The sequence below is a fragment of the Enterobacter cloacae complex sp. 2024EL-00227 genome (assembly GCF_043945315.1).
Taxonomy (GTDB): Bacteria; Pseudomonadota; Gammaproteobacteria; order Enterobacterales; family Enterobacteriaceae; genus Enterobacter; species Enterobacter roggenkampii.
On sequence record NZ_JBIMQP010000003.1, the window covers coordinates 284,860 to 342,530 of the forward strand.

Sequence of the window (57,671 nt, forward strand, 5' to 3'; positions counted from 1 at the left end):
GTCGACCGTGAACGTCCCTTTTTTTATCAGCGCGGAATCCTGCCAGCCTAACCACAGCGTCAACGTTGCGCCGCGCGGTGGCAAAGCTATCTGGCCGTCAGTGTCATCGAGCTCGATATCGAGCTGGTCGGCCTCGAATCCGCGATTGTCGGTCATGGTCAGACTGATAAGGCGATCACTAAAATCCTGCGTGATATCCTCGTTATCCAGCTTGAGCATAAACGCCGGGGCTATTTTCGCCCCGGCCTGAATATCCATTCCCGTAATCATCCTGCCAGCCCTCCTAGCCAGTCACCGGCTGACGTGACCAGATTGTCGGCCTGCGTTTTCAGGTCGCCATACATGGCCGCCAGCGATTTGTCGATCCGCTTTAAGGATTACAACATCGAGGCCGAGTAATCCCCGTTAAAATGCCATCTTCGGGCGGCACTTCCTCAGAGCTCACCAGACGCCACGTAACCCCGCCGCCGGCACGATTCAACCTCACCGCTCAGCACGCCGCCACGACGCGCACAGACGCGCAAAATAAATCCTGTCACCAAGTCTGGCGCTCAGTGTTATCCCCGCCTCGCCTGCCCGCTTCATGGGGGGTTTTAATGCAGATGCACGAATAGGCTTAGACCGCATAAGCCCTGATACTATATGACGTATGAGAGGACCTAATAAAATGCATTTTAATGCAGCATACACATGCACAGATGATTGACCCCAATAATCAAGTTTATTAGCATCTTATGTTTTAGGATTTTTTCATGTACATAGACAACTCAGCACTGACATTACGAAATTTTTTCATCAGCCTCAAAGACCAAAATACTAACATAATAGTAAAAAATGCCTTATTGGTAGCGTTTGAGTTAGAACATACTAAAGATAATCAAATTTTATTATGGGATAAGATCTCTAAACTTATGAGCTTGCCTAAAAAAATAGAGGATGCATTGCAAGATTATTTCCCTGATGATGAAATTACCGCACCAAACTGGAGACCCTGTGTTGATAAGTTCTTTGCACAATTAAGCCTTGTCGAACCTCTTCCAAATGCCACACAAAGAATATCTGACGCTGCATTAAATGATTTAGGCATGATCTCTTTATTATTCAAAACTAAGGGGCAAATTGGAAAAATCAAAGATGAGCAATTAATTGAGATAAAGCAACAATTGTTAGAATTGAAGGATTCGATAATCAATTCTGATTTCTCAATAGAGCTTAAAAAAGAAATATTACATTATGTTAATAATATGATAAGGGCTTTTGACGATTATGAAATAACAGGTATTGAACCAATAATTTCTGCAACAGAGGCAACTATGGGACATGCTTGCATGTCTGAGTCATTTAACCAAGTCGTGACCACGACAGAGGAAGGCTCTAAACTTAAGAACATTTTGAAAAAGACAATCTCATCAATTAATAGTGTTGAAGGCCTTGTCAGTCTTGGAGCTAACGGCGTTACCCTCCTGGAGTTCCTTGATAAATAACACAAATTAACTCCTCGCGGTGCGAACTGTTCAACCCCGCCAGTACTGAAAACAAGCTTCAGCACCGGCGGTGTTTCCTATGGTCGATTTGGCAACGGGATTATCGGACCTCTCGCTGGTGTGAGCGACTTAATTTTCTAACTGTTGTTTTCATGCAGCCGCCCGTAATTACCCATTACAATTTCGGCACAACCTACCAGCTCGACGGACATCAGATTTTAATTAATTATTTATCGCTGAGATAGGTATATTAGCGCCATAAGCTTTATATTTTCGCCCTTATGCTGCGGGATTTTTCGGGGTATTTTGTACATTTAGCAGCCATCCCTAAGAATATAATCAACATTGTTCTATTTTACACCCGCCTTATCCATTGCTGCTTCATAAATTCCCGCCACTTTCGAACCGGAAGAGTGCTTCAATATGCTAGGAAGTTTCCTGAGGCCAGTTATGCTGAATTCAGGCGAACCCACAAAGTGGTTAAGCCCGATTTACCGGCCGGACAAGCAACACATGCGCTACGACACTCTTTAGCCACGCACTTTATGATTAACGGAGGCAACATCATTACACTGCAGAGGATCTTAGGTCATACGAAAATTACCCAGACAATGGTCTATGCGCACTTCGCTCCCCAGTACCTGCAGGACGCGATTTCACTTAACCCGTTGAAGGGTGCTAAAGGTGGTCAGAGTGTCCACAATGTGTCCACACCCTAGCCGCTTTTTATGGCTTTTGACTGCTAGTAGTAAAACGTGAAGCCTTGTCTGGCGCGGCTTTCCAGTTACGCCAGACATTAAAAAGGCTCCCGCAGGAGCCTTTCAAACCATCAATGCAGCGACGCCAACCTCGCCGCAAACCCGACAAACAGCAGCCCTATCAGCCCGTTCCCCAGCTTTGCCAGTTTCTTTTTCGTTTTGAGATAGCGCGTGACAAATGCACCGGAGAAGATCAGGAAGCTCATGTACATGAAGCTTATCAACTCAAGCGTCGTCGCGAGGATAAGGAAAGAGGTACCGGTGTTCTGCGCATTCACGTCAATGAACTGAACAAAGAACGATACGTAGAACAGAATCGCTTTTGGATTCGTCAGGCTCAGCACCAGCGAACGTTTCATGATCGTGCTGGCAGGCTCGGTGCCGCTTTCCTGAGCGTGATTCTGGCGGGTAATGACCGACCAGAGCATTTTGCCGCCCAGCCACAGCAGGTAGAAGGCGCCGAGATAACGCACGATATTAAACAGTACCGGTGTGGTCTGGATTAATGCCGCGACGCCCGCCCAGGCAAGAAACATCAGCACCGCATCGCCGATAAATACACCCGTGGCGGCCAGGTACCCTTTTTTAACGCCGTGTCCAATTCCAGTTTTAAGCACAAACAGGGTATTTGGCCCCGGTACCAGCACGATAAAAAACGCGCCAACAACATACGTCCAGAAATTCAGTACGCCAAACTCCGCAAACACTTCTTCTCCCTCCTTTTGCTCAACACAACAGGAATAGCGCTGCAACCACGCTACTCCCAAAAATCAGACCTTATAAAATCAGCGGGCACCATTACGGTGCCCTCATGGTACTCAGATATCCTGGACGGCGAACAGCAACGCGTTGCGGTGCCGGGTCATTCCACATTTTCTGATGGCGTGAATACGCATATTGCGGCGGGATTGTGCTTCCAGCCAACGAGCCTTGCGACGACTCACCTGTCGCAACATGCGCCAGCGCCCTACTTCTGTTCTACTGCGCTTCATGTCTACAACTCTTTCTCAAACAGAGACGCCATTATAAACCCAACCCGGCTGCAAACCAGCGCTTTTACCTGGCGTTTTTATTTGCCAGATGAATCCTGATGCGTACACTCATAACATTACGCTTTCAAAAGGATTTTTTTACCTATGACAACCTTCTACACCGTGGTGAGTTGGCTGGTCATTTTGGGATACTGGCTGTTAATCGCGGGTGTGACGTTACGCATCCTGATGAAGCGCAGAGCCGTACCCTCTGCCATGGCCTGGCTTCTGATCATCTATATCCTGCCGCTGGTGGGAATTATCGCCTATCTCTCTTTCGGTGAGCTTCATCTCGGTAAACGCCGCGCCGAGCGGGCCCGCGCCATGTGGCCCTCCACCGCGAAGTGGCTGAACGACCTTAAAGCCTGCAAGCATATCTTTGCCGAGGAGAACAGCAGCGTCGCCTCGTCACTGTTTAAGCTGTGCGAGCGCCGTCAGGGGATTGGCGGCGTTAAGGGTAATCAGCTCCAGCTGCTAACCTCGTCCGACGACGTTATGCAGGCGTTAATCCGCGATATCCAGCTGGCGCGTCATAATATCGAGATGGTTTTCTATATCTGGCAGCCCGGCGGGATGGCTGACCAGGTCGCGGAATCCCTGATGGCCGCGGCGCGACGCGGCATTCACTGCCGTCTGATGCTTGACTCTGCGGGCAGCGTGGCATTTTTCCGCAGTCCCTGGGCAGGGATGATGCGCAATGCCGGTATCGAGGTGGTTGAGGCGCTGAAGGTTAACCTCCTGCGCGTGTTTCTGCGCCGGATGGACCTTCGTCAGCACCGTAAAATGATCATGATCGATAACTATATTGCCTACACCGGCAGCATGAACATGGTTGACCCGCGCTTCTTTAAACAGGACTCGGGCGTGGGCCAGTGGGTGGATTTGATGGCGCGCATGGAGGGGCCGATTGCCACCTCAATGGGCATCGTCTACTCCTGCGACTGGGAGATAGAGACCGGCAAACGCATCCTCCCGCCACCACCGGACGGCAATATTATGCCGTTTGAAGAGGCCAGCGGTCACACTATTCATACCATTGCTTCCGGGCCGGGCTTCCCGGAGGATTTGATTCATCAGGCGCTGCTGACGGCGACCTACTCGGCGCGTGAATATCTGATCATGACGACGCCCTACTTTGTTCCCAGCGATGACCTCCTGCACGCGATCTGTACCGCGGCGCAGCGCGGCGTCGATGTGAGCATTATTTTGCCGCGCAAAAATGACTCCCTTCTGGTGGGCTGGGCCAGCCGGGCATTCTTTAGCGAACTGCTGGCTGCAGGGGTGAAGATCTACCAGTTCGAAGGTGGATTGCTCCACACCAAAAGCGTGCTTGTCGACGGCGAGTTAAGCCTGGTGGGAACGGTGAACCTGGATATGCGCAGCCTGTGGCTCAACTTTGAAATCACGCTGGTTATTGATGATGCCGGCTTTGGCGGCGATCTCGCGGCGGTGCAGGATGATTATATCTCCCGCTCGCGGCTGCTGGATGCCAGACTGTGGGTAAAACGTCCGCTGTGGCAGAGAATTGCCGAACGACTGTTTTACTTCTTTAGTCCGTTGCTGTAAAACGTGCCCAACGATGTTAAACAGGTAGTCATCATGGAAATGGATCTGAACAATCGCCTGACCGAAGACGAAACGCTCGAGCAGGCCTATGACATTTTTCTCGAACTGGCGGTTGATAACCTCGATCCCGCAGACGTGATCCTCTTTAATCTGCAGTTCGAAGAGCGCGGCGGTGCCGAACTGTTCGACCCTTCAGAAGACTGGGCTGAGCATGTGGATTTCGACCTGAACCCTGACTTCTTCGCCGAAGTGGTTATCGGGCTGGCCGATGAAGACGGTGGCGAAATTAATGATATCTTCGCTCGCGTCCTGCTCTGCCGTGAGAAAGACCACAAGCTGTGCCATATTCTCTGGCGCGAATAATAAAAAAGGCTGCGATTGCAGCCTTTTTTATTTACTCCGGCAACGGATTCCCACAGCGGTGACAAAAACGCGCGTTGAGTTCATGTTCCCCCTGATGACATCGCGGACATTTGCGCTGCTGCTTGCGGCTCTGAAATGCGCTACTCATGTGCGTGGTAATCAGCCCGGTCGGAATGGCAATGACCGAATAGCCAATCAAAATAAGCACTGAGGCCACAATTCGCCCCAGCGGCGTATGGGGCGTGATATCCCCGTACCCCACGGTCGTTACGGTCACGATCGCCCAGTAGACGGACGCATTGAGCGTCGTAAAGCCATATTTCGGCCCCTCAATCAGATACATCAGTGCGCCAAAAACAATCATGACAATGGCAATAAACGAATAGAACAGAATAAGCTGATGACGGGCGCTGACGATTGCGCTCCAGAATATGCGCAGTGAGGGCATAAAGCGCAGTAATTTCAGAATACGTAATACGCGAATAACGCGCATCGCTCGCCAGGCAAAGACATAGCTCAGGCTGATTTCCGGCCACAGCCACATAACGTAGAGCGGCAGAATGGTGGCTAAATCGATAAATCCCCAGAAGCTGAAAACATATCGGGCCGGGTTAGGCCAGGCAATCACTCGGAGGAGATATTCAGCGGTAAACACCAGGGTAATCGCCAGCTCAAGCCAGACAAAGACATGCCATTCGTCAAACGTCAGGTGGTATTGCGTTCCGGCACCCGATTCAATAAAGATGATAACCACGCTGAGGAGCGCAAATAAACCACAAAGACCCTCGAAGCGCCGTCCGGATACCGTTTCAGGATCGAATAAAACATGATAAAGCCGCCGACGGGCTGACGTGAATAAACGCGACACAGTGACCTCGCAAAAAATAAGGGCTGACATCATGTCAGCCCTTGCGATTATAACGGGTCTACTTTCAGGCAGGAAACCGCATGTCGGAAACTGCCTTCCAGAACCGGCCGCGTTTTCGCACATTCCGGCCCGGCCATAGGGCAGCGCGTGCGGAAGACACAGCCCGACGGCGGGTTAATCGGTGAAGGCAATTCCCCTTCCAGAAGCTGGATGGTCTTATTCTTTTCCAGATCGGGATCGGGGATCGGCACTGCCGACATCAGCGCTTTGGTGTAAGGGTGCAGCGGATTGTGGTACACCTCGTCATAGGTGCCCAGCTCCACGGCGTGCCCAAGATACATCACCAGCACGCGGTCAGAGATGTGTTTCACCACGGCCAGGTCATGCGCGATGAAGATCAGCGACAGCCCCATTTCGCGCTGCAGCTTCTGCAGCAGGTTAACCACCTGCGCCTGAATGGAGACGTCGAGCGCGGAAACCGGCTCATCACAGATAATCAGCTTCGGTTCGAGGATCAGGGCGCGTGCAATACCAATACGCTGACACTGACCGCCGGAGAACTCGTGAGGATAGCGGTTGATGAGGTTAGGCAACAGCCCGACTTTCAGCATCATCGCCTTAACGCGATCGCGCACTTCCTGGCGGGACATCTTCGGATGATAGGTCCGCAGCGGCTCGGCAATAATCTCACCGATGGTCATGCGCGGGTTTAATGACGCCAGCGGATCCTGGAAAATCATCTGGATATCGCTGCGCACGTCGCGCCACTCGTCGGGCTTCATGCCCAGCAGATCTTTACCCAGCCAGGCCACTTTGCCGTCGGTGGCTTTTACCAGACCGATAATGGCGCGCGCAAAGGTCGATTTACCGCAGCCGGACTCGCCCACTACGCCCAGGGTTTCCCCTTCATACAGGCGCAGCGTGACGCCGTCCACCGCTTTCAGGGTCTTCGACGGCTGCCAGAACCACTGTTTGCCGTCCTTGATGTCGAAATGCACTTTAAGGTCAGCAATTTCGAGCAGGACATTGCGTTTTTCATCTAATGCGTTCATACCAGCTCCTCCTGCGGCTTAAAGCAGGCGCGCAGACGGCCTGGTGCAAACTCTTCCAGCGGCGGTGCGCTATTGCAGATTTCCATCGCGTGCGGACAGCGCGGCTGGAACGGACAGCCTTTCGGCAGGCGCAGCAGGTTTGGCGGGTTGCCCGGAATGGTCAGCAGGGATTCCCCTTCCGCATCGAGACGCGGCACCGCGTTCAGCAGGCCGATCGAGTAAGGATGGGCTGGCTGATAGAACACCTCACGCGCTTTGCCGTATTCCATGGTACGACCGGCATACATCACCAGCACTTTGTCACAGATGCCCGCCACCACGCCCAGGTCGTGGGTGATCATGATAATCGCCGTGTTGAACTCACGCTTCAGCTCGTTCAGCAGGGTCATGATTTGCGCCTGAACGGTAACGTCCAGCGCGGTGGTCGGTTCGTCGGCAATCAGCAGTTTTGGCCGGCACAGCAGCGCCATCGCAATCATCACGCGCTGGCGCATACCGCCGGAGAACTCGTGCGGGAACATGCGCATACGCTTGCGCGCTTCCGGCATTTTCACCGCATCGAGCATTTTGACCGACTCTTCAAAGGCTTCGGCTTTGCCCAGACCTTTATGCAGCATCAGCACTTCCATCAGCTGCTCACCGACGCGCATGTACGGGTTCAGCGAGGTCATCGGATCCTGGAAAATCATCGAGATCTGCTCGGCGCGCAGCTTGTTCAGCTCTTGCTCCGGCAGGTTGAGGATTTCACGACCGTTGAATTTCGCGGAACCGCCAATCACACCGTTAGCGGCCAGCAGGCCCATTAACGCAAAGGCGGTCTGGGATTTACCGGAACCAGATTCCCCCACGATACCGAGCGTTTCACCCGCGCGCAGGTTGAAGTTGAGATCGTTCACGGCGGTCACATCCCCGTCCGGGGTCTTAAAGGTGACGCGAAGATCTTTTACGTCCAGCAGAAGGTCGCTCCGCTGCTGCGCCTGTGGCGCAGTTGCCGTTTCAATCATTGTCATGACGGCGCTCCTTAACGGTCTTTCGGGTCGAGGGCATCACGCAGGCCATCGCCGATAAAGTTAAAACAAAACAGGGTAACGACCAGGAAACCCGCCGGGTATAACAGCAGCCACGGTGATACTTCCATTGAGTTTGCACCGTCACTCAGCAGCGCGCCCCAGCTGCTCAGCGGCTCTTGCGTACCCAGACCGAGGAAGCTCAGGAAGGATTCAAACAGGATCATGCTTGGTACCAGCAGTGAGGCATAGACCACCACCACGCCAAGCACGTTAGGAACGATATGGCGAACCACGATATTCCCGGTAGAGACACCGCCGACCTGCGCGGCTTCGATAAACTCTTTGCGTTTGAGGCTCAGCGTCTGGCCGCGAACAATACGCGCCATATCCAGCCATGACACCATCCCGATGGCCACGAAGATCAACAGGATATTCTGGCCAAAGAAGGTCACCAGCAGGATGACGAAGAACATAAACGGGAAGGAGTTCAGGATTTCCAGCAGACGCATCATCACCGAGTCCACTTTGCCGCCAAGGTAGCCGGACAGTGAGCCATAGAGCGTCCCGACGATCACCGCCACCAGCGCGGCAGCAATCCCGACCATCAGCGAGATACGCCCACCGATAGCGACGCGCACCAGCAGGTCACGTCCGGATGAGTCCGTGCCAAAATAGTGGCCAGACTCCATATCCGGCGCGCTGGACATCATGCCCCAGTCGGTGTCGAAATAGGTAAATTGCGACAGCATCGGGGCAAGGGTCACAAACAGCGCGATGATCACCAGCACCACCAGACTCGCCACCGCCGCGCGGTTGTGCATAAAGCGACGACGCGCGTCCTGCCAGAGGCTACGACCTTCCACTTCCAGTTTTTCACTGAAGTTTTCCAGCGCCTCGCTGTTTTTCTTACTCAACATCATGGCGTGCTCCAGTTAGTAACGGATTTTCGGGTCGATGACGGCATACAGCACATCGACGATAGCGTTAAAGAGAATGGTCAGCGCACCGACGAGAATGGTCAGGCTCAGTACCAGCGAATAGTCGCGGTTAAGCGCGCCGTTCACAAACAGCTGGCCAATGCCCGGCAGGCCGTAAATGGTTTCGATAACCATCGAGCCGGTGATGATCCCGACGAATGCTGGTCCCATGTAGGAGAGCACGGGCAACAGCGCCGGTTTGAGCGCGTGGCGGAAGATAATCCGACGCATCGGCAGCCCTTTCGCGCGCGCGGTACGAATGAAGTTCGAGTGCAGCACTTCGATCATTGAACCACGGGTGATACGCGCAATACTGGCGATGTACGCCAGGGATAATGCCACCATCGGCAAAATCATGAACTTTAATGCCCCGCCGTTCCAGCCGCCGCCAGGCAGCCACTTCAGCGTAATGGCAAATATCATCACCAGTAATGGCGCGACAACGAAGCTGGGTATGACTACCCCGGTCATTGCCACCCCCATTACGGCATAATCCCATTTGGTATTTTGTCTGAGCGCGGCGATGACGCCTGCGGTGACCCCGAAAACAATGGCCAGAATGAATGCCGCTGCACCCAATTTCGCCGAAACCGGGAAGCTGGACGCCACCAGATCGTTAACGGAATAGTCTTTATATTTAAATGACGGTCCAAAATCACCGTGGGCCAGCTGCTTCAGGTAATTGAAGTACTGGGTAGAGATAGGATCGTTTAAGTGGTATTTCGCTTCGATATTCGCCATCACTTCTGGCGGCAGCGTACGCTCACCGGTAAATGGACTTCCCGGCGCAAGGCGCATCATGAAGAAGGAAATCGTGATGAGAATAAATAGCGTTGGAATCGCTTCAAGACAGCGACGTAGGATAAATTTCAACATTGCCCGTACCTTCTGGCGTGTGCCTATATAATGTGACGTTGGTTAGACACCGTGGGGCGAGCACGCCCGCCCCACTCATTGCCATTAATGCTTGATAATATACAAGTTTTTAACGTAGATATTATCCATCGGGTCTTTACCGGTGTACCCACCTACCCACGGTTTCACCAGACGGGCGTTAACGTAGTAGTAAACCGGAACGATCGCGGAATCTTTATCCAGCTGCTGCTCAGCTTTAGAGTACAGTTCAGTACGCTGTGCTTCGTCAGTGGTTTTCAGCGTGTCGGCAATCAGCTTGTCAAACGCCGGGCTCTTATAGTGCGCGGTGTTGTTTGAGCTGTCGCTCAGCATGGTGTTCAGGAAGGAGGTCGGTTCGTTATAGTCCGCACACCAGCCGGCACGCGCCACGTCAAAGGTGCCCTGATGACGGCTGTCGAGGAAGGTCTTCCACTCCTGGTTCTCCAGCTTCACGTTCGCGCCCAGGTTCTTTTTCCAGATCGAGGCGACGGCGATAGCCAGTTTTTTGTGCAGATCGGACGTGTTGTACAACAGGCTGAAGGTCAGCGGCTTATCGGCGGTATAGCCCGCTTCGGCCAGCAGTTTCTTCGCTTCTGCGTTACGCTGTTCCTGCGTCTGTTTGAACCAGTCTGGCTCGGTCAGTTTTGCGCCATCGGTGTAAGGAGGGGTATAGCTGTATGCCGGCAGATCGCCCTGGTTTTTCACTTTGTTCACGATGATATCGCGATCCAGTGCCAGCTTCAGCGCAGTACGAACACGTACGTCGGTGAACGGTGCTTTCTGGTTGTTGATTTCATAGTAGTAGGTGCACAGGTACGGGTCGACGTGAACTTCTTTCGGGATCTCTTTCTTCAGCTTCTGGAACAGTTCAATCGGCATGTTGTTATAGGTCATGTCGATTTCGCCGCTGCGGTAGCGGTTGACGTCAGTCACTTCGGAAGAAATTGGCAGGTATGTCACCTGATTAATCACGGTTTTAGCGTTGTCCCAGTATTGCGGGTTACGCTCAAGCACCATACGCTCGTTGACCACCCAGTCTTTCAGCTTATAGGCGCCGTTGGTCACGATATTGGCAGGCTGGGTCCATTTTTCACCAAATTTTTCCACCGCGGATTTTGGTACCGGGGAGACGGACGGGTGAACCAGCAGCTTATAGAAGTACGGAACAGGTTCGCTCAACGTGACTTCGAAGGTATTGGCATCGATCGCTTTAACGCCCAGATCGGTGATCGGTTTTTTGCCCGCGATGATGTCATCAATATTGGCAATATGGCCATATTGCAGGTAGCTCGCATACGGGGAGGCGGTCGTTGGATTCGCCAGACGCTGCCAGCTATAAACGAAATCTTCAGCCGTGACCGGCGTACCGTCGGACCATTTCGCATCTTTACGCAGATGGAAGGTCCAGACTTTGAAATCTTTGTTTTCCCATTTTTCTGCCACGCCCGGTGCCGGGTGGCCGTCTACGTCAGTTACCAGCAGGCCTTCGAACAGGTCGCGGTTAACGTTAGACTCAGGAACACCTTCAATTTTGTGCGGGTCAAGAGACTGAACTTCCGCACCGTTGTTACGCACCAGCGTCTGCTTCTCCGCCAGCTGAACACCTGCAGGAACGTCCGCAGCCATTGCAGCGTTTCCCGCGATTAGCGCAGTTAAAATCCCCGCCGCTACCAGATTTTTTTTTGTGATGATGGACATTGTGTTGATACTCCACTCATTATAATGACTGGCCTTCGCCAGCTGTGTAATCCCCTGTTGGGGCCTGTACAGCGCAGGAGTTTTTTTTGCTGCTGTCAGGTTCTTCTTTTACTGCTTGCTATCACCGACTTTTTTATTACTGACCGCTCGTATGGCAGTCTTGCGTCGATTCTTTACAGGCCTCCCCTGTTTGAGACCTGTTCTGGATATCCGAGATGAGAACCATATGAAAATAATTCTCATCTGATTGTTTTATGCTGCAAAATATTAGGCCGGAAAGTATCAAATGGCGTAATCGTGCGCCAATACATTTTGCAAATTTGTTAAGCAATTCTCTTTTACGGTGAGTACCGTATCGTTGAGGGCAGCCCTGCCGGACATCGAACATCACAATAAAGACATGATATTCAATAGGATAGAGAAAATTCTCTCTACAAGCGCGTCACTGCGCTATCATCGCGTGATTTTGTACAAAAATTTAACAACTGGTTATTATTTAGCACATTCATCTAGGGGAATGTTGAAATTACTAATATCATTTCGGTTATCTCTCAGCAAGCCCCAGAGTATCATGTGAGTAAAATAACAGAGCGATCGAAGATTTTCTGCGCAGGCGGGGTAAGGCGGAATTAATAACCTATTGAAATACAAGAAATGAACATTATTAGTAGAATTTATTATGATATGTGAGCATTTCAACTTTAGTTATATGATTTGCTGATAATCACGTAAAAAAACGGAGCCGTCGCTCCGTTCTTTCATATGAAGTATTAATGCAATAATCCGGGGAAAATGCTTTTAATACCCGTTACGATGAATTCGATCCCTAACGCCATCAGCAACAGGCCCATGATACGCGTAATGACGTTGATGCCCGTCTGACCCAGCAAGCGCACCAGCCAGGGTGCCATGCGGAACACGCCCCAACAGCAGAGCGCAAAAATGGCAATAGCCACGGAAAAGCCAATCAGGTGCATCAGGCTATGATAACGCGTGCCCCAGACAATGGTTGAACTGATGGCCCCAGGACCGGCCATCAGCGGTAAGGCCAGCGGCACCACGCCAATGCTTTCGCGGATGGCGGTTTCTGACTTCTCTTGTTTATTCTGCTTATCCTCGCCCAGCTTACCGCTGATCATGGACATGGCGATGGTCACCACCAGGATCCCACCTGCAATGCGGAAAGAATCTATCGAAATCCCGAAAAGCTGGAGAATGGCGTCACCCAGAAAAAGAGAGGTGAGCAATATGATCGCCACCGACAGGTTAGCGGTGAGGTTGGTCTTATTCCTGGCCGCCGCTGTCTGGTAACTCGTCATACTAATGAAGACAGGAATGATCCCCACCGGGTTGACCAGGGCAAACAAACCAATAAAAAATTTAAAATACGTTGGAAAATCAAAGAGCGTTTGGATCACGTTTTGCTCCGCTTATACATATGCCCTGGATTGACAATTTGTCATGAGAAATCGCGCTGAAGATACCCTTTTTATCAGCATACTTCACTTGAAATCTGTACCAAAACGTTATCATTTCAGGATGTTAAACATTTGTATAATCAATGATAGTGCCGCTTCCAATACTTACGTAATTATTTAACACTGGAAAAATCAGCACGAAATAACCCTGCTGAAAGGTATCAGCTTAGGGGAAAATTGACGCAGATCATGATTTCCGTACTCAGAAGTGAGTAATCTTGGTTACACCCCCAGGGAGGCCACCTGCCAAAAAGGGATGATGCTAAGGTAAGGCTCTTTTAGTAAATTAGTGTGCTGGTGTACAAAGTAACTCTTTGTTTTATTTTGTGTTACGCAAGTGCTATCGGCTCTGTCTATACTGTGTGACGTATCGAGCGCTGGTTTACTAAAAGAGTTTAAACATTATCAGGAGAGCATTATGGCTGTTACTAATATCGCTGAACTGAACGCCCTCGTCGAGCGCGTGAAAAAAGCCCAGCGTGAATATGCCAATTTCACCCAAGAACAGGTTGATAAAATCTTCCGCGCGGCCGCACTGGCTGCTGCAGATGCTCGAATCCCTCTCGCTAAAATGGCCGTTGCCGAATCCGGCATGGGTATCGTTGAAGATAAAGTGATCAAAAACCACTTTGCTTCAGAGTATATCTACAACGCCTATAAAGATGAGAAAACCTGTGGCGTGCTGTCAGAAGACGACACCTTCGGTACTATCACCATCGCTGAACCTATCGGCATTATCTGCGGTATCGTTCCGACCACTAACCCAACGTCTACCGCTATCTTCAAATCACTGATTAGCCTGAAGACCCGTAACGCAATCATCTTCTCTCCACACCCACGTGCGAAAGACGCGACCAACAAAGCTGCAGATATCGTCCTGCAGGCTGCTATCGCTGCGGGTGCACCAAAAGACCTGATTGGCTGGATCGACCAACCTTCTGTTGAGCTGTCCAACGCGCTGATGCATCACCCGGACATTAACCTGATTCTGGCGACCGGTGGTCCTGGCATGGTTAAAGCTGCATACAGCTCCGGTAAACCGGCTATCGGTGTGGGCGCGGGTAACACTCCTGTTGTTATCGACGAAACTGCTGACATCAAACGTGCTGTCGCGTCTGTACTGATGTCTAAAACCTTCGATAACGGTGTAATCTGTGCATCTGAACAGTCTGTTGTAGTTGTGGATTCCGTATATGACGCGGTTCGCGAACGTTTCGCCAGCCACGGCGGCTACCTGCTGCAGGGCAAAGAGCTGAAAGCGGTTCAGGACATCATCCTGAAAAATGGCGCGCTGAACGCCGCTATCGTGGGTCAGCCAGCCTACAAAATTGCTGAACTCGCAGGCTTTACCGTTCCGGCAACAACCAAAATCCTGATCGGTGAAGTGAAAGTTGTTGACGAAAGCGAGCCGTTCGCACACGAAAAACTGTCTCCTACGCTTGCCATGTACCGTGCGAAAGATTTCGAAGAGGCGGTAGAGAAAGCGGAGAAGCTGGTTGCCATGGGCGGTATCGGTCACACCTCTTGTCTGTACACTGACCAGGATAACCAGCCAGAGCGTGTTGCTCACTTCGGTCAGATGATGAAAACCGCACGTATCCTGATCAACACCCCTGCTTCTCAGGGTGGTATCGGTGACCTGTACAACTTTAAACTCGCACCTTCCCTGACTCTGGGTTGTGGTTCCTGGGGTGGTAACTCCATCTCTGAAAACGTTGGTCCAAAACACCTGATCAACAAGAAAACCGTTGCTAAGCGAGCTGAAAACATGTTGTGGCACAAACTTCCGAAATCTATCTACTTCCGCCGTGGCTCTCTGCCAATCGCGCTGGATGAAGTGATTACTGATGGCCACAAACGTGCGCTCATCGTGACTGACCGTTTCCTGTTCAACAACGGCTACGCTGACCAGATCACCTCTGTGCTGAAAGCGGCTGGCGTCGAAACTGAAGTGTTCTTCGAAGTTGAAGCTGACCCAACCCTGAGCGTGGTACGTAAAGGTGCTGAACTGGCTAACTCCTTCAAACCAGATGTGATTATCGCACTGGGTGGTGGTTCCCCAATGGACGCCGCGAAAATCATGTGGGTGATGTACGAGCATCCAGAAACTCACTTCGAAGAACTGGCGCTGCGCTTTATGGATATCCGTAAACGTATCTACAAGTTCCCGAAAATGGGCGTAAAAGCGAAAATGATCGCGGTCACCACCACTTCCGGTACCGGTTCAGAAGTCACGCCATTCGCGGTAGTAACAGACGATGCAACCGGTCAGAAATACCCACTGGCTGACTATGCGCTGACGCCAGACATGGCTATCGTTGATGCGAACCTGGTTATGGAGATGCCGAAGTCACTGTGTGCGTTCGGTGGTCTGGATGCGGTAACTCACGCCCTGGAAGCTTACGTTTCTGTACTGGCATCTGAGTTCTCTGACGGTCAGGCTCTGCAGGCTCTGAAACTGCTGAAAGAAAACCTGCCAGCGTCCTACAACGAAGGGTCTAAAAACCCTGTAGCACGTGAACGTGTCCACAGTGCCGCAACCATCGCCGGTATCGCGTTTGCCAACGCCTTCCTGGGTGTTTGCCACTCAATGGCGCACAAACTGGGCTCACAGTTCCACATTCCTCACGGTCTGGCGAACGCCCTGCTGATCAGCAACGTTATCCGTTATAACGCTAACGACAACCCAACCAAGCAGACTGCTTTCAGCCAGTACGACCGCCCACAAGCACGTCGTCGCTATGCTGAAATCGCTGACCACCTTGGTCTGAGCGCACCGGGCGACCGCACTGCTGCCAAGATTGAGAAACTGCTGGCATGGCTGGAAAGCCTGAAAGCTGAACTGGGTATTCCTAAGTCAATCCGTGAAGCGGGCGTACAGGAAGCTGACTTCCTTGCTCACGTAGATAAGCTGTCTGAAGATGCATTCGATGACCAGTGTACTGGTGCTAACCCGCGCTACCCACTGATCTCCGAGCTGAAACAGATTCTGCTGGATACCTACTACGGTCGTGAGTTCAAAGAAGGTGACGTTGCCGCTGTGAAAACAGAAGCCTCTGTCATCAAAGCTGACAAGAAAGCGAAGAAAAGCGCTTAATTGACATCAGCAGATGAAAAACCCGCCTTTATGGCGGGTTTTTTTATGTGTGAATAATAAGCCAGACGTTATTTTCTGTTGTCGTGCTGAATCGCCGTCAGCGAGCCTACAGACAGCGCTTCTTTATAATGCTTACGGCAGACCGAAACATAGCGTTCATTACCGCCTATCACCACCTGCTCGCCATCTGCATAAGGTTTCCCGGCCTGGTCGAGACGAAGCACCATGCTCGCTTTACGACCGCAGAAGCAGATCGTTTTCAGTTCGACAAGTTTATCCGACCAGGCGAGCAAATACTGGCTCCCTTCAAAAAGCTCGCCGCGGAAATCCGTGCGCAGGCCATAACACAGCACGGGGATATCAAGCTCATCGACTACCTCTGACAGGGCATGGACCTGTTCACGCGTCAGAAACTGGCTTTCATCGACCAGGACACAATGAATGGGCTGCGCAGCATGTTCTGCACGAATGTCTTCAAACAGATCGGTTTTCGGGTTAAACAGCCTTGCAGGCGACGAGAGCCCTATTCTGGAGCTCACCTTACCCGCGCCAAAGCGATCGTCAATTTCCGCCGTATAAACAACGGTACGCATCCCTCGCTCCTGGTAATTGTATGAGGATTGCAGCAGCGCGGTGGATTTCCCGGCATTCATTGCCGAATAGTAGAAATAAAGTTGTGCCATTGGCCGTAAAACCCTAATCAATGTGTAATATTCCCGATGAGTCATTGTACCATATTTTGTCTGGTCATCAGCGATGCAACGCACAGAGGATGCAGTTCAGTACGCCGTTCAGTACCGTCTGTTTAACAAAATAACCCGTTAAAACATGAAGTAAACGCATTCAGCCAGACGACGAGGTTATAAGTTCAACCAAACATAACACTTCTTTTTATAGTGGAATCCGTGTTGTTTAAGATTCACTATTTATTAACTATTTCAGGCTTAACACCAGGGGTGAGAACTAATACAAAAGGCTGATATTTCTCCGCCGCAACTATAATTCCTGCGGGAAATGTCACAAAAAAAAGATGCAGGCGGCCTGTTTTAGCATGCTCAGATGATAACAACCGAGACTGCTGGTTGGCGGAATTTAAGTTAGCGTAATTAATAATAGCGGCAATATTTAGTATTTTTTGAATTCCTTACATTCCTGGCTATTGCACAACTGAATTTATGGCTCTATTATTAGGTCAACAAACCACCCCCCATTATAAGTTTGAGATTACTACAATGAGCGAAGCACTTAAAATTCTGAACAACATCCGTACTCTTCGTGCGCAGGCAAGAGAATGCACCCTCGAAACGCTTGAAGAAATGCTGGAAAAATTAGAAGTTGTAGTTAATGAACGTCGCGAAGAAGAAAGCGCTGCTGCGGCTGAAATCGAAGAACGTACTCGTAAACTGCAGCAATATCGTGAAATGCTGATTGCTGATGGTATCGATCCAAATGAATTGCTGAACAGCATGGCTGCCGCTAAAACCGGTACTAAAGCAAAGCGTGCTGCCCGTCCTGCTAAATATAGCTACGTTGATGAGAACGGCGAAACTAAAACCTGGACTGGCCAGGGTCGTACTCCTGCTGTTATCAAGAAAGCGATGGATGAGCAAGGTAAACAGCTGGACGACTTCCTGATCAAGGATTAATCGAGCCTTATTCAGAAAAATCCCGCTTATTGCGGGATTTTTTTTAACCTAAATTTGCCGCAAACATCCTCTTACACTCTGTCATAAAGCATTATTTAGCAATTTCATCGACTGTACTTTAAGACAGGTTTTCGGGAGTGTTGCGGGCATAAAAAAACCGGTGGGCAACGCCTCACCGGTTTGAACATTAGCAGCGGTGGCTTATTTCTTAATACCTACGCTCTCTTTGAGCCAGGTTTTAAATTCTTCGCCGAGGGTATTGTGGCGGATACCATATTCAACAAACGCCTGCATATAACCGAGCTTATTACCGCAGTCATGGCTCTTACCTTTCATATGGTAGGCCTCAACGGTCTCTTTCTCGATCAGCATATCGATGGCATCCGTCAGCTGGATCTCATCACCCGCTCCTGGAGGCGTTTTCGCCAGCAGAGGCCAGATCTCAGCACTCAGGACATAGCGACCTACAACAGCAAGGTTTGAAGGCGCTACGTCGGCTTTAGGCTTCTCTACGACGCCAACCATTGGCACACTCTCACCCGGCTCAAGGTTAACGCCTTTGCAGTCAACCACACCGTATGCCGTTACGTCTTCAACAGGCTCAACCATAATCTGGCTGCTGCCGGTTTCGTCGAAACGCTTGATCATTTCAGCCAGGTTATCCTGAGAAAGATCGGATTCGTATTCGTCCAGAATAACGTCAGGCAGAATTACCGCTACAGGCTCATCACCCACGACTGGGTGTGCGCACATAACAGCGTGGCCCAGACCTTTAGCCAGCCCCTGACGAACCTGCATAATGGTGACGTGTGGAGGGCAAATAGACTGAACTTCTTCTAACAGCTGACGCTTAACGCGCTTTTCCAGCATGGCTTCAAGTTCAAAGCTTGTATCGAAATGGTTTTCGATAGAGTTTTTAGATGAATGCGTAACCAGCACAATTTCAGTAATGCCGGCTGCGATACATTCATTCACGACATACTGGATTAATGGCTTATCAACCAGAGGCAGCATCTCTTTAGGAATCGCCTTGGTTGCTGGTAACATCCTGGTCCCCAATCCCGCTACCGGGATAACGGCCTTTCTGACTTTCGAATTTAGGGCAGCCATTCAAATTCTCCTGAGCTGTTCAAGTTTTGAACTTTTATGCAATAAATAACGCGTTGAGTATATCAGTCTCGCCCCGCAGTCCGGGTCTGAAAAGAACGCGTTGCCGATCAATTAGGATAAATACGCATGAAACCGGGCAGCGATAGTAGCACTCCCCGCAAAACACAGGTAAAGCAATCTTAAAATGACGATCCAATTGCTTATTCCGTGGACAACATTAAGCGTAGCCGCCCCCCGGCGCCCCAAATTTGGCACTGCCAGGAGGAACAGCGGTGGCTAATTTGATTAAGATACGCCGTTCCCAACGTCCCAAGCGGTACACCGTTACTCACCTGAATATGGTGTTCACCGGTATTCAGTGATGCATTGAGACCGGCTGAAACGAGGATCAGATTTTTTAAACCGCTGTGGTAATAGCCGACCAATAGCGGAAACTGTCCAGGCAAATTGGCCTGACGAAAAAGCTGGTTTACCTGTTTGAGTAAACTGCCTAACTCCGGCAACCGTTGTCCCTGATGGGATAACTGTTCCTGCAACAAACCATTAAATAGCGCACGAAGAAGCAACGCCGCTAATACACCGTTATCCCCCGCCCGGGTGACATCCAGGGAATAAAACGCAAGGTCAGAGTCAGACAGTGGCGCAATATCCAGCACCAGCCCTGGCTGGTCAGCGGCCACCAGCTGCCGATAATTTACGCGACAGTGGGAAATAGTTTGCTGGACGGGCGGCTGGAGTTCTTGCAACAGTTTCGCCGCAGCAGGCGGATTACTCACCAGAGCGTCCCAGTCCTGGAAAAGACGCTCCTCTTCCTCTACCCGGGAATTAAACATATTCGGATAAAGGCACGCTAAGACCGTTTCTCGCAGCCGGTTCAAATCTTTAACCGGTTTAAGCAGAATATCCTGTACCCCAAGACGTAATGCTTTTGCGATATCCGCCATGTTTTCGGTGGCAGAGATCACCAGAATCGGCGTCTGATTGCCTTCGTTACGCAGATGCTCAACCAGTTTCAGTCCATTCATGCGCGGCATCGCAATGTCGCAAATCATCAAATCGGGCGTAATGCTGATCATTTTTTCCAGGGCGTCGATGCCATCTTCAGCCAGTGACGTCATTGCGCCCAGCGAGGATAACCACGAATCCAGTAGCGATCGGAAAACGGGCTCGTCTTCAACAATCAAAATGTGTTTTCCGGCCAATGGCTGCGTCATGGTTCCTCCCCTGGCTGACAGTAACTAAATAGTGGCATGCGATCGGCACTATCGCCTGTCAGATTTTGCTGAAGTAGTCAAAAAAAGGTGCTTAACGTGCGGTTTGCACAAAAGGCAACAATTCGTCCATTTTCTTTTCGACGGCTAACGAGCCCGCTGCGATGGCGGCCTCAGCCCGATGGAAATCAAGAGTAGAGATTTGCGGACAGTACGGCTGAATAAGAATATCCGGAGGATCGCCTGCCATACGGTTACGTTTAAGGCGATTCTCGAGTACCTGAATTGACGTGGTCATGATTTCTATCGCCGTCGGCGCAGCAACCGAACGACGTGCGGTCATACGCCCGATTCTTCCGCGCAGGCGCTCGTGCCAGGCCAGTTTCTCGCCCTCAGCATCTTCGCTCTGGAGGTTGACCGGCATGAGATCCTGTTGCATCAGGTGGGCGTCGTGCTGCAGGTCGACGGCAATCACGATGTCAGCGCCCATTGCACGCGTCAGAGAGATGGGAACCGGGTTAACGACGCCACCATCGACAAGCCAGTAACCGTTGTGTGGGACAGGCGCCATGAGTCCCGGCATACTGCAGGAGGCACGCACGGCAAGATGGATATCCCCTTCGGTTAGCCAGAGTTCGCGACCTGTACTGAGGTTCGTCGCGACGGCGCCGAAAGGCATCTGACAATCAGTGAAGTCTTCGAGGGGCATAACCTGGCGGAACTGGTTAAAGACGCGTTCGCCGCGCAGCAGTCCACCACGCTGCCAGGAGAGGTCCATCAGACGCAGCACGTCCCAGTAGCTGAAGGAGCGCACCCACGTCTCGAGCTCCGGTAGCTTTCCGCACGCGTAAGCGGAGCCGACAAGCGATCCGATTGAGCACCCTGCAACAATATCGACAGTAATGCCCATCTGATTTAAGGCATTAATCACGCCGATGTGTGACCATCCCCGGGCGGCACCTGAACCCAGCGCCAGCCCAATTTTAACCTTTCTCATTAGTCCTGTTTTACGTCCCCTGGATTCCTGACATGGCATCAACGCAACGCCTCAGTTAACATAGTGCTACCCGAAGCGTTTTACGCCTTTATTTTTTGTTCCAGGAAGAGAATCGTGTCTCAACTCTGCCCTTGTGGTAGCGCTCTGGAGTATAGCCTATGTTGCCAGCGATATCTTTCTGGCGATCAGGTTGCACCAGACCCGTCACACCTTATGCGTTCACGGTACACTGCTTTTGTGATCAAAGACGCAGACTACCTGATTAAAACCTGGCATCCATCCTGCCACGCAGCCGATTTCAAACAGGACATCGAAGCCGGGTTTGCGAACACGCAGTGGCTCGGCCTCACCGTCTATGAATCCTGTCCAGGCAGTCATGAAGATGAAGGTTACGTCAGCTTTGTTGCCCGTTTTACCGAGAACGCTAAGCCTGGCGCCATTATCGAGCGTTCCCGGTTCTTAAAGGAACGCGGGCAATGGTATTATATTGACGGAACGCGTCCACAGTTTGGTCGTAACGATCCCTGTCCGTGTGGTTCAGGTAAAAAATTTAAAAAGTGTTGCGGGCAGTAATGCCTGACAACCCAGACTTCGCAAATACAAACAGGATTTCCCGGCGATGCAATCATTACAACGTAAAGTTCTGCGCACCATCTGTCCCGATCAAAAAGGGCTGATCGCACGAATTACCAACATTTGCTACAAACATGAACTGAATATCGTGCAGAACAACGAGTTCGTTGACCACCGTACCGGCCGCTTCTTCATGCGTACCGAACTGGAAGGTATTTTCAACGACACCACGCTGCTGGCCGATCTGGACAGCGCGCTTCCGGAAGGCTCCGTGCGCGAGCTGACCCCTGCGGGCCGACGCCGCATCGTGATCCTGGTGACTAAAGAAGCACATTGCCTGGGCGACCTGCTGATGAAAGCCAACTACGGCGGTCTGGATGTCGAAATTGCGGCAGTTATTGGCAACCATGAGACGTTGCGCTCGCTGGTCGAGCGCTTTGATATTCCGTTCGAGCTGGTTAGCCATGAAGGCCATACGCGTGAAGAACACGACGACCTGATGGCGCAGGCCATTGAAGCGCATAACCCGGACTACGTGGTGCTGGCGAAATACATGCGCGTGTTAACGCCGTCTTTCGTGGCGCGTTTCCCGAACAAGATCATCAACATCCACCACTCGTTCCTGCCAGCCTTTATTGGTGCGCGTCCATACCACCAGGCCTACGAGCGCGGCGTGAAGATCATCGGCGCGACAGCCCATTACGTGAATGACAACCTGGACGAAGGTCCCATCATCATGCAGGACGTGATTCATGTGGATCACACTTACACCGCTGAGGACATGATGCGTGCAGGGCGTGACGTTGAGAAGAATGTGTTAAGCCGCGCGCTGTATCAGGTACTGGCCCAGCGTGTCTTCGTTTACGGCAACAGAACTATCATTCTTTAATCTTTCGGAAAATGAATTGATTAGCTTTGCGCCTTTACGGATAAAAAGCAGGCAAACAACTTCATTTCCCTAAAGGAAAGCTTTACAGGGGCGTCTCATTTGATATGATGCGCCCCGCTTCCAACAGGAAGCAGGCCAGTAAAAAGCATTACCCCGTGGTGGGGTTCCCGAGCGGCCAAAGGGAGCAGACTGTAAATCTGCCGTCATCGACTTCGAAGGTTCGAATCCTTCCCCCACCACCATCTCTCAGCACGACCTCAAAATTTGAATTACCCCTGGTGGGGTTCCCGAGCGGCCAAAGGGAGCAGACTGTAAATCTGCCGTCATCGACTTCGAAGGTTCGAATCCTTCCCCCACCACCATCATTTTCAAATAACTCCAAATCTTCTGTTCGCACCGGGCATCATGCATTTCCGTAACGGGGAAGGAAGAGAAGCTTCAACTAAGGTTCGATTCGAGCGCAGCGAGAAAGCGTTGCCGAAGGCAACGACCCGAAGGGCGAGGCACAACGCGCCGGGTCATCCTTCCCCCACCACCATCACTTCCCCAACATAAAAAAACCGAGTCCGCCCTTGTAGGCCGGGTAAGGCGCAGCCGCCACCCGGCGACAGAAACCTACATCGGAGGCAAACGACGCCTGACCGGCGAACTCTTCACAATCGACGTATTACACTGGGCATGTTCCGCCAGGCCGTCCAGCAGCGCATCAAGCTGTTCGATTGACCGCACCACCAGCCTGATGACGAAGCAGTCCTCCCCGGTGACTTTGTCGCTCTCAATACACTCCGGCATCGCCTGAATATACTTATCCACCTTATGCAACAGCCCTGGCAACGGCCGTACGCGCACCAGCGCCTGCAGCGTATACCCCAGCGCCGCCAGATTCACCCGCGCACCATACCCCTGAATCACACCGCGCTCTTCCAGCCGCTTCAGGCGCTCTGCCGTACTGGGGGACGTCAGACCGATGCGGCCGCTGAGCACCTTCAACGACATGCGCGCATCCTCAACCAGGCAGGCTAAAATTTGTCGGTCGATATCATCGATAAGGCATTCCATTCATTTCACCTAATTTTAAAAAGTCATTTACCTTTTCAACCTTATCTCACCCCTGTAAAACCCGACAGCGATTTTCGACAATAGCGTCATTAATCAGGAGGTGGATGATGCGTGATTTCCATAAAGGCGTGTGGCAAATGAGCCTCGCGATGTTAATTTCCGGCTCTATCGGCGCGTTTGTTTTGCTCTCCGGTCTGCCGGTGACGGAAGTGGTGTTCTGGCGCTGTCTTATCGGGGCTATGGCGCTATTTATTTTTATCCGGGCAAGTCAAAAGCCCTTCAGCCCCCTCACCCGCACCACGCTGCTGCTGGCTATTCTTGGCGGCGTGGCGCTCGTGGTGAACTGGCTGCTGCTCTTCGCGGCCTATGAGCGTATCTCAATTGGTCTTTCAACCGTGGTCTATAACACCCAGCCTTTTATGCTGGTCTTGATGGGGATGTTTCTGGGCGAACGCGTCAGCCTGGTGAAATGGGGCTGGCTATTCCTCGCCTTTGGCGGCGTGGTGATCCTGCTCTCCAGCGAGCTGACCGGCGCGCATGGCAGCGAATGGCTCACCGGAATAGGTTTGGCCATGGCCGCGGCCTTCTTCTACGCGCTGACGGCAATCATTGCGCGCAAACTGAAAACAATCGCACCGCAGCATATTGCCTTTATCCAGGTGCTGACCGGCGTCGTGATGCTTTTGCCGTTTGCCAGACTGCCGTCATTTTCCGGTGATTTCCCCTGGCCGATGCTGCTGACGCTCGGCATTGTCCATACCGGCATTATGTACCAGCTGCTCTACAGCGCAATTCAGAAGCTGCCTACGCCCATCACCGGCTCCCTGTCGTTTATCTATCCGGTGGTAGCAATTGTTGTCGATAATCTGGTGTTCGGACACGCGCTTAACCTGACGCAGCTGGCGGGCGGCGCGCTGATCCTGTTTGCTGCCGCGGGCAACAACCTGGGCTGGGGCGAAAAAAAACCCCGCGAGCGCGGGGTTAGTATCAAAACGGCGAATTAGCGACGGGCGCGTACAATCTGGTATTTGCGCGTCAGGTACTCCACCGGCGCGCTCCAGATGTGGACCAGGCGGGAGAACGGGAACAGCACAAACAGCGTCATCCCCAGCACCAGGTGAACGCGGAAGATAAACGCCACGCCGTCCAGGTGCTCAGATGCTCCGCCGTGGAAGGTCACCACGGACTGCGCCCAGCCGACCAGCTTCATCATTTCGCTTCCGTCCATATGCTGCGCCGAGAACGGAATGGTCAGCAGACCCAGCGCGCACTGTACCATCAACAGGGAGAGGATCAGGATATCCGCTGCGGTTGTGGTGGCACGCACGCGCGGGCTGAACAGACGACGCTTGAGCAGCAGCAGGCCGCCAACAAGGGTCATCACGCCGCAGGCACCGCCCGCGATCATCGCCATCTTCTGCTTCACCTCAATCGGCAGCCACGCTTCATACATCCAGTGCGGCGTCAGCATCCCGAGGAAGTGACCGGCAAAAATGCCCAGAATCCCGATGTGGAACAGGTTAGACGCCACGTGCATCCCCTTGCGGTCCAGCATCTGGCTGGAGGCGGCACGCCAGGTGTACTGGCCATAATCGTAACGCAGCCAGCTTCCCACCAGGAACACGGTGCCCGCGATATACGGGTAAATGTCAAAGAAGAACATATTCAGGAAGTGCATTAGTGCCGTCCTCCGTTAGAGATATTCAAATATTGCGGGGCAACCGCGCCGGCAAAACGGCGCTGGTGAGCAGCGATTTCAGACTCGCCGCAGTTCTGGTCAGCAAAGAATTTGACCTGCTCTTCTTCCCAGACCGCATCCAGCGCCTGTGGCGTATCGTCACGGGCCTCATCGGCGATTTTCTCCGCCACTTTTTCACTATCGACAGAGGCGTTGGCGAGCTTCACCAGCAGATCGAACAGCACCGCGTAGCGGCTCTCACGCTGCTGAAGACGCGCGCCGAGCAGCGCCAGGATCGGCGCGATGTCCTGCAGACCGCCCAGCGCCTCTTCTTTTGGCAGCTGCGCCAGATATTCCAGATAGAGCGGCAGGTGATCCGGCAGCTCGCGGCTGTCGAGCTGCAGGCCGTGCTGCTCGTACTGTGCCATCAGGTCAACCATCGCCTGACCGCGGTCGCGGGATTCACCGTGAACGTGTTCGAACAGCAGCAGCGAGGTCGCACGCCCCCGATCAAACAGCTGACTGTAGTCCGCCTGCGCATCAAGAAGATCGCGCGCCAGCAGGTCACGGAGGAAAACGCCCAGCTTCTGGGCATCTTCTTTATCCAGGTTTTCAGATGCCGCAAGCGCATCAAAGAGCTCCTGTTGATGCTGCGCCAGCGCAGCATCCGGGTACTCGAGCAGACGCGAAACAATGACGAGTTCAATCATGAGTGCGGCTCCGTTTTACTGGTCACATCCATGGCGTCGATGCGACGGCTGTTGAACAGGTTGAATTTGCTGTCTGACCCGTGGCAGCCGTCGCCAAAGGTAAAGCCACAGCCGTTTTTCTCCGGGAAGGCCTCGCGGGCCAGCTCACGGTGGCTGCTCGGCACCACGAAACGGTCTTCGTAGTTGGCAATCGCCAGATAGCGGTACATTTCCTGCGCCTGCGCTTCGGTCAGACCGACCTCTTCCAGCGCGCGGGTGTCGGTTACGCCGTCCACGGTTTCGGCACGCTTGAAGTGGCGCATCGCCAGCATACGCTTCAGCGCCAGCAGTACCGGCTGGGTATCCCCTGCGGTCAGCAGGTTGGCCAGGTACTGAACCGGAATACGCAGGCTCTCCACGTCCGGCAGAATGCCGTTGCTGCCCAGCTCACCCGCGTCAGCGGCAGACTGAATCGGCGACAGCGGCGGCACGTACCAGACCATCGGCAGCGTGCGGTATTCCGGATGCAGCGGCAGGGCCAGCTTCCAGTCCATCGCCATTTTGTACACCGGAGACTGCTGCGCGGCGTCGATTACGCTCTGCGGAATGCCGTCCTTCAGCGCCTGCTCAATCACTTTCGGATCGTTCGGGTCGAGGAAGACATCCAGCTGACGCTGATACAGATCCTTCTCGTTCTCGGTGCTCGCGGCGTTTTCAATCGCGTCCGCGTCGTACAGCAGCACGCCGAGGTAGCGAATACGGCCTACGCAGCTTTCGGAACAGACGGTCGGCATACCGGCTTCGATACGCGGGTAGCAGAAGATGCACTTCTCGGACTTGCCGCTCTTCCAGTTGAAGTAGATCTTTTTGTACGGGCAGCCGGTGATGCACATGCGCCAGCCGCGGCACTTGTCCTGGTCGATCAGCACGATGCCGTCTTCTTCACGCTTGTAGATGGCGCCGCTCGGGCAGGTCGCCACGCACGCCGGGTTAAGGCAGTGCTCGCACAGGCGCGGCAGATACATCATGAAGGTGTTTTCGAACTGGCCGTACATCGCCTTCTGCATGTTCTCGAAGTTCTGGTCTTTGGCGCGTTTTTCGAACTCGCCGCCCAGAATCTCCTCCCAGTTTGGACCGCTGGTAATTTTGTCCATGCGCTGACCGGTGATCAGCGAGCGGGGACGGGCGATCGGCTGGTGTTTACCTTCCGGCGCGTTGTGCAGGTTCTGGTAGTCGTAGTCAAACGGCTCGTAGTAATCCTCGATGCCCGGCAGGTGCGGGTTAGCAAAGATTTTTCCCAGAAGCCAAGCGCGGTTACCCATGCGCGGCTGCAGCTTGCCGTTGATTTTGCGGATCCAGCCGCCCTTCCACTTCTCCTGGTTTTCCCAGTCGGTCGGGAAGCCGGTGCCCGGCTTGCTTTCCACGTTGTTGAACCAGGCGTATTCCATACCTTCGCGGCTGGTCCAGACGTTTTTACAGGTGACCGAGCAGGTATGGCAGCCGATGCATTTATCCAGATTCAGCACCATGCCGACTTGTGAACGAATTTTCATTTTACGCTCTCCTGTACCTGGTCATTACCTTCGCCGTCTAACCAGTTAATATTCTTCATCTTACGTACCACCACGAACTCATCGCGGTTCGATCCTACGGTGCCGTAGTAGTTAAAGCCGTAGGCCAGCTGCGCATAGCCACCGATCATGTGGGTCGGCTTCGGCGTAATGCGGGTCACGGAGTTGTGGATCCCGCCGCGCTGCTCGGTGATCTCTGAACCGGGCAGGTTCACGATACGTTCCTGCGCGTGGTACATCATGGTCATCCCGGCCGGTACGCGCTGGCTCACCACCGCACGCGCCGTCAGGGCACCGTTGCTGTTGAACACTTCGATCCAGTCGTTATCTTCAATACCCAGATCTTTCGCATCCGTTTCGCTCATCCAGACAATCGGACCGCCGCGCGACAGGGTCAGCATCAGCAGGTTGTCGCTGTAGGTGGAGTGGATACCCCACTTCTGGTGCGGCGTCAGGAAGTTCAGCGCCTTCTCCGGGTTACCGTTGGATTTTGCGCCCATCACCGCTTTCACGGAGCGGGTGTCGATAGGCGGACGGTACACCAGCAGGCTTTCACCGAAGTCGCGCATCCACTGGTGATCCTGATACAGCGACTGGCGGCCGGACAGGGTGCGCCATGGGATCAGCTCGTGAACGTTGGTGTAGCCCGCGTTATAGGACACATGCTCGTCTTCCAGACCTGACCAGGTCGGGCTGGAGATAATCTTGCGCGGCTGGGCCTGAATATCGCGGAAGCGGATTTTCTCTTCCTCTTTATTCGTCGCCAGATGCGTATGGTCGCGACCGGTGAACGCGCTCAGCGCCGCCCAGGCCTTCACCGCGACGTGGCCGTTGGTTTCCGGGGCCAGGGTCAGGATCATCTCTGCCGCATCAATCGCCGTGTTCAGCATGGGCTGGCCTTTCGCCGGGCCGTCCGCTTTGGTGTAGTTGAGCTTGCGCAGCAGGTCCATTTCGCTCTGGGTGTTCCAGGCGATGCCTTTGCCGCCGTTACCGATTTTCTCCATCAGCGGGCCGATGGAGGTAAAGCGCTCGTAGGTTGCCGGGTAATCACGTTCAACCGGAATGATGTGAGGCGCGGTCACGCCCGGAATCAGGTCGCATTCGCCTTTTTTCCAGTCCTTCACGTCAAGCGGCTGCGCCAGTTCGGCAGCGGAGTCGTGCTGAATTGGCAGCGTTACCACGTCGGTCTCTTTGCCCAGGTGACCAACGCAGACTTCGGAGAAGGTCTTCGCGATGTCTTTGTAGATTTCCCAGTCGCTTTTCGATTCCCAGGCCGGGTCAACGGCCGCAGACAGCGGATGAATAAACGGATGCATATCCGAGGTATTCATGTCGTCTTTTTCGTACCAGGTGGCGGTAGGCAGCACGATGTCGGAGTAAAGGCAGGTGCTGGACAGACGGAAGTCGAGGGTCACCACCAGATCCAGCTTGCCGTCGAGACCGTTGTCTTTCCACTCCACCTCTTCCGGCTTCACGCCGCCCTGCTTGCCGAGATCTTTCCCCTGGATACCGTTTTCGGTACCGAGCAGGTACTTCAGCATGTACTCGTGGCCTTTACCGGACGAGCCCAGCAGGTTGGAGCGCCAGATGAACAGGTTGCGCGGGTGGTTTTTACCGTTTTCCGGCTGTTCTGCCGCAAAGCGGATTGAGCCATCCTTCAGGGATTGCACGGTGTAATCCACCGGTGACATGCCCGCTTTCTTCGCCGCTTCCGCAATGCGCAGCGGGTTCGTGCCCAGCTGCGGCGCCGACGGCAGCCAGCCCATACGCTCGGCGCGGACGTTGAAGTCAATCAGATGGCCGCTGTAGCGGGATTTATCCGCCATCGGCGACAGCAGCTCCTGCGCGGTGACCGTCTCGTAGCGCCACTGGCTGGAGTGGTTATAGAAGTAGGAGGTGCTGTTCATGTGGCGTGCCGGACGCTGCCAGTCAAGGGCAAACGCCAGCGGCTGCCAGCCGGTCTGCGGACGCAGTTTTTCCTGACCCACGTAGTGCGCCCAGCCGCCGCCGCTCTGGCCGACGCAGCCGCAGAAGATCAGCATGTTGATCAGACCGCGGTAGTTCATATCGAGGTGATACCAGTGGTTAAGACCCGCACCGACGATGATCATCGAGCGACCGTGGGTCTTGTCGGCGTTTTCCGCAAACTCGCGGGCGATACGCACGATCTGCGCGCGTGGAACGCCGGTGATCTGCTCCGCCCATGCCGGGGTATAAGCCTTCACGTCGTCATAGCCGGTTGCGCAGTTTTCATCGCCCAGACCGCGTTCCAGGCCGTAGTTCGCCATGGTCAGGTCATAGACGGTGGTGACCAGCGCGGTAGTCCCGTCGGCCAGCTGCAGGCGTTTCACCGGCAGCTTGTGCATCAGAACGTTTTTCAGCTCAACCTTGTTGAAGTGCTCGGAACCTTCGCCGCCAAAGTACGGGAAGCCCACATCAGCGATCTCGTCCTGGCTACCCAGCATGCTCAGACGCAGTTCCGTCTCTTCACCGGTCGTGCCGTTACGCTGCTCAAGGTTCCACTTGCCCTTCTCGCCCCAGCGGAAGCCGATAGAGCCGTTTGGCGCCACCAGCTCGCCGTTGCTGTTATAGGCAACAGTTTTCCACTCTGGGTTATTTTCCTGGCCCAGCGCGTCCACCAGATCGGCGGCGCGCAGCGTACGGCCTGCTGCGTAGTAGCCGTCACGCTCTTCGAGCATCACAAGCATCGGCATGTCGGTGTAGCGACGGACGTAGTCGGTGAAGTACTGGCTTGGTTTATCCAGGTGGAACTCGCGCAGCATGACGTGGCCCATCGCCATCGCCATCGCGGCATCGGTCCCCTGTTTCGGTGCCAGCCACAGGTCGCACAGCTTGGCGATTTCGGCGTAGTCCGGGGTCACCGCAACGGTTTTGGTGCCTTTGTAACGCACCTCGGTAAAGAAGTGCGCGTCCGGCGTACGGGTCTGCGGCACGTTTGAGCCCCAGGCGATGATGTAGCTGGAGTTGTACCAGTCGGCGGACTCCGGTACGTCGGTCTGTTCGCCCCAGGTCTGTGGAGACGCCGGCGGCAGGTCGCAGTACCAGTCGTAGAAGCTCAGGCAGGTACCGCCGATTAAGGAGAGATAGCGCGCGCCGGAAGCGTAAGAGACCATCGACATCGCCGGGATTGGCGAGAAGCCTGCCACGCGGTCAGGACCGTAGGTTTTCACGGTGTAGACGTTGGAGGCCGCAATCAGCTCGTTCACCTCTTTCCAGGAAGAGCGAACGAAACCACCGCGACCGCGCGCCTGTTTGAAGCTTTTCGCTTTGTCGGCGTCCTCGATGATGGATGCCCACGCATCAACCGGATCGCTGTGCTGCACTTTCGCTTCACGCCACATTTTCATCAGGCGTTTACGCATCAGCGGGTATTTGAGACGGTTGGCGCTATAGAGATACCAGGAGTAGCTGGCGCCACGCGGGCAGCCGCGCGGTTCATGGTTCGGCATATCCGGACGGGTACGCGGGTAGTCGGTCTGCTGCATTTCCCAGGTCACCAGACCGTTTTTAACGAAAATCTTCCAGCTACATGAGCCAGTGCAGTTTACGCCGTGGGTAGAACGGACGACTTTATCATGCTGCCAGCGCTGGCGGTAACCGTCTTCCCAGTCCCGGTTGGTATCCAGAACCTGGCCGTGCCCATCGGCAAACGTTTCGCCCTTCTGCTTGAAGTAGCGAAACCGGTCCAAAAACTTGCTCATCGGGTATCTCCTGTATGGAGCCTGTGGCTCTCTAAATCGACATTGCTGATTTGCAGCGAAGGTAACGCCCTGAAAGAGAGGGAGAATTGATAACGATCAAGACGACGAGGGACTTTCAGGCGAGGGATTACACCGAATACCACCAAAGCGGTATCTTTATAAATTTCATATCTATATGAAATATAAAGTCATTTCAATTTCATCCTACAAAAGACCAGGCAAAATTTAACATCTCAGGTATTAAGGGGTAGAGCGCCCTGGAAAGCGATGGCGATCACAGTGTTGCCTGCGGAGTTCCTCAGCTGGGCTTTCAGTATGTTGTAACTATTTCGGCCCCAAAAAAAACGCGGCTCGAAGGCCGCGTAAACGGATAATCACACTTACTTATTTTTTTTGGTATTACGGCCATATACCAGCCACGTAATCACAACGCAGGCGATATAGAAGATGAGGAAGACCTTCATTGCACCCGCCGGAGAGCCGGTCAGATCCAGCGAGATGCCGAACGCTTTCGGAATAAAGAAGCCACTAATTGCGCCAATCGCAGAGATAAAGCCCAGGGCTGCAGCCGTATCCGTTGCCGCTTCACGCATCGCCTGCTCTTCGCTTCCGCCCTGCGCCTTCACGCGGTCCATCGTCAGCTTGCGGAAGATCACGGAGATCATCTGGAAGGTAGACGCACTCCCCAGCCCGGCCGTCAGGAACAGCACCATAAACACGCCGAAGAAGGCGATGAAGCTCCCGCCCTGTCCGTCAGCAGGCAGCGTCAGGAACAGCAGCGCACAGAAGACTGCCATCACGACGAAGTTAACCAGCGTCACGCGGGTCCCGCCCAGACGGTCGGAGATCATGCCCCCCAGCGAACGCGCCAGTGCGCCAATGAAAGGACCGAAGAAGGCGAATTGCAGGATCTGCACGTCCGGGAACTGCGTTTTCGACAGCATCGCGAAGCCCGCCGAGAAGCCGATAAACGAACCGAAGGTCGCCAGATACAGCAGCGCCATCACCCAGAGGTGTCCACGCTTCAGCACCGGCAGCTGTTCGCTCAGCGACGCCTTCGACGCGGACAGGTCATTCATAAAGAACCAGGCTGCAAGGGTGAAGACCACGAGGAACGGCACCCAGATCCAGGCTGCGTTTTGCAGATAGAGGGAAGAACCATCCGCCTGCTCAACGCCACCGCCGCCAAAGGCTGCAAAAATGGAGACCGAGATCGCCAGGGGAGCGATCAGCTGCATCACGCTCACGCCCATATTGCCCAGACCGCCGTTAATCCCCAGCGCGCCGCCCTGCTTTGCTTTCGGGAAGAAGAAGCTGATGTTCGCCATGCTGGAGGCGAAGTTCGCCCCGGCAAAGCCGCACAGCAGGGAGATAATCACGAACACGCTGAACGGCGTGGAGGTATCCTGCACCGCGAAGCCGAGCCACACGCAAGGGACGATCATGATGCCCGTACTGAACGCCGTCCAGCGACGGCCGCCGAAGACCGGCACCATAAACGCGTAAGGGACGCGCAGCAGCGCGCCTGACAGCGACGGCAGCGCGGTCAGCATAAACAGCTGATCGGTTGTGAACGTAAACCCGACTTTGGGCAGGTTTACCGCCACCGCGCTAAACAACATCCACACGCAAAACGCTAACAACAAGCACGGCACGGAAATCCACAGATTCCGGCTTGCTACACGATGGCCGCGCTGTTGCCAGAACGCCGGATCCTCTGGACGCCAGTCTGTAATAACGGCACCATTTTCCCTTTCGGGAGCGGATGAGTGACTCATAGACACCTCTGATTCTCGAATGATGCTGCAAACATTAGGGTTTTAGGGCGGCGGTAAGTTGATATAAATCAAAGGAAAAGTGGGAGGATTTGCGGCGTAAAATAAGGCCTCACCCTTAATGAGTAGGCTAATTCGGTAAAAAAGACGTGGTTTTTCACGGCACTGACGGTTCCCTGCAGCGCCCACCTCTTCCCCCCTACTCCGTTGGCAATTTAGGGGTAATCCTTTATTGGTATGGGTATACTCCAGGGTATGCACCAGAATAGCGCCATTCCTGCAAGCAGGCCACGTCAGGAGCACGCCCACTCTATGTTAAAAAGATGCTTATCTCCGCTAACGCTCGTGAATCAGCTCGCCCTGATTGTTTTGCTGTCCACCGCCATCGGCGTGACCGGCATGGCGATCTCCGGCTGGCTGGTACAAGGGGTACAGGGTAATGCGCATGCCATCAACGAGGCAGGCTCGCTACGCATGCAGAGTTACCGTCTGCTGGCGGCGGTTCCGCTGACGCAGGACGATCGGCCTTTAATCGATGAAATGGAGCGCACGGCGTTCAGCCCCGAGCTGGAAAATGCCGCCATCCGTGCCGGTCAGCAATCCCAGTTGAAAGCCCTTCAGGGGTACTGGCACACCCAGCTGCAGCCGGGCCTGAAACAGGCACGCAGTACAGAAGCCGTTGCCCAGGACGTGGCGGGGTTTGTCTCCCGCATTGACGCGCTGGTCTCCGCGTTCGACCAGACGACCGAATTACGCATCGACCGGGTGGTGATGGTGCACCGGGCCATGGCGCTGTTTATGGGGCTGCTGCTGATCTTCACCATCGTCTGGCTCCGCGCGCGTCTGCTGAATCCCTGGAAACAGCTGCTGGCGATGGCCCGCGCGGTCACCGCACGCGATTTTACCCAGCGCACGCACATCAGCGGGCGCAACGAGATGGCCATGCTTGGCCAGGCGCTCAACACCATGTCAGCAGAGCTCTCCGAGAGCTACGCGGTACTGGAACAGCGCGTTCAGGAAAAAACGGCGGGACTGGAGCAGAAAAACGAGATCCTCTCCTTCCTGTGGCAGGCCAACCGTCGCTTGCACATGCAGGTGCCGCTATGTGAACGTCTCTCACCGGTGCTGAATGGCCTGCAAAAGCTGACCCTGCTGCGCGATCTGGAGCTGCGGGTCTACGATGTGGAAGACGAAGAGAACCACCAGGAATTTACCTGTCAGTCCGATATGTCCTGCGATGACAAAGGCTGCCATCTTTGCCCTCGCGGTCTGCCGCCGCTGACCTCCGGCGGCACGACCCTGAAGTGGCGCCTGACGGACAGCCACACTCAGTACGGCATTCTGCTGGCCACCCTGCCAACCGGACGCCACCTGAGCCACGACCAGCAGCAGCTGGTAGATACGCTGGTTGAACAGCTGACGGCCACGCTGGCGCTCGACAGGCATCAGGAAAAACAGCAGCAGCTGATCGTCATGGAAGAGCGCGCGACCATCGCCCGCGAGCTGCACGACTCCATCGCCCAGTCGCTTTCCTGTATGAAAATGCAGGTGAGCTGCCTGCAGATGCAGGATGCGGAGATGCCCGACAGCAACAAGCAGCTGCTCAGCCAGATCCGCAACGAGCTGAACACCTCCTGGGTGCAGCTGCGCGAGCTGCTGACCACCTTCCGTCTGCAGCTGACCGAGCCGGGCCTGCGCCCGGCGCTGGAATCCAGCTGTCACGAATTTAGCGCCCGGCTGGGGTTCCCGGTGAAGCTGGATTACCAGCTGCCGCCGCGCTTTGTCCCCTCCCATCAGGCCATACATTTACTGCAGATCGCCCGCGAAGCGCTGAGCAACGTGCTTAAACACGCTGAAGCAACGGCGGTCACGGTCACCGTCAGCCAGCACGACAATCAGGTGAAACTGACGGTTCACGATAACGGCCGCGGCGTGCCGGAAAATGCCGAACGCACTAACCACTATGGTTTAATCATTATGCGAGACCGCGCCCAAAGCCTGCGCGGTGATTGCCAGGTTCGCCGGAGAGAGACGGGCGGCACGGAAGTTGTCGTCACCTTTATTCCCGAGAAACCGCTTACAACTGCTCAAGGAGATACCCATGACTAATCAGGAACCGGCATCCATCCTGTTGATCGACGACCATCCGATGCTGCGTACTGGCGTGAAACAGCTGGTCAGCATGGCGCCCGATATCACCGTGGTGGGCGAAGCCAGCAACGGCGAACAGGGCATTGAGCTTGCCGAATCCCTCGATCCCGATCTGATCCTGCTCGATCTGAATATGCCGGGCATGAACGGACTGGAGACCCTCGACAAGCTGCGGGAAAAATCGCTTTCCGGACGCATCGTCGTCTTTAGCGTGTCGAACCATGAAGAGGATGTGGTCACGGCGCTGAAGCGCGGGGCGGATGGCTATCTGCTGAAAGACATGGAGCCGGAAGATCTGCTTAAGGCGCTGCAGCAGGCGGCGGCGGGCGAGATGGTATTGAGCGAAGCCTTAACGCCGGTGCTGGCCGCCAGCCTGCGCGCCAACCGCGCCACCTCTGACCGTGACGTCAGCCAGCTCACGCCGCGCGAGCGCGACATTCTCAAGCTCATTGCCCAGGGCCTGCCGAACAAGATGATCGCTCGCCGCCTGGACATCACCGAAAGCACGGTCAAAGTGCACGTGAAGCATATGCTGAAGAAAATGAAGTTAAAATCTCGCGTTGAAGCCGCCGTGTGGGTGCATCAGGAACGCATTTTCTAAGGATTACTCCTCCGGCAGCAGCTTCCAGCGCGGGTCGTCATCAGGCAATGCGACCAGCGGCTGCACCACAGCAAGCGTGATCTCATTGGACGAGACGCGCTGGCCTTTCTCATCTTCTACCACTGCCGAGAGGTGCCAGCGGTTTGTCGCACCTTCCTGTTCATTCCAGGCAGGTATAATCACGCTCCAGCCGTCTGCGCTGTTACTTTTGGCCGGCGACGTCAGGCTCAATGCCTGCGTATCCCCCTGCCAGTGGATCTGACGGATGCCGTGCGTGCTGCGAACCTGCAGCTTCAGCATAACGGTCTCGCCCCCTTTCAGATCCCACGGCGGCGTGGCCAGCCAGACGGACAGCGTTTTACGCTGGCGGAACTCCATCACCGGCAGGCTAGTGCGCTCCGGTGAATCGTAGCGGCTGCCGCGCAGGGATCGCGTCGCGGCGACCTCATCGGCGGAAAGCTGCTTAGCCAGCGGCACGCCAAAGCGGTAGTTGAGCTTCAGCCCAAGGTTATTCTGGCTCTCGCCGCTTTCGCCCTGCTTGTGCCCGGCGGTCAACGTGACCAGCGGAACGGGGGTATAGTTAAGCCCCAGATTGACCGCAACCGGGTTGTGGTACCCGGTTCCACTGTTGAACAGGTCAACGTTATCGCCAAAGTACTGCTCAACGCTGACGCTGGTGTTCAGGTGATGAAACCACGGCAACCAGGCTTTAGCGGTCACGTCATATCCGCGCGCCATGCGCTGCTCCTGAACGTCAGATCGCGCGCGCCATCCGGCAAAGGGCTGATAGTAGTTCGCTGAGAGGCGCAGATTTTCCCCCCACGCTTCCGCGCCCAGCCCGGCACGCTGCAGGTTTTCATCGAGAAGATTATCGTAAAAGGTGTTGTAGCCCAGCAGCCATTTCCCGGCCACCCAGCGCTGGCCGATTCCGGCGTTACTGACCAGGCCATCCGTCTGCTGCGTCAGGCCAAGCTGGCTCCAGCTGAGGTAACGGTTAGTATCATTCCACGGGATAAACCAGCTCCCGCTGCTGCCGTTAAATTTGCCGTCATTATCCACCAGCACGTTCACGCTGGCGTTTCCCCAGGGCGACAGCCAGGACTCAATCTGCTGGTTCACTTCCCCGCTTACCGCGTCGCGCACCTGACCAAAGGCAAACTGACGCGCCTGCTCGCCGGTCGTCAGCCCGTTGTCGGTCATGCTGGCTTCACCGAAGGCTTTCGCCATTTCGGCGAGGTGTTTCTCCCCTTCGCCCGTTGGCGCCGCCAGGCCGAGATCGGGCAGACTATCCCCATTATTATCAAAGGGGTGCTGCGCCTGATGCATAAAGGAATTCGGCGCACCGTGAACGGCTCCGGCCGTAAGAAGGGGGAGTAAAAACAGCAAACGAATGCGGGACGATACAGCCATCAACGTCGTCAATAAGAACCTGTGTTTATGAATAAACTCTTATTATGTTAACGCGATAAGCCCTGAAATGCAGTTCTGGCGGACATTTCAGGATTATCCTGAAACAGCCCTTTCAGCTCCGGCACGCAGGAACCACAGTTCGTACCACAGCGCAGCTTCGCCCCCAGCGCGGTGACGGAATCACACCCTCCGGCAATCGCCTCCCGTATCGCCTCTTCCCCGACGCTGAAACAGCTGCAGATAATGCGTCCCGGATCCATCGCCTTCCCGACGCTCTGCCCGTTCAACAGGGCGTGGCGTTCTGCGGGCAGCACGGGGGGTGAATGAAAAGCGGCTTCAATCACCGTATGCGCCAGCGCCGGTAACGCGGTACCTTCCCAGAAACCCAGCATAAGCTGGCCTTCATGCCAGGCCAGCACGCTGCTGCGTTCACCGGTCTGCGCAACCTGCAGCTGCCAGCCCCGGCCGCTGGCGTGTTCCATTACCCACGACAGCAGCGGTTTATCGCACGCCACCGTCAGGCGTGAAGCTTTACGCCACCAGTAAACCGAAGAGGGCATTTCCAGCCCTTCGCGGGCATAGAGTTCTCCCTGCCAGACGGGCTGCCAGGGCTGGATTCTGACCGCGGTTTGTTTACTCTCCGGCTGGCCCGAAACCGGATCGCAGCGCCTTTCCACCAGCGCATTCACCTTTCCCTGGCGGGCAAACGCAGCGTTCCAGTGCATCGGGGCAAAAGCGTTCCCTTCACGCTGGGCGTCGCTGATGCGCACTCTTGCTACCATGACGCCGCGCGGCGAATTGATGCGCGCCAGCTGGCCGTCGCACAGGGAAAACCGAACGGCGTCTGCGGGGCAAACCTCAACAAAGGGTTCGGCAATATGCTGCATCAGCCTGGCCACATATCCTGTTCGCGTCATGGTATGCCACTGATCGCGGATGCGCCCCGAGTTGAGAATCACCGGGTATAACGCGCTGACCGTCGCACCGTGCGACAGAGGGTTAACGGGAACAATGTTACGGCGCGGAAAATCCCCCCCAGGCCACTGCCAGGGCTCAAGCCGCTCCCACTCCTCACGGGTAAGCGTAGCCAGGTCATGAAGGTTTAACGCCCGCGCGCCGTCATTTTCAAAGGCCGTCAGCGCCGCATGCTCGCAAAAAATCTCGTGGGGATGCAGCCAGGCAAAGGCGTCGCCGTGCCCCAGCCGTTTCGCCACCTGCGCGACGATCCACCAGTCCGGCTTTGCCTCACCGGGCGCGGGCAGGAACGCGCGCTGGCGCGAAATGCGTCGCTCGGAATTGGTTACCGTGCCGTCCTTCTCTCCCCATGCCAGCGCCGGAAAGCGAATATGGGCAAACCGGCTGGTGTCTGTATCATTCATCACCTCAGAGACAATGACCAGCGGGCAGCGCCCCAGCGCCTGACACACCGCGTGGCTGTCCGGCAGCGAGACGGCAGGATTGGTGCCCATGATCCACACTGCCTTCACCTCGCCGCGGGCAATGGCGTCAAACAACTCCACCGCCATCAAGCCCGGCGTCTGCGCCAGCCGTTCCGTTCCCCAGAAACGCGCCACCCGCGAGAGATCGTCCGGCTCAAAGTTCATGTGCGCCGCCAGCTGATTTGCCAGCCCGCCCACCTCTCTTCCGCCCATCGCGTTTGGCTGTCCGGTCAGCGAAAACGGGCCGCAGCCCGGACGGTTAAATTTCCCGCTGGCAAGGTGCACGTTAATGATGGCGCTGCATTTGTCGCTGCCGCTGGAGGACTGGTTGATTCCCATGGTGTAGAGCGTGATGGCCCGGGGCGCCGTCACAAACCAGTCGTAAAACGTACCAATATCCTGCGGCGAGAGGCCGCAAAACGCCGCCACGCGGGATATCGGCCACGCGTCCGTTCCCTGAATGACATTAAGCAGACCGACGAACAGCCCGGCGTCGCTGCCGGGAGTGAGCGCCAGATGCAGGTCAGCAATATCACAGGTGGCGGTTCTGCGCGGATCGATGACCACCACTTTCATCTGCGGATTGTTGTGCTTTGCCTGCACCAGCCGCTGATAGAGCACCGGATGCGTCCAGGCCGCGTTTGATCCCACCAGCACCACCAGATCGCTGTTTTCCACATCCTCGTAGCTGCACGGCACGACGTCTTCACCAAAGGCGCGCTTGTAGCCAACGACTGCCGATGACATGCAGAGCCGGGAGTTGGTATCAATGTTCGCCGCGCCGATAAACCCTTTCATCAGCTTATTGGCGGCGTAATAATCCTCGGTAAGCAATTGCCCGGACGCGTAAAACGCCACCGCCTGCGGCCCCCATTTGTCGATAATGTCCTGGAGGCGCTCGCCTGCCGCTCCCAGCGCCTGCGCCCAGGCCACCTCAGCACCGTCAACAACGGGGCGCAGCAATCGCCCCTGTAACCCCATTGTTTCCCCCAGGGCCGATCCTTTCACGCACAAGCGGCCAAAGTTCGCAGGATGGGTTTCATCCCCCCGAACGCTGACCGCTTCACCGTCCACGCGGGCGACCACGCCGCAGCCGACCCCGCAGTAGGGACACGTTGTCCGGGTTTCCGTCATGAGGCCTCCGCACGCATTACCAGGGCATCATTACCGACCCACACCTTGCCGTTCTCAATTTTGACCGGCCAGGCGCGCACCGCGGGTTCGCCGTTCTCCACCTGACAGCCGTCGCGCAGGCGGATACGCTGCTTGTAGAGCGGGGAGATCACCACCGGCTCCCCCGCCGCATCGCCAAGAATGCCGCGGGAAAGCACGTTCGCGCTGCTGCCAGGCTCCCGATCGTCGAGGGCGTAAACGGTTTTGCCAAAGCGGAACAGCGCGATCGGCTTACGCCCAAGCCGCGCGCCGATTCCCGCCTGCTCGGGGATATCGTCGATGCCGCAGATTTCCTGCCATCGTTTACCTTGATCCGCTGCGGTGTCGTTCACCGCCGTGCGGAACAGCGCCAGACGGTTCGGATCGTTAAGCGTGGTTTGCCATTCGCACTGGTAGGTTTCCACCACCCGGGCCATCTCCTGCTCCAGCTCGTGGGCGATGCCCAGGCTGTCGTTGAGGATCACCTCCCGCAGGTAGTCGAGACCGCCTTCCAGGTTGTCCATCCAGGTGCTGGTGCGCTGCAGGCGATCCGCCGTGCGGATGTAGAACATCAGGAAACGGTCTACGGTGCGGATCAGCGTGTCATCATCAAGATCGCTGGCGAAGAGATCCGCATGGCGCGGCTTCATGCCGCCGTTGCCGCACAGGTAGAGGTTCCACCCCTTATCGGTGGCAATCACCCCCACGTCTTTACTCTGCGCCTCGGCGCATTCGCGGGTACACCCAGAGACGGCCATTTTGATTTTGTGCGGCGCGCGCAGGCCCTTGTAGCGGTGCTTCCAGCCTGACCGCGAGGCCGGTGGAATCCTGCACGCCGTAGCGGCACCAGGTCGACCCGACGCAGGATTTCACCGTGCGCAGAGATTTCCCGTAGGCATGTCCGGTCTCAAACCCGGCCTCCACCAGCGCCTGCCAGATTTCCGGCAACTGTTCGAGCGTGGCGCCAAACAGGTCAATACGCTGCCCGCCGGTAATTTTGCTGTAAAGGCTATAGCGTTTCGCGATCTGGCCGATGGCGATCAGCCCGTCGGCGGTCACTTCACCCGCAGGCATCCGCGGGACGATGGAGTAGGTTCCGTCCTTCTGAATATTGGCGAAATAGCGATCGTTGGTGTCCTGCAACGGCAGATGCGCCGGTTTCAGCAGATACTCGTTCCAGCAGGAAGCCAATACCGATCCCACCAGCGGCTTACAGATCTCGCACCCGTGCCCCTGACCGTAGCGGCTGATAAGCTGGTCGAAGGTGCGGATATGGTTGACGCGCACCAGGTGGTAAATCTCCTGACGCGAGTACGGGAAGTGTTCGCAGATATCTTTCTTCACCTCCACGCCCTGCTCCGCAAGCTGGAACTCCATCACCTGCTTCACCAGCGCGCTACAGCCTCCGCAGCCGGTCGCCGCTTTGGTGCACTGCTTAATGGCGCCGATATCCGTTGCGCCCGCGCTTACCGCCTGGCAGATATCCCCTTTGCTGACGTTATGACACGAACAGATCTGCGCGCTTTCCGGCAGCGCCGCCACGCCCAGCGCTTTCGGCGCGCTGCCTGACGACGCGGGTAATATCAGCGTTTCCGGCTCTTTTGGCAGGGCTATCCCGTTGAGCATCATCTGTACCAGCGTGGCGTATTCGCTGGCATCACCCACCAGCACGCCGCCGAGCAGCGTTTTGCCGTCGTGGCTGACCACGATTTTCTTGTAGATTTGCTGCGGGCCGTGCGTCCACTGGTAGCTCAGCGCCCCCGGCGTGCGGCCGTGAGCATCGCCGAACGAGGCCACGTCCACGCCCAGCAGCTTGAGTTTGGTGCTCATATCCGCGCCGGCGAAGGTTTTCTCCTCTCCCGCCAGCGCGGCGGCGGCCACCCGCGCCATCTGGTAGCCGGGCGCAACCAGCCCGAAGATTTTCCCTTCCCACAGGGCGCATTCACCAATGGCCAGCACGTCCGGATCGGAGGTCTGACAGCGGTCGTCAATGCCGATCCCGCCGCGTTCGCCAATAGCCAGCCCGCTGCTGCGCGCCAGCGCGTCCTGCGGACGAATGCCGGCAGAAAAGACCACCATGTCTGTTTCCAGCTGTTCTCCACCGGCAAAGCGCAACACCAGCCCGCCGTCCGCGGCGGCGATCTCCGTCGTTGCTTTACTGGTATGCACACCGACGCCCAGCGCCTCGATTTTCTTGCGCAGCATCGCCGCGCCGTCGTTGTCGAGCTGGACCGCCATCAGATTGGGCGCAAACTCCACCACGTGAGTTTCCAGCCCGAGCTGCTTCAGGGCATTCGCCGCCTCCAGCCCCAGCAGGCCGCCGCCAATCACGACACCGCGGCGTGAGCCCGCCGCATGCGCCGCTATCTTGTCCAGATCGTCAAGCGTGCGATAAACAAAACAGCCCGGCAGATCGTTTCCCGGCACGGGCGGCACGAACGGGTATGAGCCGGTCGCCAGCACCAGCTTGTCCCAGTGGGTTTCGTGCCCGCTGGCGCTACGCACCACGCGCGCGTCGCGATCGATAGCGACAATCTGCTGCGACAGGCGCAGCTCAATGCCGTTGTCGGCAATGAAATCCCCCTCCACCAGCGAAAGCGACGCCGCGCTGCGGCCGCCAAAATATTCCGACAGATGCACGCGGTCGTAGGCGGCATAGCGTTCCTCGCCAAAGACAACGATCTGATACTGCTGATGCAGATTGCGGTTAACGCAGTCTTCGAGAAAATGATGGCCGACCATACCGTGCCCAACCACCACCAGAGTAGGTTTTGTCATAGCGTTCTGTCCTGCAACCTGCGGTTGCGTAGTGAAACGATCGAACAGCCAGTCCGCGTGCGCGGGCGCAGCCGTTGCCAGTAAATCGGTAAATGCCGCCGCGCTGCGGCAGTCCCCCATCAGCAGCACGCCAGCCAGCGCCCCCTGATGGATCAGTAAGCGACGATAGTGGCGGGTCAGCGGATCCCATGCGCTCCAGACCACATCGCCCTCCTGCTCTGCCGCGCGACCGAGGCTGAACAGCTCCACGCCGGTCACCTTGAGGCGCATGCCGTTGTCGGTCAGAACAAACGGCGCGGTGACGTCTCCGGCCAGCCGGGCGGCGAGGATATCCGCCTGCGCCAGACAGGGGGCGACCAGGCCAAACGTCTGGCCGTCAATTTCACAGCACTCGCCAATGGCGTAGACGTCCGGCACGGAGGTTTGCATCTGGTGATCCACCACGATGCCGCGCGCGCAGCGAATGCCGCTGGCCTGCGCCAGCACGACGTTGGGCTGCACGCTCGTCGCCAGCACCACGCGCGCGGCGGTGACGCTGCGTCCGTTCAGCAGCGTCACGCTATTCCCGTCAATCGCCGCGATGCCAGAGGCGAGCTCACAGCGCACGCCCCGCGCCGCCAGCGCCTCTTCCAGCAGCACGCCCGCCTTCTCATCCAGATGCCGCTCCATCAGCCACGGACCGCGATGAACAAGGGTGACGTTGTCCCCTGAGCGCGCCAGCGCTGCTGCCGTCTCCACCCCGAGCACGCCGCCGCCCAGCACTACCGCCGGACCGGCGATCGCCCGAATGGCCCGGATATCCTCCAGGGTACGGAATGTGAAGACATGCGGCGCATCGCAGCCGGGAATTGGCGGAACAAAGGGCGTTGATCCGGTGGCAAACACCAGCGCATCCCAGCCCAGCGTGCGGGCGGTGGTTTGCACTTCCCGCGTGTCCACATTCACGGCGAGCGCCTTTTCGCCCCGCAGCACCGTCACGCCCCGTTCCTGGTACCAGTCGTCACTCTGAAGACAGATCCCCGCCGCCGTTTTTTCACCGCCCAGCACCGGCGAAAGCTGGATGCGGTTATAGGCATGCTCCGGCTCGTCACCGATGACGGTAATAGTGAAACGATCGGCAGCACGCCCGGTGAGCGAGGCAATCAGCCGCGTGGCCGCCATGCCATTTCCGATAATGACCAGTCGCATCAACGCCCCCTCGCTACGCCGCTTTCGGCTGCTTTTCGTAGAGGAAATGCAGGATCTGCTGGCGCATGTGGTGATAGCGGCTGTCGTCAGCCAGCTGCACCCGGTTACGCGGGCGCGGCAGGTCAACGTGCAGGATCTCCCCGACGGTCGCCGCCGGGCCGTTGGTCATCATCAGCACGCGATCGGAGAGCAGCACCGCCTCGTCCACGTCGTGGGTAATCAGCACGATGGTGGTGTTTAGCGCCTGCTGGATCTGCATCACCGAGTCCTGCAGATGGGCGCGCGTCAGCGCATCCAACGCACCGAAGGGTTCATCCATCAGCAGGACTTTCGGCTTCATCGCCAGCGCGCGGGCAATCCCGACGCGCTGCTTCATGCCGCCGGAGATCTCCCCCGGGCGCTTGTGCAGGGCGTGCCCCATCTGCACGCGGTCGAGGTTGTGCTCAATCCACTCCCGGCGCTCCGCCTTGCTCATGCTGTGGCGAAACACGTGATCTACTGCCAGGGCCACGTTGTCGAAGCAGGTGAGCCACGGCAGCAGCGAATGGTTCTGGAATACCACCGCGCGCTCCGGACCCGGCCCGGCAATTTCGCGGTTGTCGCAAATCAGCCCGCCTTCCGTCGGCAGCGTGATCCCCGCGATAAGGTTCAGCAGCGTCGATTTACCGCAGCCGGAGTGCCCAATCAGGCTGACGGTTTCGCCCTCATGGATATCAAAAGAGACGTTCTGCAGCGCCAGAAATTCGCCGCTGGCGGTGGAAAAACGCTGGCTCACGGCCTGGACCTGGATTAATGGTTTCATGTTCGCTCCTTATTTTTCCTGCCAGCTAAAGCGACGGGCGATCAGCATCAGCCCCTGCTCCAGCAGCAGCCCGACCACGCCAATGATGACGATGGCGATGAGAATGTTTTCGACGTTGAGGTTGTTCCACTCGTTCCAGATCCAGAAACCGATCCCTAAACCGCCGGTCAGCATCTCGGCGGCGACAATCACCAGCCAGGCGATGCCGATGGAGAGGCGCACCCCGGTCAGCACCGCGGGCAGCACCGCCGGGAAGAGAATGCGGCGCATGATGGTCCACTCGGAAAGCTGCAGCACCCGGGCCACGTTGAGGTAGTCCTGCGGAATGCGGCGCACGCCTTCGGCGGTGTTGATCACCATCGGCCAGATGGAGCAGATAAAAATGGTCCAGCTCGACGCGGGCTCCGCTTTCTGGAACAGCAGCAGGCCGATGGGCAGCCAGGCCAGCGGGCTAACCGGGCGTAACAGCGCGATCAGCGGGCCGAACATGCGCGAAAAAAAGGTGAAGCGGCCAATCAGGAAACCGAGCGGGATCCCGGCGAACGCGGCCAGACCAAAGCCCACCGCCACGCGCTGTAATGAGGCGAGCACGTTCCAGCCGATGCCCATGTCGTTTGGCCCGTCGCGATAAAACGGATCGGCAAACAGGGTAATAGCGGAATCGAGCGTGCTGAGCGGCGTCGGGAAACCTTTGCTGTTAATCGCCGCCAGCTGCCAGAGCACCACCAGCAGTCCCAGCCCCAGAAAAGCCGGAATGATGCGCTGAAGGATCGCGTTAATCCGACGCGCAAACGTCGGCGTACGGCGGCGAACCTGCACCGGAGGCAGGACAATCACCTCTCCACTCTCCGGCGTCTCGTGTGATTTTGTCTTTTGCAGATGCTGCATAATCAGGCCCCTTTACGGTGAATGGCGAAACGGCTGGCGTATCCTTCCGGGTCGGTACCGTTCCAGACGGTGCCGTCCATCAATGTGCTGCTGCGTAGTGGTGAAGTCGGTGTGGTAATGCCCCCCACCGCCGTGGCGGCATCCTGCCAGACCGCCGTCTGGTTAATGCGTTGTGCGATGCCCGCATAGTCCGGGGCGGCTTTGAGCAAGCCCCAGCGGCGGAACTGGGTTAAGAACCACATGCCGTCGGAGAGATACGGGTAGCTGACGGCCCCCTCGTTGAAGAAGCGGATCGGGTGCGCGTCCTGCCAGCGCTGGCCCAGGCCGTTGTCGTACTCGCCGAGCATGCGTCCGGTGAGATACTGCTCTTTGCAGTTGAGCCACGCCCGGCGGGAGAGGATCTGTGCGGTTTCGCGTTTGTTTTCCGGGGAGGCCTCAATCCAGCGCGCCGCCTCCAGCACTGCGCTCACCAGCGCCCGGGCGGTGTGCGGGTTTTTCTCCACCCAGTCGCGACGCGTCCCGAGGATTTTTTCCGGATGGTCGGCCCAGATGGACTGAGACGTCGCAGCGGTAAAACCGATGCGGTCGTTGATGGCACGCGCGTTCCACGGCTCGCCGACGCAAAAGCCGACCATGTTGCCAATGCGCATGTTCATCACCATCTGCGGCGGCGGCACCACCACCGTGCGCACGTCGTCAAAGGGGTGAATGCCCGCGCTGGCCAGCCAGTAGTAGAGCCACATGGCGTGCGTCCCGGTCGGGAAGGTGTGCGCGAAGGTATAGGTGCCAGCCGCCTGCTGCCCAATCCGCTTTTTCAGCCCGTCAAGGTCATGAACGCCCTTCTCTGCCAGATCGCTGGAGAGCGTAATCGCCTGACCGTTCTGGTTGAGGGTCATCAGGTTAGCCATCTGCTGTGGCTTGCCGGCGATGCCCAGCTCCAGTCCGTACAGCAGGCCGTAAAGAATGTGCGCGGCATCGAGTTCGCCCGCCACCAGCTTGTCGCGCACCGCCGCCCAGCTCGCCTCTTTGGTGGGCACGATGGTAATACCGTATTTTTTATCAAACCCTTTCAGCGCCGCGATAACCACCGGGGCACAGTCGGTCAGCGGGATAAACCCGATGCGCACTGTTTCCTGCTCCGGTTTATCCGAGCCTGCCGCCCATGCGGCCTGCATGACACCCGGCAACAGCATTGCACCACTCGCCAGCATGCTGGCCTGCAAAAAACGCCGTCTCGACAAATCCGCCATGACCACTCCTGAAAAAAAACCAAAAAAAAGCGCCCACGGTGCCGAAGCACCAGTGGACGCCTTTATCCCGAAGACGGATGCACCGCCGTTGGCGCATCGTCAAAAATGGTTAATCTGATAATGCAAAGTGAATGCCAGGTTTTAACACACTGTTTCTTGCGGCGCTTACCGTTATTCACTCGCCTTTACGCACCGCAAACAGGCATAAAATGCCCACCGACCGTGCAGCTACTCCTTTGGTGTTACCTGCCATACACTCTTCACCATGAGCAGCGCGCGGGCGATATCCACCATCCTTTGGTTCTTGTCCATCGCCATTTTGCGCAGCGCCGTCCAGGCCTGTTCCTCACTCATATTCTGGTGGGTCATCAGCACGCTCTTCGCTTTATCAATGATTTTGCGCTCTTCTAGCGTATCGCGCAGCGACGCAAGCTGACGTGAGAGCTTCTCTATCTCGCGCGCCTGCTGGCGAACCAGGGTAAGCAACGGTTTTTCCGGATAGCGGATCGGCGGGTCATCCTGTTCATCGCCGGGGGGCGCGTACTCATCGTCACGGTGAATGCATTCGTCCACCGCGACCATCAGATCGGCGATGATCGTCTCCTCCAGCGTGCGCAGATGCTCAAGGCGCGCGGTTTGCAGAGCAAACCAGGCCAGCGCGGTAAGGCCGTTATCGGCGGCGGGCTGGCGGGTACAGGCCACGCGCCGGAGCTGCTCCGTTTCACGATCGGGCTGACAGTGCATTGAAAAGGTGGTCTGAACGTCAGCGGAGCTGTGTGACAGAAAGATCTCAAAGCAGGCCTGCTGCCCGTCAATGCGGTCAACCAGCCTCTGACGAGTCACATCATCGAAAAAACCCTGCGTGAAGCCAATCGCCCCCAGCGCCCGCTCCTGTCCCGCCAGCTCTTTGCCCTGCATCAGGCTATAAAGCGCGACAAAACGTCCTGCGATTTGCGGATCGTCAATGCTGTCATTAAGCTGCGGCACGATACTGAGCAGATGGCGAAGCATGCGGGAGTAGTGTTCCATCGTCTGGGGTGCCGTTACCGTCTGCTGAATCACACCGTCACGCAGCGCGGGAAGCGTATCCAGGCTCAGGAGCGCGCCGCCGATGCGTTCACAGACGGCACTTCCCGGAATCGGCGACTGTGTGTCAAGAATGCCGTAAAGGGCTGCGAGGTTTTCATCCACCAGCGCCCGGCTGGCTTTGCATTCGGGAGCGTACAGCTTGCCCTGTGAGCAGAGCCAGACGTTGGACGCCCCGCGCTCGCACTGTAACATGTGCACCAGTTGGCTAATGCCGTGCACAAGCACGCCCAGCTGTGCCAGCTTGCTGAACTGCTCCTGGCGCATCATTTTTGCGCGCGTGAGCCATTCGGCAGCGCCTGGCGAAATGCCTGCCATTAATGTCATGCTTACTCTCCCGGACAGCGAAACTCCGGGGAATTAAGCAATATTCGTGCCTTTATAAGAACAGGAGTCAACATGCAGAAGATTGTGATCGTCGCCAACGGTGCGGCCTACGGCAGCGAATCCCTTTTCAACAGCCTGCGCCTGGCGATCGCGCTACGTGAAAAAGAGAGCGACCTGGCGTTACGCCTTTTTTTAATGTCGGACGCCGTCACCGCCGGGCTGAAGGGACAAAAGCCGGCCGAGGGCTATAACATTCAGCAGATGCTGGAGATCCTGACCGCGCAAAACGTGCCGGTGAAGCTGTGCAAAACCTGCACCGACGGGCGCGGTATCACCGGACTGCCGCTGATTGATGGCGTAGAAATTGGTACGCTGGTTGAACTGGCCGAGTGGACGCTGTCCGCTGATAAAGTATTAACTTTTTAATAATAAACCCGTAAAAATATTATTTTCTTATGGACGCGGTTTCAGCATCAAGTTTACCTGCGGGGTTGCCGATAGGCATGGAAACAACACAGCAGGTATTTCACTTATGTTCAGATCGATTCGTGCACGCATCATCGCGGCGACGGCAGGCTGTCTGGTCGTCGCCCTTCTCCTCAATACCGTTATTAACTTCCACGTCACACGCCAGGATAACCAGCAGTCACAGCGCGATATCCTGACCAGCACCAGCGCCAGCCATAACATGGCGATTGCCGACTGGGTAAAAAGCAAGATGACGGTTATCGCCTCTGCCCAGACCGTTGCGCTGAGTGACGACCCGGTTCCGGTGTTTAAACAGCTTGCGCAGGCGGGTGGATTCACCAACGTTTATGTCGGCTACGCCAGCAAAACGGCGAAATTCTCTGAGCCCGCGGGCGTACCTGCGGATTATGACCCGACCATTCGCCCGTGGTATCAGCAGGTGGTCAGCACGGACGGCCCGGTCGTCACCGCGCCTTACGTTGATGCAGGTACCGGTAAACTGGTGGTGACTTTCGCCGTGCCGGTGAAAGAGAATGGCGCCCTGAAAGCGGTGGTGGCGGGCGATGTGGCCATGGACAGCGTGGTGGCGAACGTGCGCGGGATCCATCCAACTCCGTCCAGCAGCGGCTTGCTTCTGAACAGTGACGGCAGCGTGATTGCGGCTAACGATCCGGCTCTTACGCTTAAACCGTTTGCAGAGACCATTAAAGGCATCGATTTTGCTGTACTGAAAAGCGGTAACCTTGTCGACGGTACGCTGAACGACGTCGAAAAAACCTTCGTGGCGACCGCCGTGCCGGGCACAAACTGGCTGCTGGTCGTCGCCCTCGACAGCGGTGACGCCACTTCCGGCATGCGTTCCCTGCTTAAAGCCTCGGCGATTTCGCTGGTGATCCTGGCGCTGCTGAGCGCGGCCATTGTTCACCTCCTGATTGCCCGTCTGCTGAAGCGCCTGTCGGACATTCGCGACGCGATGCACAACATTGCCAACGGGACTAACGACCTGTCGCAGCGTCTGCCTGACAGCGGTGAGGACGAGGTGGCGCAGATTGCCCAGGCCTTTAACGCCTTCAGCGATAAGCTGTCGGTGGTGATGGTGCAGCTCCGTGATGCCAGCGAGTCGGTGAAAAACGCCGCTCAGGAGATTGCGGCGGGTAACCAGGATCTCTCCGGACGTACCGAGCAGGCGGCGTCCAGCCTGCGCGAGACGGCCAGCGCCGTGGAGCAGATCACCGCCTCCGTGACCCAGTCGAACGAGTCGGCGGCAGAAGCGAACGACCAGGCGAGCAAGGCCTCCGCGGCCGCGGCGCGCGGCGGCGAGGTGGTATCCCAGGCGATCAGCACCATGCAGTCCATCGAAGTCGCGTCGGCTAAAATTGGCGACATCACCAGCGTGATTGACGGTATCGCGTTCCAGACCAACATTCTGGCGCTGAACGCCTCCGTCGAGGCGGCCCGTGCCGGGGAGCAGGGGCGCGGGTTTGCCGTGGTGGCGGGCGAAGTGCGTAACCTGGCGAGCCGTAGCGCCCAGGCGGCGAAAGAGATCAAATCGCTGATCGATTCCACCACCGACAGCGTGGCCACCGGCTCCCGCTACGTGCATCTGGCCGGGGAAAGCATGGACGAGATCCGCTCCAGCATCGGCAGCGTCTCCGGCATCATGCGCGAAATCTCTATCGCCACCAGCGAGCAGATGAAAGGCATTCACGAGATTAACCACGCGGTGACCCACCTCGACCGCATGGTCCAGCAGAACGCCGAGCTGGTGGTGCAATCCGCCGCCGCCGCGGGCGCCCTGCAGAGCCAGGCGGGCGACCTTGCTGAAACCGCCGGCCATTTCCGCATTTAATTTTCTACTGGCGCGCGTTTAGCGGGTAAAACGCGCGTCAGCTGAAATTTTGAGGAATTTTGTCATTTTTGTTTAATCGTTATGCCATTTTTTGATCAAAATCAGCATCCCTCCCCCTCCCCTTTGGTGTTATGCCATGAGTGAATTGTGAACAACATCACGCTCGGATATGGCTGCAGGGAGAGCGTTGTTTAAGACTACGGGGTAAAAAATGGCACTGGTAAAAACAAGTTTGAAACTGTTTGGCGGGGATACGGTAGTGGTGCGTTGCTCAGAGCGCTGCCGTATTCATCTGATGAGTGCGAAAGCACAAAAACAATCCCAGGCGGATATTCTCACCGTGCAGGATGATAACGCCTGGCTTACCGTGCCGTATACCGGCACCTGGGATGTGCTGATCGACAGCCACAGCCAGTCGCTGGAGCATTCTGTCAGTTACGTAGCAGCTTAAATTACGAGCCCGGCGAGCCGGGCGTATTATCAGGCAAAACCCGGTCGCAGCGTGCCGTTGAGCGGGTTTCCTTCCAGCAGCGCCTTCACCTTCACCACCAGCTCATTCAGACAATCGTCCTTCATGCCGAGGCGGGTCAGCTCTTGATCGAGAGAGAAGAGATACTGCGCGTTGGTACCCAGCGGCCCGCTGGCGGCGGCAATTAACGGGGCAATCACCTGCGTGCGGGTGTCCGCTTCATACAGCGGATGGCGCGGGTCCATGATAAACACCAGCGCATTGACGGTGCGACCGTCGTCCAGCTCCAGCTTACACCAGCTCGGCATGTAGCAGCCGGTGATCATCTCACGCTTCCAGAGCAGCGTAAGCTCCTCTTCCAGCGTGGCATCCGGGAGGCGATACGCCACGCCCGTGGTGCGTCCGCCCTCTTTCAGTGCAAGCATACGCCCGGGCTGGCACGCGCTGCCGCGTCCGGCCGTCAGGCGCAGGCAAAATGCGCGGTGCCAGCCGGGCAACGTGCCCGTTGCCGATTCGACAAATTCGAGCGCCGGGTTCCACATCAGTGAACCATAGCCAAAAATCCATACCGGGCCATCATCCGGGCGGCAGGCAAGCGTAGCAGCGAGCGACGCCGCACGTTGTTCAGCTGACCAGAGAAGCGATTCCTCAATAGCACCAAATGCCGTCTTACAATCTGCCTTCATTAAGAAATCACGCGTTAACACTTTCCACCTCCGCCACTGCATGCTTCCTTGCGACATCTGTAATTCGCCTTCCCGGCCTTAGGTGCTGGTCATTTTGCCAGCAGTTGAATAACGATAAGCAATTAGCGGACCAGTTGCAATACAACGGCAGTTCAACCGCCTGAAAAGTCAAAATGAAGGCAGCGAATTATTTCAGGGCTATTTCTTTTTATGCCATTTATCGTCGTCTCCTTTTTCATATTCATGTTTTACGGCGGCCCAGGCGACTTTGTGTGCCGTCTCTTCACGGCTGGCATCATCCCGGCGATCGTCTTTATCTTTGTACTGATCCCAGGCACTGTTAAACGCCTCTTTGTAGATATCCTGCGCGTGAGCGGGCAGCACGTTTTGCACATTATCGGGTAATTCGCGTTTCGTTTTATAAGGCATCACTCACCTCTCTTTTGGTTAAAGAGATAAGTGTGGACGACGATATGGCAGCGTGCCACCCACACTTCATTTATGAATGATCGAAAATATTAACTTATTGTTATTTATCAAATATTCTGAGAATATGGTGAATTACAGGAATCAGGCATGTTAATTATTAAAAAAGGTAAAATTAAGTAAAAAATAAAGGGCATTTAACAGAGATCTGTTAATTTAATGACCTCAAAAATCTATCTATAATTACAAGCACCTGCATTGATGGAGAAGCACATGACAGCAACACACGAGGCGGTAAAGACCCGCCACAAGGAGACGTCTCTCATTTTCCCGGTTCTGGCACTGGCTGTGCTGCTCTTCTGGGGAAGCAGTCAGTCACTGCCAGTGGTGGTTGGTATCAATATTCTTGCCCTGGTCGGTATCTTAACCAGCGCCTTTAGCGTCGTTCGCCATGCGGACGTACTGGCCCACCGTCTGGGCGAACCCTACGGATCGTTAATTCTCAGCCTTTCCGTTGTTATTCTCGAAGTCAGCCTGATTTCCGCGCTCATGGCCACCGGCGATGCCGCGCCGACGCTGATGCGCGACACGCTCTACTCGATCATTATGATTGTGACGGGCGGCCTGGTGGGCTTCTCTCTGCTGCTGGGCGGGCGTAAATTCGCGACCCAGTATATGAACCTGTTCGGCATTAAACAGTATCTGATTGCCCTCTTCCCGCTGGCGATTATCGTGCTGGTCTTCCCGATGGCGCTGCCGGGTGCCAACTTCTCCACCGGTCAGGCGCTGCTGGTTGCGCTGATTTCCGCAGCCATGTACGGCGTGTTTCTGTTGATTCAGACCAAAACGCACCAGAGCCTGTTTGTGTATGAGCATGAAGACGACAGCGACGACGATGACCCGCACCACGGTAAGCCGTCGGCCCACAGCAGCGCGTGGCATACGGTTTGGCTGATCGTGCATCTGATTGCGGTGATTGCCGTCACCAAGATGAACGCCAATCCGCTGGAAACACTGTTAACCGAACTGAACGCGCCGGTCGCGTTTACCGGTTTCCTGGTGGCGCTGCTGATCCTGTCCCCGGAAGGGCTGGGGGCGCTGAAAGCCGTCTTAAACAATCAGGTGCAGCGCGCCATGAACCTGTTCTTCGGCTCCGTGCTGGCGACCATTTCACTCACCGTGCCGGTGGTGACGCTAATTGCCTTTATGACCGGTAACGAACTGCAGTTCGCGCTGGGCGCGCCAGAGATGATTGTGATGGTAGCCTCGTTGCTGCTGTGCCAGATTTCGTTCTCAACCGGACGCACCAACGTGCTGAACGGGGCGGCGCATATGGCGCTGTTTGTGGCTTACTTGATGACAATTTTTGCGTAGCCTTTTTGCCCAGCGGCGCTTCACTTGCAGGACCTACGGGTTTTGTAGGCCGGGTAAGCAAAGCGCCACCCGGCAATATGCCCCATAAAAAAACCCGCCGAAGCGGGTTTTTTTATTATTTGCTGGTATCCAGCTCATCGAAGCTCTTGACCAGATCGTCAATTGCTTTGATCTGTTTCAGGAACGGCTCCAGCTTATCCAGCGGCAGCGCAGATGGGCCGTCGCATTTTGCGTTATCCGGATCCGGGTGCGCTTCAATGAACAGGCCAGCCAGGCCGGTTGCCATACCGGCGCGCGCCAGTTCGGTCACCTGAGCACGACGGCCGCCGGACGCAGCGCCAAACGGGTCGCGGCACTGCAGCGCGTGGGTCACGTCGAAAATCACCGGAGACTGATTAGAGACGTTTTTCATCACGCTGAAGCCCAGCATATCCACCACCAGGTTGTCGTAACCGAAGTTGGAACCACGGTCGCACAGGATGACTTTGTCGTTGCCACCTTCGATAAATTTATCGACGATGTTCCCCATCTGGCCCGGGCTCACGAACTGTGGTTTTTTCACGTTGATCACGGCACCGGTTTTCGCCATCGCGGCAACCAGGTCGGTCTGGCGAGCCAGGAACGCCGGGAGCTGAATCACATCAACCACGTCTGCCACCGGCTGCGCCTGAGCGGCTTCATGCACGTCGGTGATCACTTTCACGCCAAAGGTCTGCTTCAGCTCCTGGAAAATCTTCATCCCTTCTTCCAGGCCCGGGCCACGGTAAGAGTTGATGGAGGAGCGGTTGGCTTTGTCAAAAGAGGCTTTAAACACGTACGGGATGCCCAGCTTCTGGGTCACGGTCACGTAGTGCTCGCAGATACGCATGGCGAGGTCGCGGGATTCCAGCACGTTCATGCCGCCAAACAGCACGAACGGCAGGTCGTTTGCTACCTTGATATCACCAATGCTAACCACTTTTTGTTTCATAGGATCGCCTTATTCAGGTGTGAATCGGAATTAAGATTAATGCAGTGTAATTTGCTTGTGCGAGATCGCGTTGATCTGCGCACGAATCATTTCGCTAATAGGATCTTCCGGACACTGCTCGACGAAATAGCTCAGATCGTTCAGCGCCACGTGCTCACAATCGAGCTGGGCATAGATCAACCCACGGTCGCGAATTTCGTACGGGTCTTCCGGATTAAACTGCAGCAGCACTTCGCTGGCGCGCAGGGCCAGTTCCATCTGACGCTCTTCCATTAACGCAGACTTCAGCGTATCCAGCAGCTTGCGGATCACTTCTGCGTTATCCGCCTCGTCGAGATCTTCGTTGAAGAGCTCAGCCACCGGGCTGATATTGCCTTTCAGCCACACGTCCAGCGTATGTTCATCCAGCGTATCGCCGTTGAAGGGATTAATGAGCCACATCTCACCGTCCAGCCACTCCGCACGCAGGATCATCTGCGTCGGAAAAATGACCGGCACCAGTGGAATATCCAGGCGATGCGCAACCCACAGCAAAATAGAACCCAGCGCAACGGCGCTCCCCTGACGATTTTTTAAGACCTGGTCCAGCCATAATGCGTCAGACAGGCGATACACGCCCCGCGTGTCGCAGAAACCCCATTCGCCGTAGAAAAGCTCAAGCAGCTTCTCTAATTGCCAGTCCTGCGGGCGCGCCTGATTGATCTCTTCACGCGCCAGGCTGACCAGATTCTCCAGCTCATCGTAGACGTACTGCGACGTAAAATCGTCGCGGATCATCTCAGAAATCAGGATCATGCCATCGCAAAGCGGCACTTTATTAAATTCGAAATCGGCTAAGGACTTCATGACTTACCCCAGTAACGACCGAGCGTACAGCGACGCCCGGGCGAGATAAAACTCAAAACGATGTAGATGATAACGCCAAACCGCCTTTCAGTCAGCCTTACGCCTTTATCAGTACCTGCGCTCATAACCACTGCCCCAGCGTCAGGCGTTCGTTGCCGCCGTAGTCGCGGCAGGTTTTGACGGCGGCGTAGCCCGCCTCGGTAAAGAGCGCCCGCACGGCTTCCCCCTGCGTCCAGCCATGCTCCACCAGCAGCCAGCCGCCGGAAAGCAAATGTTGCCGTGACGTTGTCACAATGTGATCAAGGTCGGCTAAACCCTCCCTGGCGGCGACCAGCGCCGTCAGCGGTTCGAAGCGCACATCCCCCTGCGCAAGGTGCGGGTCACGCTCGTCAATATAGGGCGGGTTACTGACAATCACTCCGAACGTCTGCTTCTCCAGCGCGCTGAACCAGCTGCTTTGCAGCACCGTCACGTTGGTCAGGCCAAGACGTTCCACGTTACGCTGCGCCAGCGCCACCGCGTCGGGCATCACATCTACCGCCGTGATCGCGCAGTCGGGCCGTTCGGTAGCGAGCGCCAGGGCGATGGCCCCGGTCCCCGTTCCGAGATCGAGAATGCGGCAGGACGATGCGGGTAAGCGCGCCAGCGCCTGTTCAACCAGACACTCGGTGTCGGGGCGCGGGATCAGCGTCGCCGCCGAGACGTAAAGCGGTAACGACCAGAACTCGCGCTCGCCGACCAGGTGCGCCACCGGCTCGCCGGTTTTACGTCGGGCAAGCAGCGCGGCGAGCCGGGCTTCCTGTTCAGCAGTCAGTTCGGTTTCGCCGAAGGCCAGCAGGTACGTGCGGGCTTTACCCGTCACATGCTCAAGCAAAATTTCGGCATCGCGTTTCGGGCTTTCGCTTTCGGAAAGCTCACCGGCAGCCTCACGTAACCAGCGCTGAAAATCCATTATTCCTGCTCGGACAGTGCCGCCAGCTGGTCGGCCTGGTATTCCTGCACGATAGGCTCAATCAGCATATCCAGCTTGCCTTCCATTACTTCGTCCAGACGGTACAGCGTCAGGTTGATGCGGTGGTCAGTCACGCGCCCCTGCGGGAAGTTGTAGGTGCGGTTACGGTCGCTGCGATCGCCGCTGCCCAGCAGGTTACGACGCGTAGACGCTTCCGCCTGCTGGCGTTTCGCCATTTCGGCCGCGTGGATACGTGCGCCCAGCACGGAGAGCGCTTTGGCTTTGTTTTTGTGCTGGGAACGCTCGTCCTGACACTCCACCACGATGCCGGTCGGCAGGTGGGTAATACGGATGGCGGAGTCGGTGGTGTTAACGTGCTGCCCCCCCGCCCCGGAGGAGCGGAAGGTATCAATACGCAGGTCAGCCGGGTTGATGTCCGGCAGCTCCGCTTCCGGCAGCTCCGGCATCACCGCCACCGTACAGGCGGAGGTGTGGATACGGCCCTGAGATTCGGTGGCCGGAACGCGCTGCACGCGGTGACCGCCGGATTCAAACTTGAGACGACCGTATACGCCGTCGCCGCTGATCTTGGCGATAACCTCTTTGTAGCCACCGTGTTCGCCTTCGTTGGCGCTCATGATCTCCACGCGCCAGCGACGCGACTCGGCGTAGCGGCTGTACATGCGGAACAGATCCCCGGCAAACAGTGCCGCTTCGTCACCGCCGGTCCCGGCGCGGACTTCCACGAACGCGTTACGCTCGTCGTCCGGATCTTTTGGCAGCAGAAGCACCTGAAGCTGCTGCTCCATCTCCTCAGAACGCGCTTTCGCATCCTGCAACTCTTCCTGCGCCATCTCGCGCATTTCAGGATCGTCGAGCATCATCTGCGCGGTTTCGATATCGTCCTGAACCTGTCGCCAGTCGGTAAAGCATTTAGAAACATCACTTAACTGCGCGTATTCACGTGAAAGCGCGCGAAAACGTTCCTGGTCCGCAATGGTCCCGGCATCGCCGAGCAGCGCCTGAACTTCTTCATGGCGCTCGTGCAGAGCTTCCAGTTTAGCGACGATAGAAGGCTTCATAGGCGTAAGTGCACCTTGTCTTAGAAAATGGGTATAGGGCGCTATTCCAGCCCGAGGCTGTTGCGCAGAATAGTCAGGCGTTCATCATCCCCGTCACGGGCAGCCTGCTGAAGAGATTTGGTTGGGGCATGAATCAGGCGGTTAGTCAGTTTCCACGCCAGATCCTGCATAATAGCCTGCGCATCGCCGCCCTGCTCCAGGGCCGCTAACGCTTTGGCAGTCAGGTCATCACGCACCTGCTCCGCCTGCCCGCGGTACTCGCGGATGGTCTCGCTGACGCT

Annotated in this window: 46 protein-coding genes, 2 tRNA genes, 1 other RNA gene and 4 pseudogenes (2 of these 53 only partly in view); 18 read left to right on the forward strand and 35 right to left on the reverse strand. The window is 56.1% G+C overall.

Annotation, left to right across the window (positions count from 1 at the left end; translation table 11 throughout):
* Window positions 1-270: pseudogene (locus tag ACHH0Z_RS07070) on the reverse strand (phage late control D family protein) (it extends 895 nt beyond the left edge of the window).
* Window positions 267-377 (reverse strand): annotated as a pseudogene (locus ACHH0Z_RS07075) (phage tail protein); the annotation flags it as partial. The pseudogenes ACHH0Z_RS07070 and ACHH0Z_RS07075, both read right to left, overlap by 4 nt.
* A gap of 375 nt (window positions 378-752) precedes the next feature.
* Between ACHH0Z_RS07075 and ACHH0Z_RS07080 the strand changes: the two are divergent.
* Both ACHH0Z_RS07080 and ACHH0Z_RS07085 read left to right on the forward strand, forming a co-directional pair.
* Window positions 753-1,484 (forward strand): hypothetical protein, encoded by a 732-nt coding sequence (locus ACHH0Z_RS07080; protein ID WP_045410398.1) that lies wholly within the window; start codon window positions 753-755, stop codon window positions 1,482-1,484.
* Between the two features lie 434 nt (window positions 1,485-1,918).
* Window positions 1,919-2,203, forward strand: a pseudogene (locus ACHH0Z_RS07085) (tyrosine-type recombinase/integrase); the annotation flags it as partial.
* A 110-nt stretch (window positions 2,204-2,313) separates the two neighbouring features.
* On the opposite strand, the gene leuE reads toward ACHH0Z_RS07085, so the two are convergent.
* Together leuE and ACHH0Z_RS07095 are read right to left on the reverse strand one after the other, a co-directional pair.
* On the reverse strand, window positions 2,314-2,949 hold the full coding sequence (gene leuE, locus ACHH0Z_RS07090) for a leucine efflux protein LeuE (RefSeq protein ID WP_008502792.1): 636 nt from the start codon (window positions 2,947-2,949) through the stop codon (window positions 2,314-2,316).
* A gap of 111 nt (window positions 2,950-3,060) precedes the next feature.
* On the reverse strand, window positions 3,061-3,234 hold the full coding sequence (locus tag ACHH0Z_RS07095; RefSeq protein WP_021240326.1) for a YciY family protein: 174 nt from the start codon (window positions 3,232-3,234) through the stop codon (window positions 3,061-3,063).
* 144 nt (window positions 3,235-3,378) lie between these two features.
* On the opposite strand from ACHH0Z_RS07095, the gene cls reads away from it, so the two are divergent.
* Window positions 3,379-4,839: a cardiolipin synthase gene (gene cls / locus ACHH0Z_RS07100; protein ID WP_008502791.1), complete on the forward strand. Its 1,461-nt coding sequence runs from the start codon at window positions 3,379-3,381 to the stop codon at window positions 4,837-4,839.
* 33 nt (window positions 4,840-4,872) lie between these two features.
* Window positions 4,873-5,202, forward strand: a complete 330-nt coding sequence (locus ACHH0Z_RS07105) for an HI1450 family dsDNA-mimic protein (protein WP_006810881.1) — start codon at window positions 4,873-4,875, stop codon at window positions 5,200-5,202.
* A gap of 31 nt (window positions 5,203-5,233) precedes the next feature.
* Here the strand turns inward: ACHH0Z_RS07105 and ACHH0Z_RS07110 are convergent, their stop codons facing one another.
* From ACHH0Z_RS07110 to ACHH0Z_RS07140, 7 genes are all read right to left on the reverse strand, one after another.
* Complete coding sequence (locus ACHH0Z_RS07110; protein WP_031274926.1) at window positions 5,234-6,103, reverse strand: ion transporter; 870 nt, start codon at window positions 6,101-6,103, stop codon at window positions 5,234-5,236.
* Window positions 6,104-6,117: 14 nt separating this feature from the next.
* Window positions 6,118-7,122, reverse strand: a complete 1,005-nt coding sequence (gene oppF, locus ACHH0Z_RS07115) for a murein tripeptide/oligopeptide ABC transporter ATP-binding protein OppF (protein ID WP_008502789.1) — start codon at window positions 7,120-7,122, stop codon at window positions 6,118-6,120.
* On the reverse strand, window positions 7,119-8,132 hold the full coding sequence (locus ACHH0Z_RS07120) for an ABC transporter ATP-binding protein (protein WP_023344346.1): 1,014 nt from the start codon (window positions 8,130-8,132) through the stop codon (window positions 7,119-7,121). The genes oppF and ACHH0Z_RS07120 overlap by 4 nt, the downstream gene beginning before the upstream one ends.
* An 11-nt stretch (window positions 8,133-8,143) precedes the next feature.
* Window positions 8,144-9,052 carry an oligopeptide ABC transporter permease OppC gene (oppC, locus tag ACHH0Z_RS07125; protein WP_008502787.1) on the reverse strand — a complete coding sequence of 303 codons (909 nt, stop codon included), beginning with the start codon at window positions 9,050-9,052 and terminating at the stop codon, window positions 8,144-8,146.
* A 12-nt stretch (window positions 9,053-9,064) separates the two neighbouring features.
* On the reverse strand, window positions 9,065-9,985 hold the full coding sequence (gene oppB, locus ACHH0Z_RS07130; RefSeq protein WP_008502786.1) for an oligopeptide ABC transporter permease OppB: 921 nt from the start codon (window positions 9,983-9,985) through the stop codon (window positions 9,065-9,067).
* 84 nt (window positions 9,986-10,069) lie between these two features.
* Window positions 10,070-11,701 carry an oligopeptide ABC transporter substrate-binding protein OppA gene (gene oppA / locus ACHH0Z_RS07135; RefSeq protein ID WP_008502785.1) on the reverse strand — a complete coding sequence of 544 codons (1,632 nt, stop codon included), beginning with the start codon at window positions 11,699-11,701 and terminating at the stop codon, window positions 10,070-10,072.
* 770 nt (window positions 11,702-12,471) lie between these two features.
* The gene (locus tag ACHH0Z_RS07140; protein WP_021240330.1) at window positions 12,472-13,119 is read right to left on the reverse strand and encodes a YchE family NAAT transporter; all 648 of its coding nucleotides are present in this window, start codon (window positions 13,117-13,119) and stop codon (window positions 12,472-12,474) included.
* 478 nt (window positions 13,120-13,597) lie between these two features.
* Here ACHH0Z_RS07140 and adhE point away from each other — a divergent pair, with 478 nt between their 5' ends.
* Window positions 13,598-16,276 (forward strand): bifunctional acetaldehyde-CoA/alcohol dehydrogenase, encoded by a 2,679-nt coding sequence (gene adhE, locus ACHH0Z_RS07145; RefSeq protein WP_008502783.1) that lies wholly within the window; start codon window positions 13,598-13,600, stop codon window positions 16,274-16,276.
* Between the two features lie 68 nt (window positions 16,277-16,344).
* Here the strand turns inward: adhE and tdk are convergent, their stop codons facing one another.
* Window positions 16,345-16,959 (reverse strand): thymidine kinase, encoded by a 615-nt coding sequence (gene tdk / locus ACHH0Z_RS07150; protein WP_008502782.1) that lies wholly within the window; start codon window positions 16,957-16,959, stop codon window positions 16,345-16,347.
* Window positions 16,960-17,508: 549 nt separating this feature from the next.
* On the opposite strand from tdk, the gene hns reads away from it, so the two are divergent.
* Complete coding sequence (hns, locus tag ACHH0Z_RS07155) at window positions 17,509-17,922, forward strand: histone-like nucleoid-structuring protein H-NS (RefSeq protein WP_008502781.1); 414 nt, start codon at window positions 17,509-17,511, stop codon at window positions 17,920-17,922.
* Window positions 17,923-18,123: 201 nt separating this feature from the next.
* Here the strand turns inward: hns and galU are convergent, their stop codons facing one another.
* From galU to rssA, 3 genes are all read right to left on the reverse strand, one after another.
* Window positions 18,124-19,032 (reverse strand): UTP--glucose-1-phosphate uridylyltransferase GalU, encoded by a 909-nt coding sequence (gene galU, locus ACHH0Z_RS07160; RefSeq protein ID WP_008502780.1) that lies wholly within the window; start codon window positions 19,030-19,032, stop codon window positions 18,124-18,126.
* 200 nt (window positions 19,033-19,232) lie between these two features.
* Window positions 19,233-20,246, reverse strand: coding sequence for a two-component system response regulator RssB (rssB, locus tag ACHH0Z_RS07165; protein ID WP_021240333.1), 1,014 nt, complete (start codon window positions 20,244-20,246; stop codon window positions 19,233-19,235).
* Window positions 20,247-20,337: 91 nt separating this feature from the next.
* Window positions 20,338-21,240: a patatin-like phospholipase RssA gene (rssA, locus tag ACHH0Z_RS07170; protein WP_021240334.1), complete on the reverse strand. Its 903-nt coding sequence runs from the start codon at window positions 21,238-21,240 to the stop codon at window positions 20,338-20,340.
* A gap of 114 nt (window positions 21,241-21,354) precedes the next feature.
* Between rssA and ACHH0Z_RS07175 the strand changes: the two genes are divergently transcribed.
* The 5 genes from ACHH0Z_RS07175 (at window position 21,355) to ACHH0Z_RS07195 (ending at window position 23,240) form a co-directional block, all read left to right on the forward strand.
* On the forward strand, window positions 21,355-21,813 hold the full coding sequence (locus ACHH0Z_RS07175) for a YchJ family protein (RefSeq protein WP_032652249.1): 459 nt from the start codon (window positions 21,355-21,357) through the stop codon (window positions 21,811-21,813).
* Between the two features lie 46 nt (window positions 21,814-21,859).
* On the forward strand, window positions 21,860-22,702 hold the full coding sequence (purU, locus tag ACHH0Z_RS07180; RefSeq protein WP_021240336.1) for a formyltetrahydrofolate deformylase: 843 nt from the start codon (window positions 21,860-21,862) through the stop codon (window positions 22,700-22,702).
* A gap of 157 nt (window positions 22,703-22,859) precedes the next feature.
* Window positions 22,860-22,944, forward strand: a tRNA-Tyr gene (locus ACHH0Z_RS07185).
* 35 nt (window positions 22,945-22,979) lie between these two features.
* A tRNA-Tyr gene (locus ACHH0Z_RS07190) sits at window positions 22,980-23,064 on the forward strand.
* Between the two features lie 45 nt (window positions 23,065-23,109).
* Window positions 23,110-23,240, forward strand: a non-coding RNA gene (locus tag ACHH0Z_RS07195) — RtT sRNA.
* Window positions 23,241-23,317: 77 nt separating this feature from the next.
* On the opposite strand, the gene ACHH0Z_RS07200 is transcribed toward ACHH0Z_RS07195, so the two are convergent.
* Window positions 23,318-23,761, reverse strand: a complete 444-nt coding sequence (locus ACHH0Z_RS07200; protein ID WP_021240337.1) for an Lrp/AsnC family transcriptional regulator — start codon at window positions 23,759-23,761, stop codon at window positions 23,318-23,320.
* 107 nt (window positions 23,762-23,868) lie between these two features.
* Here ACHH0Z_RS07200 and ACHH0Z_RS07205 point away from each other — a divergent pair, with 107 nt between their 5' ends.
* The gene (locus tag ACHH0Z_RS07205; RefSeq protein WP_032674975.1) at window positions 23,869-24,765 is read left to right on the forward strand and encodes a DMT family transporter; all 897 of its coding nucleotides are present in this window, start codon (window positions 23,869-23,871) and stop codon (window positions 24,763-24,765) included.
* Here the strand turns inward: ACHH0Z_RS07205 and narI are convergent.
* From narI to ACHH0Z_RS07230, 5 genes are all read right to left on the reverse strand, one after another.
* Window positions 24,762-25,439, reverse strand: coding sequence for a respiratory nitrate reductase subunit gamma (narI, locus tag ACHH0Z_RS07210; RefSeq protein WP_021240339.1), 678 nt, complete (start codon window positions 25,437-25,439; stop codon window positions 24,762-24,764). The two genes, ACHH0Z_RS07205 and narI, sit on opposite strands and share 4 nt — an antisense overlap.
* Window positions 25,439-26,149, reverse strand: coding sequence for a nitrate reductase molybdenum cofactor assembly chaperone (gene narJ / locus ACHH0Z_RS07215; protein WP_008503001.1), 711 nt, complete (start codon window positions 26,147-26,149; stop codon window positions 25,439-25,441). Before narJ ends, narI begins: the two co-directional genes overlap by 1 nt.
* Window positions 26,146-27,681, reverse strand: a complete 1,536-nt coding sequence (gene narH / locus ACHH0Z_RS07220; protein WP_021240341.1) for a nitrate reductase subunit beta — start codon at window positions 27,679-27,681, stop codon at window positions 26,146-26,148. Before narH ends, narJ begins: the two co-directional genes overlap by 4 nt.
* The gene (locus ACHH0Z_RS07225; RefSeq protein WP_045334908.1) at window positions 27,678-31,421 is read right to left on the reverse strand and encodes a nitrate reductase subunit alpha; all 3,744 of its coding nucleotides are present in this window, start codon (window positions 31,419-31,421) and stop codon (window positions 27,678-27,680) included. Before ACHH0Z_RS07225 ends, narH begins: the two co-directional genes overlap by 4 nt.
* A 380-nt stretch (window positions 31,422-31,801) precedes the next feature.
* Window positions 31,802-33,199, reverse strand: coding sequence for a NarK family nitrate/nitrite MFS transporter (locus tag ACHH0Z_RS07230; RefSeq protein ID WP_045410402.1), 1,398 nt, complete (start codon window positions 33,197-33,199; stop codon window positions 31,802-31,804).
* Between the two features lie 309 nt (window positions 33,200-33,508).
* Here ACHH0Z_RS07230 and narX point away from each other — a divergent pair, with 309 nt between their 5' ends.
* On the forward strand, window positions 33,509-35,305 hold the full coding sequence (gene narX / locus ACHH0Z_RS07235) for a nitrate/nitrite two-component system sensor histidine kinase NarX (RefSeq protein WP_045334913.1): 1,797 nt from the start codon (window positions 33,509-33,511) through the stop codon (window positions 35,303-35,305).
* Entirely contained in the window at window positions 35,298-35,948 is a 651-nt protein-coding gene (gene narL, locus ACHH0Z_RS07240; RefSeq protein ID WP_008499531.1) for a two-component system response regulator NarL, read from the forward strand. Before narX ends, narL begins: the two co-directional genes overlap by 8 nt.
* A 3-nt stretch (window positions 35,949-35,951) precedes the next feature.
* Here narL and ACHH0Z_RS07245 read toward each other — a convergent pair whose 3' ends face one another.
* The 7 genes and pseudogenes from ACHH0Z_RS07245 to nasR all read right to left on the reverse strand — a co-directional run bounded on the left by ACHH0Z_RS07245 (window position 35,952) and on the right by nasR (window position 48,268).
* Entirely contained in the window at window positions 35,952-37,358 is a 1,407-nt protein-coding gene (locus ACHH0Z_RS07245) for a YchO/YchP family invasin (protein ID WP_021240345.1), read from the reverse strand.
* Between the two features lie 47 nt (window positions 37,359-37,405).
* Entirely contained in the window at window positions 37,406-39,931 is a 2,526-nt protein-coding gene (locus ACHH0Z_RS07250) for a nitrate reductase (protein ID WP_045410404.1), read from the reverse strand.
* Window positions 39,928-43,915, reverse strand: a pseudogene (gene nirB / locus ACHH0Z_RS07255) (nitrite reductase large subunit NirB). The gene ACHH0Z_RS07250 and the pseudogene nirB overlap by 4 nt, the downstream one beginning before the upstream one ends.
* 13 nt (window positions 43,916-43,928) lie before the next feature.
* Window positions 43,929-44,717, reverse strand: coding sequence for an ABC transporter ATP-binding protein (locus ACHH0Z_RS07260; protein ID WP_021240347.1), 789 nt, complete (start codon window positions 44,715-44,717; stop codon window positions 43,929-43,931).
* A 9-nt stretch (window positions 44,718-44,726) separates the two neighbouring features.
* On the reverse strand, window positions 44,727-45,605 hold the full coding sequence (gene ntrB / locus ACHH0Z_RS07265) for a nitrate ABC transporter permease (protein WP_008499525.1): 879 nt from the start codon (window positions 45,603-45,605) through the stop codon (window positions 44,727-44,729).
* Between the two features lie 2 nt (window positions 45,606-45,607).
* Window positions 45,608-46,855 (reverse strand): CmpA/NrtA family ABC transporter substrate-binding protein, encoded by a 1,248-nt coding sequence (locus ACHH0Z_RS07270; protein ID WP_045410406.1) that lies wholly within the window; start codon window positions 46,853-46,855, stop codon window positions 45,608-45,610.
* Between the two features lie 228 nt (window positions 46,856-47,083).
* The gene (gene nasR / locus ACHH0Z_RS07275; RefSeq protein ID WP_045410408.1) at window positions 47,084-48,268 is read right to left on the reverse strand and encodes a nitrate regulatory protein NasR; all 1,185 of its coding nucleotides are present in this window, start codon (window positions 48,266-48,268) and stop codon (window positions 47,084-47,086) included.
* Between the two features lie 72 nt (window positions 48,269-48,340).
* Between nasR and ACHH0Z_RS07280 the strand changes: the two genes are divergently transcribed.
* From ACHH0Z_RS07280 to ACHH0Z_RS07290, 3 genes are all read left to right on the forward strand, one after another.
* The gene (locus ACHH0Z_RS07280; protein ID WP_008499522.1) at window positions 48,341-48,694 is read left to right on the forward strand and encodes a DsrE/DsrF/TusD sulfur relay family protein; all 354 of its coding nucleotides are present in this window, start codon (window positions 48,341-48,343) and stop codon (window positions 48,692-48,694) included.
* A gap of 106 nt (window positions 48,695-48,800) precedes the next feature.
* Complete coding sequence (locus ACHH0Z_RS07285) at window positions 48,801-50,585, forward strand: methyl-accepting chemotaxis protein (protein WP_045410410.1); 1,785 nt, start codon at window positions 48,801-48,803, stop codon at window positions 50,583-50,585.
* 211 nt (window positions 50,586-50,796) lie between these two features.
* Window positions 50,797-51,036, forward strand: coding sequence for a DUF1883 domain-containing protein (locus ACHH0Z_RS07290; RefSeq protein WP_008499520.1), 240 nt, complete (start codon window positions 50,797-50,799; stop codon window positions 51,034-51,036).
* Between the two features lie 29 nt (window positions 51,037-51,065).
* Here the strand turns inward: ACHH0Z_RS07290 and ACHH0Z_RS07295 are convergent, their stop codons facing one another.
* The gene (locus ACHH0Z_RS07295; RefSeq protein WP_023344362.1) at window positions 51,066-51,761 is read right to left on the reverse strand and encodes a gamma-glutamylcyclotransferase; all 696 of its coding nucleotides are present in this window, start codon (window positions 51,759-51,761) and stop codon (window positions 51,066-51,068) included.
* Between the two features lie 177 nt (window positions 51,762-51,938).
* Window positions 51,939-52,169, reverse strand: coding sequence for a putative cation transport regulator ChaB (gene chaB, locus ACHH0Z_RS07300; RefSeq protein ID WP_008499518.1), 231 nt, complete (start codon window positions 52,167-52,169; stop codon window positions 51,939-51,941).
* A gap of 270 nt (window positions 52,170-52,439) precedes the next feature.
* Here chaB and chaA point away from each other — a divergent pair, with 270 nt between their 5' ends.
* On the forward strand, window positions 52,440-53,540 hold the full coding sequence (chaA, locus tag ACHH0Z_RS07305) for a sodium-potassium/proton antiporter ChaA (protein ID WP_008499517.1): 1,101 nt from the start codon (window positions 52,440-52,442) through the stop codon (window positions 53,538-53,540).
* Between the two features lie 115 nt (window positions 53,541-53,655).
* Here chaA and kdsA read toward each other — a convergent pair whose 3' ends face one another.
* The 5 genes from kdsA to hemA all read right to left on the reverse strand — a co-directional run.
* Window positions 53,656-54,510, reverse strand: a complete 855-nt coding sequence (gene kdsA / locus ACHH0Z_RS07310) for a 3-deoxy-8-phosphooctulonate synthase (protein ID WP_008499516.1) — start codon at window positions 54,508-54,510, stop codon at window positions 53,656-53,658.
* Window positions 54,511-54,546: 36 nt separating this feature from the next.
* Window positions 54,547-55,356, reverse strand: coding sequence for an invasion regulator SirB1 (sirB1, locus tag ACHH0Z_RS07315; protein WP_008499515.1), 810 nt, complete (start codon window positions 55,354-55,356; stop codon window positions 54,547-54,549).
* Window positions 55,357-55,477: 121 nt separating this feature from the next.
* The gene (prmC, locus tag ACHH0Z_RS07320; RefSeq protein WP_045410412.1) at window positions 55,478-56,308 is read right to left on the reverse strand and encodes a peptide chain release factor N(5)-glutamine methyltransferase; all 831 of its coding nucleotides are present in this window, start codon (window positions 56,306-56,308) and stop codon (window positions 55,478-55,480) included.
* A complete protein-coding gene (gene prfA / locus ACHH0Z_RS07325) occupies window positions 56,308-57,390 on the reverse strand; it encodes a peptide chain release factor 1 (RefSeq protein WP_008499513.1) in 1,083 nt (360 codons plus the stop codon). Before prfA ends, prmC begins: the two co-directional genes overlap by 1 nt.
* A 41-nt stretch (window positions 57,391-57,431) precedes the next feature.
* Window positions 57,432-57,671 carry the end of a glutamyl-tRNA reductase gene (hemA, locus tag ACHH0Z_RS07330; RefSeq protein ID WP_045410414.1) on the reverse strand. The gene runs 1,017 nt beyond the window's last position, so 240 of the gene's 1,257 nt are visible here — the last part of the coding sequence; the start codon falls outside the window, past its right edge; it ends in the stop codon at window positions 57,432-57,434.

What these genes read in the sequence shown, in the direction of transcription:
- ACHH0Z_RS07105 (WP_006810881.1), top strand. Translation starts at nt 4,873, where the DNA reads ATGGAAATGGATCTGAACAATCGCCTGACCGAAGACGAAACGCTCGAG.
- ACHH0Z_RS07205 (WP_032674975.1), top strand. Translation starts at nt 23,869, where the DNA reads ATGCGTGATTTCCATAAAGGCGTGTGGCAAATGAGCCTCGCGATGTTA.
- narJ (WP_008503001.1), bottom strand. Translation starts at nt 26,149, where the DNA reads ATGATTGAACTCGTCATTGTTTCGCGTCTGCTCGAGTACCCGGATGCT.
- kdsA (WP_008499516.1), bottom strand. Translation starts at nt 54,510, where the DNA reads ATGAAACAAAAAGTGGTTAGCATTGGTGATATCAAGGTAGCAAACGAC.
- oppF (WP_008502789.1), bottom strand. Translation starts at nt 7,122, where the DNA reads ATGAACGCATTAGATGAAAAACGCAATGTCCTGCTCGAAATTGCTGAC.
- ACHH0Z_RS07225 (WP_045334908.1), bottom strand. Translation starts at nt 31,421, where the DNA reads ATGAGCAAGTTTTTGGACCGGTTTCGCTACTTCAAGCAGAAGGGCGAA.
- oppC (WP_008502787.1), bottom strand. Translation starts at nt 9,052, where the DNA reads ATGATGTTGAGTAAGAAAAACAGCGAGGCGCTGGAAAACTTCAGTGAA.
- galU (WP_008502780.1), bottom strand. Translation starts at nt 19,032, where the DNA reads ATGGCTGCCCTAAATTCGAAAGTCAGAAAGGCCGTTATCCCGGTAGCG.
- tdk (WP_008502782.1), bottom strand. Translation starts at nt 16,959, where the DNA reads ATGGCACAACTTTATTTCTACTATTCGGCAATGAATGCCGGGAAATCC.
- ACHH0Z_RS07095 (WP_021240326.1), bottom strand. Translation starts at nt 3,234, where the DNA reads ATGAAGCGCAGTAGAACAGAAGTAGGGCGCTGGCGCATGTTGCGACAG.
- oppB (WP_008502786.1), bottom strand. Translation starts at nt 9,985, where the DNA reads ATGTTGAAATTTATCCTACGTCGCTGTCTTGAAGCGATTCCAACGCTA.
- ntrB (WP_008499525.1), bottom strand. Translation starts at nt 45,605, where the DNA reads ATGCAGCATCTGCAAAAGACAAAATCACACGAGACGCCGGAGAGTGGA.
- ACHH0Z_RS07230 (WP_045410402.1), bottom strand. Translation starts at nt 33,199, where the DNA reads ATGAGTCACTCATCCGCTCCCGAAAGGGAAAATGGTGCCGTTATTACA.
- hns (WP_008502781.1), top strand. Translation starts at nt 17,509, where the DNA reads ATGAGCGAAGCACTTAAAATTCTGAACAACATCCGTACTCTTCGTGCG.
- narH (WP_021240341.1), bottom strand. Translation starts at nt 27,681, where the DNA reads ATGAAAATTCGTTCACAAGTCGGCATGGTGCTGAATCTGGATAAATGC.
- ACHH0Z_RS07200 (WP_021240337.1), bottom strand. Translation starts at nt 23,761, where the DNA reads ATGGAATGCCTTATCGATGATATCGACCGACAAATTTTAGCCTGCCTG.
- purU (WP_021240336.1), top strand. Translation starts at nt 21,860, where the DNA reads ATGCAATCATTACAACGTAAAGTTCTGCGCACCATCTGTCCCGATCAA.
- ACHH0Z_RS07110 (WP_031274926.1), bottom strand. Translation starts at nt 6,103, where the DNA reads ATGATGTCAGCCCTTATTTTTTGCGAGGTCACTGTGTCGCGTTTATTC.
- cls (WP_008502791.1), top strand. Translation starts at nt 3,379, where the DNA reads ATGACAACCTTCTACACCGTGGTGAGTTGGCTGGTCATTTTGGGATAC.
- ACHH0Z_RS07250 (WP_045410404.1), bottom strand. Translation starts at nt 39,931, where the DNA reads ATGACGGAAACCCGGACAACGTGTCCCTACTGCGGGGTCGGCTGCGGC.
- oppA (WP_008502785.1), bottom strand. Translation starts at nt 11,701, where the DNA reads ATGTCCATCATCACAAAAAAAAATCTGGTAGCGGCGGGGATTTTAACT.
- ACHH0Z_RS07260 (WP_021240347.1), bottom strand. Translation starts at nt 44,717, where the DNA reads ATGAAACCATTAATCCAGGTCCAGGCCGTGAGCCAGCGTTTTTCCACC.
- rssA (WP_021240334.1), bottom strand. Translation starts at nt 21,240, where the DNA reads ATGAGAAAGGTTAAAATTGGGCTGGCGCTGGGTTCAGGTGCCGCCCGG.
- ACHH0Z_RS07245 (WP_021240345.1), bottom strand. Translation starts at nt 37,358, where the DNA reads ATGGCTGTATCGTCCCGCATTCGTTTGCTGTTTTTACTCCCCCTTCTT.
- narX (WP_045334913.1), top strand. Translation starts at nt 33,509, where the DNA reads ATGTTAAAAAGATGCTTATCTCCGCTAACGCTCGTGAATCAGCTCGCC.
- ACHH0Z_RS07285 (WP_045410410.1), top strand. Translation starts at nt 48,801, where the DNA reads ATGTTCAGATCGATTCGTGCACGCATCATCGCGGCGACGGCAGGCTGT.
- narI (WP_021240339.1), bottom strand. Translation starts at nt 25,439, where the DNA reads ATGCACTTCCTGAATATGTTCTTCTTTGACATTTACCCGTATATCGCG.
- chaB (WP_008499518.1), bottom strand. Translation starts at nt 52,169, where the DNA reads ATGCCTTATAAAACGAAACGCGAATTACCCGATAATGTGCAAAACGTG.
- chaA (WP_008499517.1), top strand. Translation starts at nt 52,440, where the DNA reads ATGACAGCAACACACGAGGCGGTAAAGACCCGCCACAAGGAGACGTCT.
- prmC (WP_045410412.1), bottom strand. Translation starts at nt 56,308, where the DNA reads ATGGATTTTCAGCGCTGGTTACGTGAGGCTGCCGGTGAGCTTTCCGAA.
- ACHH0Z_RS07080 (WP_045410398.1), top strand. Translation starts at nt 753, where the DNA reads ATGTACATAGACAACTCAGCACTGACATTACGAAATTTTTTCATCAGC.
- ACHH0Z_RS07120 (WP_023344346.1), bottom strand. Translation starts at nt 8,132, where the DNA reads ATGACAATGATTGAAACGGCAACTGCGCCACAGGCGCAGCAGCGGAGC.
- ACHH0Z_RS07270 (WP_045410406.1), bottom strand. Translation starts at nt 46,855, where the DNA reads ATGGCGGATTTGTCGAGACGGCGTTTTTTGCAGGCCAGCATGCTGGCG.
- narL (WP_008499531.1), top strand. Translation starts at nt 35,298, where the DNA reads ATGACTAATCAGGAACCGGCATCCATCCTGTTGATCGACGACCATCCG.
- ACHH0Z_RS07280 (WP_008499522.1), top strand. Translation starts at nt 48,341, where the DNA reads ATGCAGAAGATTGTGATCGTCGCCAACGGTGCGGCCTACGGCAGCGAA.
- prfA (WP_008499513.1), bottom strand. Translation starts at nt 57,390, where the DNA reads ATGAAGCCTTCTATCGTCGCTAAACTGGAAGCTCTGCACGAGCGCCAT.
- rssB (WP_021240333.1), bottom strand. Translation starts at nt 20,246, where the DNA reads ATGACGCAGCCATTGGCCGGAAAACACATTTTGATTGTTGAAGACGAG.
- nasR (WP_045410408.1), bottom strand. Translation starts at nt 48,268, where the DNA reads ATGACATTAATGGCAGGCATTTCGCCAGGCGCTGCCGAATGGCTCACG.
- ACHH0Z_RS07290 (WP_008499520.1), top strand. Translation starts at nt 50,797, where the DNA reads ATGGCACTGGTAAAAACAAGTTTGAAACTGTTTGGCGGGGATACGGTA.
- adhE (WP_008502783.1), top strand. Translation starts at nt 13,598, where the DNA reads ATGGCTGTTACTAATATCGCTGAACTGAACGCCCTCGTCGAGCGCGTG.
- sirB1 (WP_008499515.1), bottom strand. Translation starts at nt 55,356, where the DNA reads ATGAAGTCCTTAGCCGATTTCGAATTTAATAAAGTGCCGCTTTGCGAT.